49 protein-coding genes and 1 rRNA gene (1 of these 50 cut by a window edge) are annotated in these 56,884 nt (G+C 70.9%); 28 read left to right on the top strand and 22 right to left on the bottom strand.

Annotated features, from left to right (window positions below; genetic code table 11):
* The 5 genes in view from AB0C26_RS00250 to AB0C26_RS00230 are tightly spaced (at most 7 nt apart) and all read right to left on the bottom strand, a layout consistent with a single transcriptional unit that may run on beyond the window.
* On the bottom strand, positions 1–19 hold the 5' end (the start) of the coding sequence (locus AB0C26_RS00250) for an NAD(P)H-quinone oxidoreductase (RefSeq protein ID WP_360239065.1). The gene continues 1,238 nt to the left of window position 1, outside the view; the window shows 19 of its 1,257 coding nt (coding positions 1–19); its start codon is at positions 17–19; its stop codon lies beyond the left edge, outside the window.
* Positions 16–2,379, bottom strand: coding sequence for a polysaccharide biosynthesis tyrosine autokinase (locus AB0C26_RS00245; RefSeq protein ID WP_360239062.1), 2,364 nt, complete (start codon positions 2,377–2,379; stop codon positions 16–18). The genes AB0C26_RS00250 and AB0C26_RS00245 overlap by 4 nt, the downstream gene beginning before the upstream one ends.
* A gap of 1 nt (position 2,380) precedes the next feature.
* A complete protein-coding gene (locus AB0C26_RS00240; protein WP_360239059.1) occupies positions 2,381–3,580 on the bottom strand; it encodes a glycosyltransferase family 4 protein in 1,200 nt (399 codons plus the stop codon).
* Between the two features lie 7 nt (positions 3,581–3,587).
* On the bottom strand, positions 3,588–4,730 hold the full coding sequence (locus AB0C26_RS00235; RefSeq protein ID WP_360239056.1) for an aminotransferase class I/II-fold pyridoxal phosphate-dependent enzyme: 1,143 nt from the start codon (positions 4,728–4,730) through the stop codon (positions 3,588–3,590).
* Complete coding sequence (locus AB0C26_RS00230; protein WP_360239053.1) at positions 4,723–5,493, bottom strand: polysaccharide deacetylase family protein; 771 nt, start codon at positions 5,491–5,493, stop codon at positions 4,723–4,725. Before AB0C26_RS00230 ends, AB0C26_RS00235 begins: the two co-directional genes overlap by 8 nt.
* A gap of 145 nt (positions 5,494–5,638) precedes the next feature.
* On the opposite strand from AB0C26_RS00230, the gene AB0C26_RS00225 reads away from it, so the two are divergent.
* Positions 5,639–6,649, top strand: a complete 1,011-nt coding sequence (locus AB0C26_RS00225; protein ID WP_360239050.1) for a GNAT family N-acetyltransferase — start codon at positions 5,639–5,641, stop codon at positions 6,647–6,649.
* Here AB0C26_RS00225 and AB0C26_RS00220 read toward each other — a convergent pair.
* Complete coding sequence (locus AB0C26_RS00220; RefSeq protein ID WP_360239047.1) at positions 6,646–6,942, bottom strand: hypothetical protein; 297 nt, start codon at positions 6,940–6,942, stop codon at positions 6,646–6,648. The genes AB0C26_RS00225 and AB0C26_RS00220 overlap by 4 nt on opposite strands.
* A 323-nt stretch (positions 6,943–7,265) precedes the next feature.
* Positions 7,266–8,315: a LacI family DNA-binding transcriptional regulator gene (locus tag AB0C26_RS00215; protein WP_360239044.1), complete on the bottom strand. Its 1,050-nt coding sequence runs from the start codon at positions 8,313–8,315 to the stop codon at positions 7,266–7,268.
* A gap of 217 nt (positions 8,316–8,532) precedes the next feature.
* Here AB0C26_RS00215 and AB0C26_RS00210 point away from each other — a divergent pair, with 217 nt between their 5' ends.
* From AB0C26_RS00210 to pulA, 5 genes are read left to right on the top strand one after another with little or no spacing between them, the layout of a single operon-like run.
* The gene (locus AB0C26_RS00210; RefSeq protein WP_360239041.1) at positions 8,533–9,747 is read left to right on the top strand and encodes a maltose ABC transporter substrate-binding protein; all 1,215 of its coding nucleotides are present in this window, start codon (positions 8,533–8,535) and stop codon (positions 9,745–9,747) included.
* Positions 9,748–11,328 (top strand): ABC transporter permease subunit, encoded by a 1,581-nt coding sequence (locus AB0C26_RS00205; protein ID WP_360239038.1) that lies wholly within the window; start codon positions 9,748–9,750, stop codon positions 11,326–11,328. It begins immediately after the preceding gene.
* A complete protein-coding gene (locus tag AB0C26_RS00200) occupies positions 11,325–12,167 on the top strand; it encodes an ABC transporter permease subunit (RefSeq protein ID WP_360239035.1) in 843 nt (280 codons plus the stop codon). The genes AB0C26_RS00205 and AB0C26_RS00200 overlap by 4 nt, the downstream gene beginning before the upstream one ends.
* Entirely contained in the window at positions 12,164–13,915 is a 1,752-nt protein-coding gene (locus AB0C26_RS00195) for a glycoside hydrolase family 13 protein (protein WP_360239032.1), read from the top strand. The genes AB0C26_RS00200 and AB0C26_RS00195 overlap by 4 nt, the downstream gene beginning before the upstream one ends.
* Before the next feature lie 10 nt (positions 13,916–13,925).
* Positions 13,926–19,256 (top strand): pullulanase-type alpha-1,6-glucosidase, encoded by a 5,331-nt coding sequence (gene pulA, locus AB0C26_RS00190; protein WP_360239029.1) that lies wholly within the window; start codon positions 13,926–13,928, stop codon positions 19,254–19,256.
* On the opposite strand, the gene AB0C26_RS00185 is transcribed toward pulA, so the two are convergent.
* On the bottom strand, positions 19,213–20,145 hold the full coding sequence (locus tag AB0C26_RS00185) for a sulfite exporter TauE/SafE family protein (protein ID WP_360239026.1): 933 nt from the start codon (positions 20,143–20,145) through the stop codon (positions 19,213–19,215). The genes pulA and AB0C26_RS00185 overlap by 44 nt on opposite strands.
* A gap of 116 nt (positions 20,146–20,261) precedes the next feature.
* Here AB0C26_RS00185 and AB0C26_RS00180 point away from each other — a divergent pair, with 116 nt between their 5' ends.
* From AB0C26_RS00180 to AB0C26_RS00155, 6 genes are all read left to right on the top strand, one after another.
* Positions 20,262–20,987 carry a histidine phosphatase family protein gene (locus tag AB0C26_RS00180; protein WP_360239023.1) on the top strand — a complete coding sequence of 242 codons (726 nt, stop codon included), beginning with the start codon at positions 20,262–20,264 and terminating at the stop codon, positions 20,985–20,987.
* A complete protein-coding gene (locus AB0C26_RS00175) occupies positions 20,962–21,774 on the top strand; it encodes an NAD(P)H-hydrate dehydratase (protein WP_360239020.1) in 813 nt (270 codons plus the stop codon). The genes AB0C26_RS00180 and AB0C26_RS00175 overlap by 26 nt, the downstream gene beginning before the upstream one ends.
* A 41-nt stretch (positions 21,775–21,815) precedes the next feature.
* A complete protein-coding gene (locus tag AB0C26_RS00170; protein WP_360239017.1) occupies positions 21,816–22,229 on the top strand; it encodes a CBS domain-containing protein in 414 nt (137 codons plus the stop codon).
* A 112-nt stretch (positions 22,230–22,341) separates the two neighbouring features.
* The gene (locus AB0C26_RS00165; RefSeq protein WP_360239014.1) at positions 22,342–22,692 is read left to right on the top strand and encodes a PadR family transcriptional regulator; all 351 of its coding nucleotides are present in this window, start codon (positions 22,342–22,344) and stop codon (positions 22,690–22,692) included.
* Positions 22,689–23,666, top strand: a complete 978-nt coding sequence (locus tag AB0C26_RS00160) for a permease prefix domain 1-containing protein (RefSeq protein ID WP_360239011.1) — start codon at positions 22,689–22,691, stop codon at positions 23,664–23,666. The genes AB0C26_RS00165 and AB0C26_RS00160 overlap by 4 nt, the downstream gene beginning before the upstream one ends.
* Positions 23,667–23,740: 74 nt before the next feature.
* Positions 23,741–25,588 (top strand): RecQ family ATP-dependent DNA helicase, encoded by a 1,848-nt coding sequence (locus AB0C26_RS00155; protein ID WP_360239008.1) that lies wholly within the window; start codon positions 23,741–23,743, stop codon positions 25,586–25,588.
* Between the two features lie 250 nt (positions 25,589–25,838).
* Here the strand turns inward: AB0C26_RS00155 and AB0C26_RS00150 are convergent, their stop codons facing one another.
* The 4 genes from AB0C26_RS00150 to AB0C26_RS00135 form a co-directional block, all read right to left on the bottom strand.
* On the bottom strand, positions 25,839–27,335 hold the full coding sequence (locus AB0C26_RS00150; protein WP_360239005.1) for an MFS transporter: 1,497 nt from the start codon (positions 27,333–27,335) through the stop codon (positions 25,839–25,841).
* Positions 27,336–27,452: 117 nt separating this feature from the next.
* The gene (locus AB0C26_RS00145; protein ID WP_360239002.1) at positions 27,453–28,046 is read right to left on the bottom strand and encodes a TetR/AcrR family transcriptional regulator; all 594 of its coding nucleotides are present in this window, start codon (positions 28,044–28,046) and stop codon (positions 27,453–27,455) included.
* 39 nt (positions 28,047–28,085) lie between these two features.
* Positions 28,086–29,981, bottom strand: a complete 1,896-nt coding sequence (locus tag AB0C26_RS00140) for a translation factor GTPase family protein (protein ID WP_360238999.1) — start codon at positions 29,979–29,981, stop codon at positions 28,086–28,088.
* A 124-nt stretch (positions 29,982–30,105) separates the two neighbouring features.
* Positions 30,106–31,506 (bottom strand): MFS transporter, encoded by a 1,401-nt coding sequence (locus AB0C26_RS00135; RefSeq protein ID WP_360238996.1) that lies wholly within the window; start codon positions 31,504–31,506, stop codon positions 30,106–30,108.
* A gap of 103 nt (positions 31,507–31,609) precedes the next feature.
* On the opposite strand from AB0C26_RS00135, the gene AB0C26_RS00130 reads away from it, so the two are divergent.
* The 4 genes from AB0C26_RS00130 (at position 31,610) to AB0C26_RS00115 (ending at position 35,299) form a co-directional block, all read left to right on the top strand.
* Positions 31,610–33,457, top strand: a complete 1,848-nt coding sequence (locus AB0C26_RS00130; protein ID WP_360238993.1) for an ATP-binding protein — start codon at positions 31,610–31,612, stop codon at positions 33,455–33,457.
* Between the two features lie 63 nt (positions 33,458–33,520).
* On the top strand, positions 33,521–34,042 hold the full coding sequence (locus AB0C26_RS00125) for a SigE family RNA polymerase sigma factor (protein WP_360238990.1): 522 nt from the start codon (positions 33,521–33,523) through the stop codon (positions 34,040–34,042).
* Positions 34,039–34,773: a hypothetical protein gene (locus AB0C26_RS00120; protein WP_360238987.1), complete on the top strand. Its 735-nt coding sequence runs from the start codon at positions 34,039–34,041 to the stop codon at positions 34,771–34,773. The genes AB0C26_RS00125 and AB0C26_RS00120 overlap by 4 nt, the downstream gene beginning before the upstream one ends.
* A gap of 115 nt (positions 34,774–34,888) precedes the next feature.
* Complete coding sequence (locus AB0C26_RS00115) at positions 34,889–35,299, top strand: MarR family transcriptional regulator (protein ID WP_360238984.1); 411 nt, start codon at positions 34,889–34,891, stop codon at positions 35,297–35,299.
* On the opposite strand, the gene AB0C26_RS00110 is transcribed toward AB0C26_RS00115, so the two are convergent.
* Positions 35,296–37,536 carry a helix-turn-helix domain-containing protein gene (locus AB0C26_RS00110; RefSeq protein WP_360238982.1) on the bottom strand — a complete coding sequence of 747 codons (2,241 nt, stop codon included), beginning with the start codon at positions 37,534–37,536 and terminating at the stop codon, positions 35,296–35,298. The two genes, AB0C26_RS00115 and AB0C26_RS00110, sit on opposite strands and share 4 nt — an antisense overlap.
* A 150-nt stretch (positions 37,537–37,686) precedes the next feature.
* On the opposite strand from AB0C26_RS00110, the gene AB0C26_RS00105 reads away from it, so the two are divergent.
* On the top strand, positions 37,687–40,287 hold the full coding sequence (locus AB0C26_RS00105; RefSeq protein WP_360238979.1) for a LuxR family transcriptional regulator: 2,601 nt from the start codon (positions 37,687–37,689) through the stop codon (positions 40,285–40,287).
* Positions 40,280–42,976: a LuxR C-terminal-related transcriptional regulator gene (locus AB0C26_RS00100; protein WP_360238976.1), complete on the top strand. Its 2,697-nt coding sequence runs from the start codon at positions 40,280–40,282 to the stop codon at positions 42,974–42,976. Before AB0C26_RS00105 ends, AB0C26_RS00100 begins: the two co-directional genes overlap by 8 nt.
* A 2-nt stretch (positions 42,977–42,978) precedes the next feature.
* Here the strand turns inward: AB0C26_RS00100 and AB0C26_RS00095 are convergent, their stop codons facing one another.
* Complete coding sequence (locus AB0C26_RS00095) at positions 42,979–43,647, bottom strand: MBL fold metallo-hydrolase (protein WP_360238974.1); 669 nt, start codon at positions 43,645–43,647, stop codon at positions 42,979–42,981.
* A 60-nt stretch (positions 43,648–43,707) separates the two neighbouring features.
* Positions 43,708–44,262, bottom strand: coding sequence for a hypothetical protein (locus AB0C26_RS00090; RefSeq protein WP_360238971.1), 555 nt, complete (start codon positions 44,260–44,262; stop codon positions 43,708–43,710).
* 92 nt (positions 44,263–44,354) lie between these two features.
* On the opposite strand from AB0C26_RS00090, the gene AB0C26_RS00085 reads away from it, so the two are divergent.
* Positions 44,355–44,822, top strand: a complete 468-nt coding sequence (locus AB0C26_RS00085) for a hypothetical protein (RefSeq protein WP_360238968.1) — start codon at positions 44,355–44,357, stop codon at positions 44,820–44,822.
* Here the strand turns inward: AB0C26_RS00085 and AB0C26_RS00080 are convergent.
* The 4 genes from AB0C26_RS00080 to AB0C26_RS00065 form a co-directional block, all read right to left on the bottom strand.
* Complete coding sequence (locus AB0C26_RS00080; protein WP_360238965.1) at positions 44,772–45,533, bottom strand: dihydrofolate reductase family protein; 762 nt, start codon at positions 45,531–45,533, stop codon at positions 44,772–44,774. The genes AB0C26_RS00085 and AB0C26_RS00080 overlap by 51 nt on opposite strands.
* Complete coding sequence (locus AB0C26_RS00075) at positions 45,530–46,141, bottom strand: DNA-3-methyladenine glycosylase (protein WP_360238962.1); 612 nt, start codon at positions 46,139–46,141, stop codon at positions 45,530–45,532. Before AB0C26_RS00075 ends, AB0C26_RS00080 begins: the two co-directional genes overlap by 4 nt.
* 112 nt (positions 46,142–46,253) lie before the next feature.
* On the bottom strand, positions 46,254–47,048 hold the full coding sequence (locus tag AB0C26_RS00070; protein ID WP_360238959.1) for an SAM-dependent methyltransferase: 795 nt from the start codon (positions 47,046–47,048) through the stop codon (positions 46,254–46,256).
* A 13-nt stretch (positions 47,049–47,061) separates the two neighbouring features.
* A complete protein-coding gene (locus AB0C26_RS00065) occupies positions 47,062–47,292 on the bottom strand; it encodes a hypothetical protein (protein WP_360238956.1) in 231 nt (76 codons plus the stop codon).
* A gap of 154 nt (positions 47,293–47,446) precedes the next feature.
* Here AB0C26_RS00065 and AB0C26_RS00060 point away from each other — a divergent pair, with 154 nt between their 5' ends.
* From AB0C26_RS00060 to AB0C26_RS00050, 3 genes are all read left to right on the top strand, one after another.
* Complete coding sequence (locus AB0C26_RS00060) at positions 47,447–48,322, top strand: helix-turn-helix transcriptional regulator (protein ID WP_360238953.1); 876 nt, start codon at positions 47,447–47,449, stop codon at positions 48,320–48,322.
* Complete coding sequence (locus AB0C26_RS00055; protein WP_360238950.1) at positions 48,315–48,518, top strand: DUF397 domain-containing protein; 204 nt, start codon at positions 48,315–48,317, stop codon at positions 48,516–48,518. The genes AB0C26_RS00060 and AB0C26_RS00055 overlap by 8 nt, the downstream gene beginning before the upstream one ends.
* A gap of 102 nt (positions 48,519–48,620) precedes the next feature.
* Complete coding sequence (locus AB0C26_RS00050) at positions 48,621–49,385, top strand: CAP domain-containing protein (RefSeq protein WP_360238947.1); 765 nt, start codon at positions 48,621–48,623, stop codon at positions 49,383–49,385.
* On the opposite strand, the gene AB0C26_RS00045 is transcribed toward AB0C26_RS00050, so the two are convergent.
* Positions 49,382–49,966, bottom strand: coding sequence for a nucleotidyltransferase domain-containing protein (locus tag AB0C26_RS00045; protein ID WP_360238944.1), 585 nt, complete (start codon positions 49,964–49,966; stop codon positions 49,382–49,384). The genes AB0C26_RS00050 and AB0C26_RS00045 overlap by 4 nt on opposite strands.
* A 22-nt stretch (positions 49,967–49,988) precedes the next feature.
* On the opposite strand from AB0C26_RS00045, the gene AB0C26_RS00040 reads away from it, so the two are divergent.
* From AB0C26_RS00040 to AB0C26_RS00030, 3 genes are read left to right on the top strand one after another with little or no spacing between them, the layout of a single operon-like run.
* On the top strand, positions 49,989–50,474 hold the full coding sequence (locus AB0C26_RS00040) for a type II toxin-antitoxin system PemK/MazF family toxin (protein ID WP_360238940.1): 486 nt from the start codon (positions 49,989–49,991) through the stop codon (positions 50,472–50,474).
* A gap of 24 nt (positions 50,475–50,498) precedes the next feature.
* Positions 50,499–51,104, top strand: coding sequence for a hypothetical protein (locus AB0C26_RS00035; protein WP_360238937.1), 606 nt, complete (start codon positions 50,499–50,501; stop codon positions 51,102–51,104).
* Between the two features lies 1 nt (position 51,105).
* On the top strand, positions 51,106–51,759 hold the full coding sequence (locus tag AB0C26_RS00030) for a nucleoside monophosphate kinase (RefSeq protein ID WP_360238934.1): 654 nt from the start codon (positions 51,106–51,108) through the stop codon (positions 51,757–51,759).
* Here the strand turns inward: AB0C26_RS00030 and AB0C26_RS00025 are convergent.
* Positions 51,741–53,111, bottom strand: coding sequence for an MFS transporter (locus AB0C26_RS00025; protein ID WP_360238931.1), 1,371 nt, complete (start codon positions 53,109–53,111; stop codon positions 51,741–51,743). The two genes, AB0C26_RS00030 and AB0C26_RS00025, sit on opposite strands and share 19 nt — an antisense overlap.
* A gap of 67 nt (positions 53,112–53,178) precedes the next feature.
* Here AB0C26_RS00025 and AB0C26_RS00020 point away from each other — a divergent pair, with 67 nt between their 5' ends.
* On the top strand, positions 53,179–54,075 hold the full coding sequence (locus AB0C26_RS00020; RefSeq protein ID WP_360238928.1) for a LysR family transcriptional regulator: 897 nt from the start codon (positions 53,179–53,181) through the stop codon (positions 54,073–54,075).
* On the opposite strand, the gene AB0C26_RS00015 is transcribed toward AB0C26_RS00020, so the two are convergent.
* The gene (locus AB0C26_RS00015; RefSeq protein ID WP_360238925.1) at positions 54,063–54,812 is read right to left on the bottom strand and encodes a UDP-galactose-lipid carrier transferase; all 750 of its coding nucleotides are present in this window, start codon (positions 54,810–54,812) and stop codon (positions 54,063–54,065) included. The genes AB0C26_RS00020 and AB0C26_RS00015 overlap by 13 nt on opposite strands.
* A 77-nt stretch (positions 54,813–54,889) precedes the next feature.
* On the opposite strand from AB0C26_RS00015, the gene tyrS reads away from it, so the two are divergent.
* Positions 54,890–56,146, top strand: coding sequence for a tyrosine--tRNA ligase (tyrS, locus tag AB0C26_RS00010; protein WP_360238922.1), 1,257 nt, complete (start codon positions 54,890–54,892; stop codon positions 56,144–56,146).
* 469 nt (positions 56,147–56,615) lie between these two features.
* Positions 56,616–56,884, top strand: a 16S ribosomal RNA gene (locus AB0C26_RS00005); the annotation flags it as partial.

The raw sequence follows: 56,884 nt of genomic DNA, 5'->3' as shown, positions 1-56,884 counted from the left end.
GCTCCACCAGCTCACTCATCCCCACGCCCCGCCGTCGCGGTCGCTGTTGCCGTCGCGGTCGCTGTTGCCGTCGCGGTCGCTGTTGCCGTCGCGGTCGCTGTTGCTCTTGCCGTCGCGGTCGCCGTTGCCGTTGCCGTTGCCGTCGCGATTGCTGTTGGCGTCGCGGTTGCTGTTGGCGTCGCGGTTGCTGTTGGCGTCGCGGTTGCTGTTGGCGTCGCGGTTGCTGTTGGCGTCGCGGTTGCTGTTGGCGTCGCCGTTGGCGTCGCGGTTGCTGTTGGCGTCGCGGTCGCCGTTGCCGTTGCCGTCGCGCTCGCGGTCGCCCCGAGCGGCTTCCTCGTGGGCACGCGCAGCCTCCGCGCCTTCCCCGCGGGAGTAGCCGACCTCGTCCACGGCTTCCTTCGTGCCCGCGTTTGCTCCGGCGGCGGTACTTCCCGCGAGCCCCAGCAAGGCTCCTAAATCGGATTTATCCGATGAGGAGAGGCCGCCTTCTTCCTTATGGACCGCACCTTCCTCCGCCTCCGTTCCGCCCATATCGGATTTATCCGGCGAGGCGGAATCGCCGGGCTCCCGTACGTGCGCCGTGCCGCGCGCGATCGGTGGCGCCTCGCTCTCGGCGGCGGCGCTGGAGGCGGAGACGTGGGCGGTCGCCCGGACGACCGTGGGAACAAACGGCGGAATGCCTGCCGGGATGGCGGGCGAGGTGGAAACCGGCTGCTCGGCATCGGCCGGCGGTAGCACGGAGTCCGGGAACGCGGTCGGTGGTGGCGCGGTGCCCGGGAACGCGGTCGGTGGTGGCGCGGTGCCCGGGAACGCGGTCGGTGGTGGCGCGGTGCCCGGGAACGCGGTCGGTGGTGGCGCGGCGCCCGGGAAGGTGGTCGATGGTGGCGCTGAGCCTGGGAAAGCGGTGGGCGTCGGCGCGGCGCCCTCGGAAGTGGTCGGCGAAGGCGTGGAGTCGCCGGGAGCGGCCGGCGGTGGCGCTTGCGGGGTGTCGGTGACGCGGGCTCGGCCCTGGACCGTGGCGGGATAGGCCGGGATCAGGCCCACCGACGTCTCCTCGTCGTCGGAGGGGCCGCCGACCAACGTCTGGATCAGGCTGGGGCTGTCGGCCGGTACCTGCGGTGGGCGATGCCGGATCGCGCCCGTCGGCAGGCGGCGGGGCAGGGCGTTCAGGACCGCGCCGACCAGGTGGGCGCCCACCCTCTCCAGCAGGTCGGCCGCGCGCTGGACCTCCGCCGCCCGGGTTCGGTTGGCCCGTACCACCAGCAGGGCGCCGTCCGTCACCTTGCTCAGGACCGTGGCGTCGGCCGTGCCGGCCAGGGGCGGCGCGTCGACCAGCACGACGTCGAAGCGGCGGGTCAGGTCGTCCATCGTCGCGCCCAGCCGGGGCGATGCCAGCGCCTCGCCCGGGTCGGGGATGTGCGTGCCCGGCGGCAGCACCGTCAGGCGGCCGTCGAGCGGGTTGTGCAGCACCTCCGTCACCGTCGCCGTGCCCGCCAGCACCTCGGCCAGGCCCGGGCCGGGCTCCAGCGACAGGTAGCGTCCCACCCCGGGCGAGCGCAGGTTCGCGTCGACCAGCAGCACCCGGGCGCCCGTCTCGGCCATCGCTATCGCCAGGCCGCAGGCCACCGCCGTCGTTCCCTCTTTACGGGTGGCCCCGGTCAGCAGCAGCGAGCTGCCCCCGTCCAGGGACGGCAGCAGGCTGCGTAACCTCCGGAACGCCTCGGCCAGTTCCTCGTCCGGTTTCGCCGTACGGCCGTAGCGGTTTCCGATCGCGATGACGCCCACGGTTCCGATGCCGAGGCGGCGCAGGTCGTCCTCCTCGCTCACCTTCTTGCGGGTCATCTCGCGGACCGCCACCACGATCGCGCCGATCAGGAGGCCGAGGACCGCCGAGAAGCCGGCGTTGCGGACGAGACCGTCCGGCTCTTTCGTCGTCACCGCGTCCTGGGCGATCGAGACCGCCGGCGCCGGCCCGAGCCTTTTCACCAGCGCCACCAGTTCGGCCGTGGCCGTGCGCACGATGGCCCGGCTTCGTTCCGCCGACGGGTCGGTTGCCGTCACCATCAGCAGGTCCGTGCCGTCCTGGACCTGTGCCGTCAGGTGGTCGGTCACCCCGTCGACCGTGAGGCCCTGTCCTACTTTCGCGACCACGCCCTGCGCCACCCGCGGGCCGGTGAGCAGCACGATGTAGGAGTTGAGCCGGCTCGCCCCGGTGTCGGCGTCGTCCGCCCCGGTGGTCACGAACAACACCATCGACGACCGGTACGCGGGCGGCCGGCTCAACGTGAGCGCGGCGGCCGTCCCGGCCGCCAGCAGTACCGGCACGACGATCCAGATCCAGCCGCGCCGGCACGCCCTCGCGTATTCGCGCAGTTCCACGTCAGGCCGCCGCTCGGTCGAGCACGGCCGCGAACTGCTCGAAGAGTTTGTCGCGGGAGAACCTTTCGACCGCCATGGTGTACGCGGCCGCGCGCGCCCGGGCCAGCCATTCCTCGTCCCGGCAGTGCGCTTCGAGGGTCGCCGCGGCCGCGGACGTGTCCACCGGGTCCAGCACGAGCCCGGCCCCGGTCGAGCGCAACAGGTCGGCCTGCCACCCGCCGTAGTTGACGGCGATCGGCCGCCCGGCGGCCAGGGCGTCGAAGAACTTGTTGGCCGAGTTGTCCCACAGGGCGGGGATCGGCCGGACGAAGCTGGTCGACAGCGTGGCCGCGCCCAGGATCACCGGCAGTTCGGACTTCGGGACCTTCTCCCACATGTGCACCGACACGTCGAGCAGCCCATGGGTTCGCGCGAGCGCCTTGGTGGACTCCCATTCGCGGCCGTGCCCGACGATGAGCACCTGGATCGAGGGGTCCATCTCCCGTGCCGCCTCGACCAGGTACGAGACGCCGTTCACCGCGCCCAGCGCTCCGGTGTAGACGATCAGCGGCCGGTCGGCGAGCCAGCGGTGCTCCGTGCGGAACTTCTTCACCTCCAACTCGTCCACCTGGAAGAGGGCGAGGTCGGCCGCGTTCGGGATGACCGTCGTCCGCGTGGACGGGCGCCGCGCCGCTATCCCGGCCGCCATCCCGGGCGAGAGCGCCACCACCTCGCGGGCGTTGCGGTAGGCGAAGCCGGCCAGCGCGCCGGCGAGCCGCCGCGTGACCGGGTTGCGCAGCGCGCCCATCTCGATCGGCACCTCGGGCCAGAGATCGCGCACCTCGAAGACGAACGGCACCCGGCGCAGCTTGGCGGCGACCACGCCGGGTACCGCGACGGTGAGCGGCGTGCTGGTCGCGAAGACCAGGTCCGCTTTGAGGGCGGCCGCCTTCGCCGCGGCCAGCACCATGAATTCCGCGAAGGCCCAGATCCGGCGGCCGTACGACATCTCGTTGTTGTACGGAACGGCGAACCAGTGCACCTGGATGCCGTCGTCGTCCGTACGCCGCCAGGTCAAGGATTTTGAGACGCCGGTGATGTCGGTCGTGATGACGTGGACCTCGTGCCCGCGGGCGACGAGCCGCCGGGCCTGTTCGTAGGAGCGGATGCCGCCGGCCATCCGCGGATTGCAGTAGTACTGGTGGATGTAGACGATGCGCACCCCGCGCTCACCCCTTCTGCTCGGCCGCTACCGCGCGGACGACGTCCACGACGCGCTCCCGGTCGTGCTCGGTGAGCGCCGATCCGCTCGGCAGGCACAGCCCGCGGCGGAACAGGCCGGCACTGACCTCGCCGCCGCGTGTCACGCAGTCGGAGAAGACCGGCTGCAGGTGCATCGGCTTCCAGGTGGGCCGGGCCTCGATGTCGTGCGCGGCCAGCCGGTCGAGGATCCGGTCGCGGCTCGCGCCGAACCGTTCGGCGTCGACCAGCAGGCAGGTGAGCCACCAGTTCGACTCGCCGTAGGCGGCCATCGGCATGAAGCTCAGCCCGGGCAGGTCGCCGAGGGCGGCGCGGTAGTGGCGGCCGGTCTCGCGGCGCGCGGCGATCATCGCGCCGAGGCGCTGGAGCTGTCCCCGGCCGACCGCGGCCAGCAGGTTGCTGAGGCGGTAGTTGTAGCCGACGGCGCGATGTTCGTAGTACGGCAGCGGTTCGCGCGCCTGGGTGGCGAGGTGGCGGGTGCGGGCGGCGGTCCGGTCGTCGTCGGTGACGAGCATGCCGCCCCCGCCGGTGGTGATGATTTTGTTGCCGTTGAACGAAAGGATCCCGGCCAGGCCGAAAGACCCGGCGGGCTTGCGGTGGTACGAGGCCCCGAGCGCTTCCGCCGCGTCCTCGATCAGCGCCACGCCGTAGCGGTCGCACGCGTCGAGCAGGGGATCGTAGTCGGCGCACTGCCCGTACATGTCGACGGCGATCACCGCCCGCGGCGGTTTTCCCTTGGCGCAGCGGCGGCGCAGCTCCTCGACGACCAGCGCCGGGTCGACGTTCCAGCTTTCGGGCGTGCTGTCGATGAAGACCGGCCGGGCGCCGAGGTACATCACCGCGTTGGCGGTGGCGGCGAAGGTGAACGACGGCACCAGAACCGTGTCGCCGTGCCGGACCCCGGCCGCGACCAGCGCCAGGTGCAGGGCGGCGGTGCCGCTGCTGAGGGCTACCGCGTGCCGTACGCCTGTCAGTTCGGCCACCTGGGCCTCGAACGCGTCCAGGTCGGGACCGACCGGCGCCACCCAGTTGGAGTCGAACGCCTCCAGCAGCAGCTTTCGCTCGACGTCGCCGACGTCGGGCGGGGAGAGGTAGATCCGGGTGTCAGGCATGGACCCGCGTCCTCACGGCCCACAGTGGCCACGCCGGGTGCAGGCCCTGCCGGTGGATACCCATCACGGGCCCGCCCGGGTGCATCGCCGGGCGCAGCGTGGTGGCGAAGCTCCGGTAGCCGGCCTCGCGCGCCGCGGTCACCTCCCGCTCGCCGAAGTCGACGGCCGGATTCCCGTACGGGGCGGCGAAGTCCCGCACCTCGACGGCCACCTCGTCCTCGATCTCCCGTTTGGAGGCGGCCAGTTCCCGTACGACCTCGGACCCGGTCTGATCGGCGAGCCGTTGGTGGGTGACGGTGTGCGAGCCGAAGGCGAAGCCGGCGGCGGCGATGGCCCGGCAGTCGGGCCAGGTGAGGTTGCCCGGCCGCCCGACGAGCCCGGTGGTGAGGAAGAAGGTGGCCGGCACCTTCTCGGCGGCGAGGATGGGCACGACGACGTCGCGCCAGCTCAGGTGGCCGTCGTCGAAGGACAGGCAGAAGACCGGCCCGTCGGGGTCTCGCCGGCCGGCCAGGATGTCGAGCGCGTCGTCCCAGCTCACCATCGGCCCGCGCTGCCGGAAGGCGCGCAGGTGCCGGCGCAGGTCGTCCGCGTACCGGCCCGGAACGTCGTGGTAGAAGGGAAAGTAGAGCCCGGCCGTGTCCGGCAGCCGTTTGAGAATGCCGGCCGGCGCGAGGATCCGGCCCTGCAAACGCGGCCGCGCCCGCAGCCGGCTGCGCAACTCCAGCTCGTTCAGGCGCCGTTTGATCGTGGTCGGCGTCTGCATCGGACCCTCCCGAAAGATCGTTGACCGGGAATGTCTCGACCTTCCCAAACGGCCGTCCGCGAGCATCAGTGGCATTTGTCATCAAGAACGTGAGAATCCTTCAGTGTCTTGATTTGCCGACACGCCCCGGCGCATCGTGAGGCCCATGCTGCGACTGCGAAGGGTGGACCCGACGGCCGCGCTCTGGTCCGACCGGGCCACCTACGACGACCGACTGATCTTCCACACCCGCCCCTGGCTGCGCTTCGTCGCCGAGGCTCAGGGCGCGTCACCCGTGCTGGCCGTGGTCGAGGACGGCCGCGACACCGTGGGCCACTTCACCGGCCTGGTCAGCCGGCGCTTCGGCCTGCGTATCCTCGGCAGCCCGATGGCCGGCTGGACCACGTCGTACATGGGCTTCCTGCTCCAGCCCGGGATCTCGCGCCGGGCCGCCCTCGAGGCCCTGACGCCGTTCGCCTTCGACGATCTGGGCTGCGCCCACGTGGAGATCCGCGACCGCCACCTGACCCCCGGCGACCTGGACGGCCTGGCCTTGCGCTGGGACACCGCCCCGACCGCGGTGATCTCCCTGACCCCCACCGAGGACGAACTGTTCGCCGCGATGACGAGTGCCTGCCGCCGCAATATCCGCAAGGCGGGAAAGTCCGGCATAGTCATCGAGGAGGCGTCCCCGGACGATCCGTCATTCGCCGCCGAATTCTATGATCAGCTCCGCGACGTATTCGCCAAGCAGAATCTCGTACCCACTTATTCCATTGACCGAGTTCGATCACTGATGTCGTGCCTGGGCCCCTCCGGAAACCTGCTCCTGCTGCGCGCCCGCGACACCACCGGCCGCTGCGTGGCCACCGCGGTCCTACCCTGGCATCACCGCACGATGTACTTCTGGGGCGGCGCCAGCTACCGCGCCGACCAGTTGTCCCGACCCAACGAGGCCCTGATCTGGCACGCCCTGCGCTGGGCCCGCACCCGATCCCTGACCGAGTTCGACTTCGTAGGCGGCAACACTTACAAGGCGAAGTACGGCACCACCGACGTCCCCGTCCCCTGGGCCCGCCGCTCCCGCTCCCCGCTGGTGGCCCGCCTGCGCGACACCGCCAAGCAGGGCTTCGCCTTGAAGCAGCGAGCCACGGCCCGCCTGATCCGCGCTCGCTAGGCGTCACTCCGGCGGTCTGTTATGACAAAGGCCAGATCAGGCGCTTGCGAGATCACGTCGGCCCGGTTGTCGATCAGCCGGCGCCCCAAGAACGCCAACCATTCTTCCCAAGGATCGGACGATCCCGGCTCCGCACCTTCGACGACGGTCGGAACGCCGAGCAGCGTCTGCCGTTTCCCGTCGTAGAGCTCGGCAACCTCCCCGACGTCCACCCCATCGGACCGGTCCTCGACCTTCTGAATCTCGACCTTGAAGTCGAACCCACCATCGCGGTGCCTGCCGAGCCGGACCAACACTAGGAATTGACGGCCCTGCGGCACAGGTATAGCCAGTTCGAGGTTGAACCCTTTGCCGAGGGGACACGATCCTTGAACATGGGTGGGCTCTCTCGCGCTTCCTGCCCGAGGCTGTCCGGCACCCTTTCGGAATTCGATTGGTCGGGAAAGATCCCAGTGTCATCGTAGGCATCCCAGCTTGGAACTTCGGGCGAGGGATTGTCGTCCCCATCCTCAGGGTCGGCAGGAGAGTCGAGCCATTCCGCGTCGTCCATGAAGGCAGCGTGTCACGGCCGTCCCGGCGAGAGGGCGGAGAGATTACGCAGAATCTGCAAGAAGTTTCAGGAGGCGGGTGTGCCCACGGGAACGGCTCGACGGGCCGGGGCGATCGCGGTGGAGTCGCGGGCGACGAGTTCGGGGCGGAACAGGTATTCCGAGTGGGGGGCGCCGTGGCCGTTGATCTCGTCCATCAGGGAGCGGACGGCGGCCACCGCCATGGCCGGGACCGGCTGGCGCAGGGTGGTCAGGGGCGGGTCGGTGAAGGCGATCAGCGGTGAGTCGTCGAAGCCGATCACCGAGACGTCGCCGGGCACCGACAGGCCGCGGCGGCGGGCGGCGCGGATCGCGCCCAGGGCCATCAGGTCGGAGCCGCACACCAGGCCGGTCACGCCCATCGCGAGCAGGCGGTCGGCCGCCACCTCGCCGCCCTCGACGCCGAACAGGGTCAGCGACACGAAGTCGTCGATCGAGGAGTCGGGCACCTTCAGCTCGCGCTGCAGCGCCTGCCGGTAGCCGGCCAGCTTGCGCTGGGTCGAGATGAACCGGTGCGGGCCCGAGATCATGCCGATCCGCCGGTGCCCCAGCGCGACCAGATGGGTCACCGCCAGGTCGCCCGCGAGGCGGTCGTCGCACGAGACGAACGGCGCCTCGATGCCCTCGGCGTAGCCGTTCACCAGCACGATGGGCAGCGGGCGGTCGAGCAGGCGCTGGTAGCGGGCGTGGTCGGCGGTGGTGTCGGCGGACAGGCCGGACACGAACACGATGCCGGAGACCTGCCGGTCGAGCAGCATCTCCACGTACTCGTCCTCGGTGACGCCGCCGGGGGACTGGGTGCACAGCACCGGCGTGTAGCCCTGCTGGGCCAGCGTCGACTCGATCACCTGGGCGAAGGCCGGGAAGATCGGGTTGTCGAGCTCGGGCACGACCAGGCCGACCAGGCCGGCGCTGCGTTTGCGCAGCCTTTCGGGCCGCTCGTAGCCGAGAACGTCGAGAGCGGTGAGCACCGCCTGGCGGGTCTCGTGGGAGACCCCCGGGCGGTCGTTGATGACACGCGAGACCGTCGCCTCACTGACCTGGGCCTGACGGGCGATGTCGGCCATCCGTGCACGCATGGCGACAACTCTAGTGCCGCCGGGTTTCCGGCGAGTTCCTGCAAGCTCTTCCATTGATTGCAAGGACTTGCTAACGTCCCCGCAACGCCAGCGACACAAGCCGATCTCTATGAAGAGGCAGTGAGCTGCGCTTATTCGTATATGACGATCAACAGGCCGGCAAGTCCTTACGTTGCTGGCTTGCATTTGACGCAAGATCCTTCAAAGGGAGACCACCATGCGCCTCCGTGCAGTGGGTGTAGCCGCCACTATGACCTGCGCTCTGCTCATGACGGGCTGTGGCGACAAGACCGACGCCAGTTCCACCAAGCCGTCGGCCGAGGCCGCCGCGAAGGGTGAGCTCGTCATCTGGGCCGACGACAAGCGCTCGGCCGCCCTCAAGCCCTTCGCCGACAAGTTCGGCGCCGAGAACGGCGTGACCGTCAAGGTCCAGGCCATCTCCAAGGACCAGCAGACCACCTTCGTCACCGCCTCCCAGCAGGGCAGCGGCCCGGATGTGATGGTCGGCGCGCACGACTGGATCGGCAACCTCGTCCAGAACGGCGCCGTCGATCCCGTACAGCTGTCGGCCGAGCAGACCGCCGGCCTGGCCCCGAACGCCCTCAAGGCGGTCACCTTCAACGGGCAGACCTACGGCGTCCCGTACGCCATGGAGAACCTGGCCCTGATCCGCAACACCGACCTGGCCCCGAAGGCTCCGGCCACCGTCGAGGAGCTGGCCACGGCGAAGCTGTGCGTGCAGGTCGGCCAGAACGGCGACGCCTACCACCTGTACCCGCTGTACTCGAGCGCCGGCGGCTACCTGTTCGGGACCACGGCCGGCGGCGACTACGACCCCAAGGACCTGGGCGTCGGCAAGCCCGAGTCGGTGGCCGCCTTCAAGAAGATCGCCACCATCGGTGAGAAGGGCAGCGGCCTGCTGAAGCGCTCGATCACCCCGGAGAACTCGATCGCCACCTTCACCTCGAAGAAGTGCGGCTACCTGATCTCCGGCCCGTGGGCGATCACCGACGTCAAGAAGGCGAACATCAAGTACGACATCAGCCCCGTACCCGGATTCGCCGGTGGCAAGCCCGCGCAGCCGTTCCTCGGCGTGCAGACGTTCTACGTCGCCTCGAAGGGCAAGAACAAGGCCCTCGCGCAGGAGTTCGTCACCAACTACGTGACCACGCCCGAGCTGGCGGTCGCGCTCTACCAGGCCGAGCCCCGGCCGCCGGCCCTGACCGCCGCGTTCGACCAGGTCAAGGGCGGCGACCCCGACCTGCAGAAGTTCATCGACGCCGGCAAGAACGGCATCCCGCTGCCGGCGATCCCCGAGATGGCCGCGATCTGGGACCCGTTCGGCAAGGCCGAGGCCGCTGTGGTCGGCGGCGCCGACCCGGCGAAGACGATCACCACCGCCGGCCAGACGATCCAGGCAGCGATCAAGTAAATGGTCATGCAGCTCGACGGGCCTGCCACCGACAGGCAGGCCCGTGCCGCCGAGGAGACCCGGCGGACGTACCCGATCGTGAAGATCGTCCTTCTCGGCTTCACGGTCGCCATCGCCGTCTGGGCCTCGTTCCCGCTGATCGAGAACGAGGCCTGGACAGGACTGGCCATCCTGGCCGCCACCACGGCGGGCCTGCTCTACCTCTACCTGACCCCGCGCCACATCCCCGCGAAATACCTGGCCCCCGGCACCGTCCTGCTGATCGCCTTCCAGATCTTCCCGGTTCTCTACACCGCGAGCACCGCCTTCACCAACTTCGGCGACGGCCATCGCGGCAGCAAGGCCGAGGCCGTCGTGGCCATTCAGACCGCGTCGGTCACTCAGGTGCCGGGTTCGGTTCAGTACGCCCTGACGGTCGCGACCACCGGCGACGCGGCCACCGGCCCGCTCGTCTTCCTGATCACCGACCCGGCCACGAAACGGGTGTCCGCCGGTGACGCGAACGGCCTCGCCCCGATCGAGGCCACCGTCACCGGCGCGGGCCGGGTCACCGCGGCCGACGGCTACACCATCCTCACCACCGGCCAGGCGAGCGTGCGCAGCAAGGAGATCACCGCCCTGGCCGTGCCCACGGCCGGCGGCGCCATCCGCTCGTCCGGTCTCTCCCGGGCGTACGAGGGCAAGGCCGGCCGGGTCTACGACGCCGCGTGTGACTGCGTGCGAGACACGGCGACCGGCCGGTCGTGGCGGGCCGACGAGAGCCTGGGGTTGTTCGTGGCCGGTGACGGCGAGCGCCTGGCCCAGGGCTGGAAGGTGACAGTCGGTTTCGCCAACTTCTCGCGGGTGCTGACCGATCCCGCGATCTCCGGCCCCTTCCTCCGTACCCTCGTCTGGAACTTCGGTTTCGCCCTGGCCTCGACCGGCGGAACGTTCGTGCTCGGCCTGCTGTGCGCGATCGCGTTGCACTCCAAGCGGGTCCGGGGGCGCACCTTCTACCGGGTGCTGCTCATCCTCCCGTACGCCATGCCGTCGTTCGCGATGTTGCTGGTCTGGCGGGACATGTTCAACACCGACTTCGGCCTGATCAACAACCTTTTCGGTACGGACGTGGACTGGTTCGGCGGATCGGCGTCGGCCCGCTTGGCGGTGATCCTGGTGCAGTTGTGGCTGGGCTATCCGTACATGTTCCTGGTCGCCACGGGCGCCCTCCAGGCCATTCCGGGCGAGCTCACCGAGGCGTCCCGGATCGACGGCGCCGGCCCGTGGTCGGCGTTCCGGAAGATCACGCTGCCGTTGCTGATGGTCGCGCTCACCCCGCTGCTGATCTCGTCGTTCGCGTTCAACTTCAACAACTTCAACGCGATCTACCTGACCACCGAGGGCGCGCCCTTCCCGGCCGACAACCCGGCCAACGGAGCCACCGACCTGCTGATCACCTACACGTACCGGCTGGCGTTCGGCGGCGCGGGCGCTCAGTATGGCTTTGCGGCCGCTATATCGATCTTCATCTTCCTCATCGTCGCGGTCGTCTCGGCGATCAGCTTCCGGCGCACCCGGCGTCAGGAGGAGGTCTACTCATGAAATGGCTCAAGCAGGTCGGCTGGCGCCACGGGGTGGCGATCCTGATGCTGGTCTTCGCGATGGTGCCGATCGTCTTCGTCGTCTCGGCCGCGCTCAACCCGCTCGGCACGCTCTCGTCGTCGCAGCTCGTGCCGAGCGGGGCCTCGTTCGGCAACTTCACCCGGCTGCTGGGCGACACCGCGTTCGGCAGCTGGTTCCTCAACTCGGTGGTCATCGCGGCGACCGCCTCGGCCGCCTCGGTGTTCCTGAGCGCGCTGGCCGCGTACGCCTTCAGCCGCCGCCGTTTCCGCGGCCGGCGGGTGGGGCTGCTGTCGCTGCTGCTGATCCAGATGTTCCCGCAGTTCCTGGCCATCGTGGCCATCTTCCTGATGTTCTCCACCATCACCGACTACTGGCCGGCGATCGGCTTCAACACGTGGTGGGGCCTGATCCTGCTCTACCTGGGCGGCGCGCTGGGCGTGAACACGTGGCTGATGAAGGGTTTCTTCGACACCGTGCCGCGGGAACTCGACGAGTCGGCCACCATCGACGGGGCCAGCCATCCGCAGGTGTTCTTCCGGATCCTGCTGCCGCTGGTGGCGCCGATCCTGGCCGTGACCGGGCTGCTGGCCTTCATCGGCACCATCAACGAGTTCCTCATCGCCAACGTCTTCCTGACCGACACCGGGGCCAAGACATTGTCGATCGGGCTGTGGGGCCTGGTCGCCGGGGAGCGGGACGCCAACTTCGGCATGTTCTGCGCGGGCACGTTGCTCACCGCGATCCCGACCGTGCTCGTCTTCCAGTTGTTGCAGCGCTACATCACCGACGGTCTCACCGCGGGGGCGGTCAAGGGATGAGACCACACCACGACGGCAGCGAGCTGTACGTGAGCGACCCGGCGCCCGGGCTCGGCGACACGGTCAGTGTCTTCGTGCGGGTGCCGCGCGGCACCGGGGTGTCGCGGGTGCACATGCGCTGGGTCCGGGACGGCGAGCCCGTCTTCACGTCGGCCGTCGTGGATCGCCGTGGGCCGGGCGGCGACACGTGGTGGCGGGCCGATCTGCCGGTGCACAATCCCGTCACCACGTACCGCTTCCTGCTCGGCACCACCCGCGGCATGCGGTGGCTGACCGGGATGGGGCTGACCACGCACGACGTGCCCGACGCGACCGACTTCCGGGTGGTCGCCCACCCACCGCCGCCGTCGTGGTCGCGCGACGCCGTGGTCTACCAGATCTTCCCCGATCGGTTCGCCGCGTCGACCGAGCGCGCGCTTCCGGACTGGGCCGTCGCCGCCGACTGGAACGATCCAGTGGTGCGCGGGCCGGACGCGCTGCGCACGATGTACGGCGGCGACCTGGACGGCATCGTGCGGCATCTCGACCACATCACCGGCCTCGGCGCCAACACCGTCTATCTGACCCCGTTCTTCCCGGCCCGGTCCAACCACCGCTACGACGCCACCACCTTCGACCACGTCGATCCGCTGCTGGGCGGCGACCGCGCGCTCGAGCGGCTCTCCGCGGCCGCCCGCGAGCGCGGCGTCCGCCTGCTCGGCGACCTGACCACCAACCACACCGGCGACGCCCACGAGTGGTTCCCGCACGAGAAGGAGCTCTATTACATCCGCCCGGACGGCGGTTACGAGTCGTGGCGCGGCGAACCGACACTGCCCAAGCTCAACTGGGGCAGTGACGAGCTCCGCCGCCGGTTCGCGCGGATCGTCCGGCACTGGCTGTCCGAGCCGTACTCGCTGGACGGCTGGCGCATCGACGTGGCCAACATGACAGCCCGCCTCGGCGCCGACGACTTCACCCACGAGGTCGCCACCCTGCTCCGCCAGGCCATGCACGACGTCCATCCGGACGGTCTGCTCATCGCCGAGCACACCCACGACGCGTCCAGCGACCTCGACCGCGACGGCTGGCACGGCACGATGAACTACTCCGGATTCACCCGTCCGGTGTGGAGCTGGCTGCGCGCCGCCGACCTGCCCTTCGACAGCTTCCTGGGCGTCCCCGAGGAGGTGCCGGTGGCCGACGCGGCCGCGGTGGCGGCGACCATGTCGGCGTTCGCGGCCCAGATGTCGTGGCGGTCGTGGACGACCTCGTGGCAGCTGCTGGGCTCGCACGACACGGCCCGCATCCGTACTGTCGTCGGCTCCGAGCAGCGGCAGGAGGTCGCGGCCGGTCTGCTCTTCACCCTGCCCGGCACGCCGATGGTCTTCGCCGGCGACGAGCTCGGGCTGACCGGCGCCGACAACGAGTCGGCCCGCGTGCCGATGCGCTGGGACGCCCCGGTGCTCGGCTTCTACCGCGACCTGATCGCGCTGCGCCGGTCGTCGCCGGCGCTCCGGAGCGGCGGCCTGCGCTGGGCGCACGCCGACGGGGACAGCCTGATGTTCCTGCGCGAGAGCGCCGATCAGAGCCTGCTGGTCCTGGCCCGCCGGTCGCCCGGCCCGCCGTTCAGGCTGGCCGGCCTGATCCCCGGCACGACCTCCGAGAACATTTACGGCGGCGCGCGGCCGCTGTACACCGAACCCGATGGTTCCACAGTCATCGATGGCTATGGCCCGACCTTCCAGGTCTGGTCCGTCCGCAGTTGAAGGAGACGTAGTGGTCTCAAAGCGCCGGGGGCTGTTCGCCGCCGTACTCTCGCTTCTCGTTCCTTTCCTCATAGCCACACCGGTTTCGGCGGCCGCTCCCGCCGATTCCCTGATAGCCCGGTGGGGCGCCGACACGGTGAACCCGGGCGAGCAGTACTACTTCGTGCTGCCCGACCGCTTCGCCAACGGCTCCACCGCCAACGACAAGGGCGGCCTGACCGGCGACCGGCTCACGACCGGCCTGGACACCACCGACAAGGGCTTCTACCACGGTGGTGACCTGGCCGGCGTCATCGACAAGCTGGACTACATCCAGGGCCTCGGCACCACCGCGATCTGGCTGGCCCCGGTCTTCAAGAACCGGCCCGTGCAGGGCAGCGGCAGCGACATCTCGGCCGGCTACCACGGTTACTGGATCACCGACTTCACCCAGGTCGACCCGCACTTCGGCACCAACGAGGAGCTGCGGAAGCTGGTCCGGCTCGCCCACCAGCGCGGCCTGAAGGTCTACCTCGACATCATCACCAACCACACGGCCGACGTCATCAAGTACGCCGAGAACAAATACGACTACATAGACAAGGCCACCAGCCCGTACGAGGACTCGCGCGGCCGCCCGTTCGAGGACCGCAACTACGCCGACTCGCGGAACGGCTTCCCGCGCGTCTCCACGAAGTCGTTCCCCTACACGCCGGTCGTCGCCCCCGCCGACCGCAACGTGAAGGTGCCGTCGTGGCTGAACGACCCGACGATGTACCACAACCGCGGCAACTCGACGTTCGCCGGTGAGAACAGCGAGTACGGCGACTTCTACGGCCTCGACGACCTGTGGACCGAGCGGCCCGAGGTCGTCCGCGGCCTCACCGACATCTACGCCCACTGGATCGGCTACGCCGGCATCGACGGCTACCGCCTCGACACCGTCAAGCACGTGAACCTCGACTTCTGGCCCCAGTTCGCCGCCGGCATCGAGAAAGCCGCGGGCAAGAAGGACTTCTTCATGTTCGGCGAGGTGTACAGCGCCGACCAGGAGATCGAGTCCACGTACGTACGCCAGGGCGGCCTCCCGGCCACCCTCGACTTCTCCTTCCAGGCCGCCGCCCAGGGGTTCGTGGCCGGCAACGGTTCGGCCAAGGCGCTCTCCGACCTGTACGCCAAGGACGACCTCTACACCGCGCGCGACACCTCCGCCGCGAGCCTGCCGACGTTCCTCGGCAACCACGACATGGGCCGCATCGGCTCGTTCATCGCCGCCACCGGCGCCGACGACGCCGCGAAGCTGCGGCGCGACCAGCTCGCGCACGAGCTGATGTTCCTGACCCGGGGGCAGCCGGTCGTCTACTCCGGTGACGAGCAGGGCTTCACCGGCCCGGGCGGCGACAAGGACGCCCGGCAGGACCTGTTCGCCTCGAAGACCGCCGACTACCTCGACGACGACCTGATCGGCACCGGCCGCACGCACGCGGTGGACAACTACAACACCGCGCACCCGCTCTACCAGACGATCGCCGCCCTGGGGGCGCTCCGCAAGGCGCATCCGGCCCTGCGCGACGGCGTCCAGGTGACCCGGTACGCGGCCGACGGTCCCGGCGTCTTCGCCGCCTCCCGCGTCGACCAGCGGCAGCGCAACGAATACGTCGTCGCGTCCAACAGCGCGACCACCCCGCAGACCGTCACCCTGGACACCTGGTCGGCCGGCCAGACGTTCCGCGGTGTCTATGGCACGAACACGGTCACGGCGGCCGGCGATGACGGCAGACTGACGATCACCGTGCCCGCGCTGTCGTCGGTGGCGCTGCGGGCCGACCGGCCGATCGCGGTGCCGCCGGCCGCGCCGGCCGTCTCGCTGAACACTCCCGATGCCGTGCCGGCCCGCACCGAGCTGACCGCGACGGTGACCGGGGACCCGCTGTCCACCGTCACGTTCGCCGCGCAGGTGGGCGACGGGCCGTGGAAGCCGATCGGGACGGCGGCGCGCGCCCCCTACACCGTCTACCACGACCTCACCGGCCTGGCCGGGGGAACGGCGGTGAAGTACAAGGCGGTCGTGCGCGACGGCAAGGGGCGGCTCGCCTCGGCGACGAGCTCGACGAAGGTGGGCACGCCCGAGGTGGCCACCAGCCCGGACTACGCGATCGTGCACTACCAGCGGCCGGCCGGCGGCTACGACGACCAGGGGCTGTACGTCTTCGGTGACGTCGACCCGTCGATGACGACGACGTGGCCGGCCGGGCAGCCGTTCGCGGGCGAGGACTCGTACGGCCGCTTCGCCTATGTGAAGTTGACCCCGAACGCCAGGAACATGGGCTTCATCGTGGTCGGCAAGGACGGGGCGAAGGACGTCGACGCGGACCGGTTCCTCGACCCGTCGGCCACGCCCGAGGTGTGGCTGAAACAGGGCGACGCCACGGTGTATCCGACACGGCAGGCGGCGACGGGGCAGCCGGATCCGCCGCAGGACCAGAACACGGCGGTCATCCACTACCGCCGCGCCGACGGGAACTACGACGGCTGGGGTCTGCACGTCTGGGACGGGGCCGCCACCCCGACCGACTGGGCGGCGCCGCTCCCGCCCGTGGGCACTGACGCGTTCGGGGTCTATTTCCGGGTGCCGCTGGCAGCCGGGGCCACCGCGCTGAACTACATCATCCACAAGGGAGACACGAAGGATCTGCCCGACGACCAGACGCTGACGTTCGCCGACGGCGGCCGCGAGATCTGGTTGCTGGCCGGCGTCTCGCCGAGGCTCGTGCCGGTGGTGAAGAGGACCGGCGCCGGGGGAGTCGTCGACCCGGCCAAGTCGTCGGCGGTCTGGATCGACCGGACCACGGTGGCCTGGAAGCCGGGCGGCGACACCGACGGCAAGGTCTACGACCTGGTGGACCCGGCCTCCGGGCCGATTCGCCTGACCGTACGGCGGGACGGGCTGACCGAGGCGCAGCGGGCGAAGTTCCCGCACCTGTGGCAGTACGACGCCTTCCGCCTTCCGGCCGGCGTCGACGTGAAGGCCCTCCTGCGCGGGCAGGTCACCATCACCGAGCGGGACGCGGCCGGCAAACTGCTCGCGGCCACGGGCGTGCAGACGGCCGGCGTGCTCGACGACGTCTACGCGGCCGCCGCCTCGGCCACGCTGGGTCCGGTCGGCACGACGCTGTCGGTGTGGGCGCCGACCGCCCAGAACGTCGCGTTGCAGCTGTACGACACGGTGACCGCCTCGCCGTCCACAGTGGCCATGAAGCGCGACGACCGTACGGGCGTGTGGTCCGTGCGCGGGCCCTCGTCGTGGAAAGGCAAGTACTACAAGTACTCCGTCACGGCGTGGCAGCCGGCGGCCCAGAAGGTCGTCACGGCCGCGGTCACCGACCCGTACAGCCTCGCCCTCTCGACCGACTCCAAGCTGAGCCGGATCGTCGACCTGTCCGACCCTTCGGCCGTGCCCGCCGGTTGGTCGTCGCTGCGCAAGCCGGCCGCCGTTCCCGCCGCCAAGATCCAGATTGCCGAGGCTTCTGTTCGGGACTTCTCGATCGCCGACTCCTCGGTGCCGATTGCCGCCCGTGGAACATATCGAGCATTCACCGCTTCTCAATCTGCTGGAATGAAGCAGCTGTCGTCCCTGGCGAAGGCCGGGGTCACCCACCTTCATCTGCTGCCGGTCTTCGATTTCGCGACCATTCCCGAGAACCGGGCCGACCAGAAGCAGCCGGACTGCGACCTGGCCGCGCTGCCCCCGGACTCTTCGCGGCAACAGGAGTGCGTCGCGGCGGTGGCCGCGACCGACGGCTACAACTGGGGCTACGACCCGCTGCATTACACCGTGCCCGAGGGCGGCTACGCGGTCGATCCGGCCCAGCGCACCCGCGAATTCCGCGAGATGGTCGGCGGCGTCAACAAAGCGGGGCTGCGCGTCGTGATGGACGTCGTCTACAACCACACCTCGGCCGCCGGCACCGACCCGAACTCGGTTCTCGACCAGATCGTCCCCGGCTACTACCAGCGGCTGCTGGCCGACGGGACGGTCGCCAACTCGACCTGCTGCGCCAACACGGCCCCCGAGAACACGATGATGGGCAAGCTGATCGTCGACTCGGTCGTCACGTGGGCCAAGGCGTACAAGGTCGACGGCTTCCGTTTCGACCTGATGGGCCACCACCCGAAGGCCAACATCCTGGCCGTGCGGGCCGCCCTCGACCGGCTGACGGTGGCCAAGGACGGCGTCGACGGCAAGAACATCTATCTGTACGGCGAGGGCTGGGACTTCGGCGAGGTGGCGGGCGGCGCGCGCTTCGAGCAGGCGACCCAGGCGAACATGGCGGGCACCGGGATCGGCACGTTCAACGACCGGCTTCGCGACGCCGTACGCGGTGGCGGGCCGTTCGACGCCAATCCGCGCGTGCAGGGGTTCGGCTCGGGGCTGCTGTCGGCGCCGAACGGGGACGCCGTGAACGCCGACGCGGCCACCCGGCTGCCGCACTACCAGGACCTCATCAAGGTGGGGCTGAGCGGCAACCTGGCGTCCTATCGCTTCGTGTCGTCGTCCGGAAGCACGGTCACCGGGGCGCAGGTCGACTACAACGGCTCGCCGGCCGGCTACACGGCGGCACCCGGCGAGGCGATCACCTACGTCGACGCGCACGACAACGAGGTGCTGTACGACGCCCTCGCCTACAAGTTGCCCTCCACCACCTCGGCCGTCGATCGGGCCCGGCTGCAGTCGGTGGCCTTGTCCACCACGGCTCTGGGGCAGGGCGTGGGATTCTTCGTGCTCGGCAGCGAGCGGTTGCGGTCGAAGTCGCTCGACCGCAACTCGTTCAACTCGGGTGACTGGTTCAACGAGATCATCTGGGATTGTTCGAAAGGCAACGGCTTCGGCCGCGGGTTGCCACCCGCCGCTGACAATGCCGACAAGTGGGATTACGCGCGGCCCCTGTTGGCTTCGGCCGCGCTCGTGCCTTCCTGCGAGGCCGTCAATCTGGCCGACGCCCGGTACAAAGAGCTGCTCGCGATTCGCGGCTCCTCGCCGGTGTTCGGCCTGCCGACCGCCGCCGAGGTGCAGAAGCGACTGTCGTTCCCGCTTTCCGGCGCGGCCGAGACCCCGGGGGTCATCACGATGACCCTGGACGGACGGGGTATCGACCGCCGGTGGAAGTCGGTGACCGTCGTCTTCAACGGCACCTCGGCGGCAACCGCTCAGACCGTCCCCGCCCTTCGGGGCAAGACGGTCGCGCCGCACCCGGTGCAGCGCAACTCGGCCGACCCGCTCGTCCGTACCGCAAGCTTCGCTCCCGCGACCGGAACGTTCACCGTCCCGGCGCGGACGACCGCTGTGTTCGTACAGAAGTGACGAGCTGACCCTCCGAAGCCGGTACGCCCGGGGAGTCCTGGGCGTACCGGCGGAGCAGCACGGAGGTGATCGCCATCAGCACGGCGACGCCCGAGGCGAGGCCGACCACCGCGGTCGGCAGGTCGAAGAGCTTGAGCGCGCTGGCCAGCAGCACGACCACCAGCGCGGTGCGCACCAGCCCGGCCGGGGCCCGCGACGAGATGCGCGACCCGATCAGCACGCCCGGGATCGAGCCGAGCAGCACGGCCCCGGCCAGGTCGAGCTGAAGATCGCCGAAGAGCGCGTGGCCCAGCGCGGCCGCGCTCACGAGCGGGATCGCCTGCACCAGATCGGTGCCGACGAGGTCGTTGGCGCGCAGCTTCGGATACATGGCGAGCAGAGCCACGATGATCAGCGAACCCGACCCGACCGACGTGAGGCCGACCACCAGCCCGCCGGCCGCTCCCAGCAGCGCGGTGGGCAGCGGCCGGACCACGATCGGCTCCGGCGGCCCGTCGTGGTTCCCGCGCCGGCGGGCCGCCCACGACTTGAGCACCAGCCCGCCCGCCGCGAGCAGCAGGGCCACACCGAGCGCGAGCCGGATCGCCCGCTGCACCGTCTCGTCGTCCCCGAGCAGCCGCAGCAGCAGCACCCCGAGGAACGCCGCCGGCACACTGCCCACGCACAGCCACCGCACGAGAGCCCAGTTCACGGTCCCCCGGCGGGCGTGCATCGCCCCGCCGAACGGCTTCATGACCGCACTGGCCGCCAGGTCGCTGGACACGGCCGCCACCGGAGGCACCCCGAAGACGAGCACGAGAATCGGCGTCATCAGCGCCCCGCCGCCCATCCCGGTGAGCCCGACGACGACACCGACGCCCAGCCCGGCCAGCGCTAGCGTGAGGTCCATCGGACGATCCTGCGAGACGATCCCCTGCCTTGTCTACTAAGACGGTGGATTTTGTCGAGTTTCCGCCCGTGCGTGGCAGTGGGGTTACGGATCCGGCGCTGGGGTATGGCGTCGGCATGGAGGAGCTCCAGTGGCTCGCCGTGGTCCGGCACGGGCAGAGCACCGGCAACGTCACCGCGCAGGCCGCCGAGGAGGGCGGCGCCGAGGTCATCGAGATCCCCGAACGGGACGCCGACGTTCCGCTGTCGGACCTCGGGCGTGAGCAGGCCGAGGCGGTCGGCGAACACCTGGGCCGCCAGGCGCCGGACGTGGCGGTCGTCTCGCCGTACCTCCGCACCCGCCAGACCGCCCGGCTGGCCCTGGGCGACCGGGGTGTGCCGTTGATCGTCGACGAGCGGCTGCGCGACCGTGAGCTGGGCGTTCTCGACCTGCTCACCGGTCGTGGCGTGCAGGCCCGGCTGCCCGACGAGGCGCGCCGGCGCAGCCGGTTGGGCAAGTTCTACTACCGGCCGCCGGGCGGCGAGTCGTGGGCCGACGTGCTGCTGCGGCTGCGGGCGCTGCTCCGGGAGGTTCGCGAGGACTATCCGGAGGGCCGGGTCGTGCTTTTCGCGCACGAGGCCACCGTGCTGCTGGTCCGCTATCTGGCCGAGCGGCTGGACGAGGCCGAGCTGATGGCGATCGCGCACCGCACCACCATCGCGAACTGCTCGATCAGCAGCTGGCGCCGCGAGGGCGACCTGCTCGTGCCGGAGGCGTTCAACGCCGTCGACCACCTGCACCGCGAGGGTACGCAGCCGACCAGGCAGGAGGACGTCAATGCCTCAGCAAGTCATCACCCCTAAGGTCCTGCGCGAGTGGCCGCTGCCCGATCCGGAGGGCGGCAAGGAGTCCCGCGGCACGGTTCTGGTGGTGGGCGGCTCCAAGTTCACCCCCGGCGCCGTCCTGCTGGCCGGGGTGGCCGCGCTGCGCGCCGGCGCCGGCCGCCTGCAGCTGGCGGTGGCCGAGGAGACGACCATCGCGCTGAGCATCGCGGTGCCCGAGGCGAAGGTGGTCGGCCTGCCCGGCGCCGACCTGGCCGCCGGGGCCGACGTGATCGCGCTCGGGCCGGGTCTCGACGACATCGACGAGACCACCAACCTGATGCGCGAGGTGCTGGGCAAGGCCGGGCCGGAGACGGCGGTGGTGCTCGACGCGTACGCCCTGGGCGCGCTCAGCAAGGACGCGAGCCTGCTGCCGGCCCCGGAACGGGCGGTGCTGACGCCGAACATGGTGGAGGCCGAGCACCTGCTGGGCCACTCGCCCGGCGACGACCCGGGCGCCGCCGCCGTCGAGCTGGCCGGGAAGTACGGCGCGGTGGTCTCGCTGTTCGGTCACATCGCGGCCCCCGACGGCCGGCGCTGGGTCGAGGAGAGCGGCGACGTCGGCCTGGGAACGTCCGGCAGCGGCGACGCGCGTGCCGGGATCGTGGCCGGCCTGCTGGCCCGGGGCGCCGACCCGGCGCAGGCCGCGTGCTGGGCCGCGTACGTGCACGCGGTGAGCGGCCAGCGCCTGACGCCGCGCCACGGCCGTACGGGCTTCCTGGCGCGCGAGCTCGTCGACGAGGTGGCCCACACGATTGCGACTCTTTGATACGGGTACCCCCTTCTTCAACAGAAAGGGAGGAACCACTCATGACCACCGCTCGCGAAATCATGACTCCCGACGTCACCTGCGTGGGGGAGAGGGAGACGCTCGCGGACGCCGCCCGGAAGATGGCCGATCTGGGCGTCGGCTCGCTGCCCATCTGCGGCGAGGACAACCGCCTCAAGGGCATGGTCACCGACCGGGACATCGTGGTGAAGGCCCTGGCCAAGGGGCGCAACCCGGGTGAGGTGACGGCCGGCGAGCTCGGTGCGGGCAAGCCGGTCACGATCGGCGCCGACGACGACACGGCCGCCATCCTGCGCACGATGTCCCAGCACAAGGTCCGCCGTCTGCCCGTCATCGACGGCCACCAGCTGATCGGCATCGTCGCGGTGGCCGACGTGGCCCGCGCCCTCCCGGACCGCCCGGTGGGTGACCTGATCGACGCCATCAGCGAATAGCTCTCCGGAAACCGCGCCCCGCCGGCCTCGTGCCGCGCGGGGCGCTTCGATGTGCAAAGCACTTCGGTGTAATGGGTTGCCATAGTGTGTGTCGCACACTATCGTGAGTCACATGACAACGGACGTGACACTAGCCAGCCACCTACAGGAGCTGCGCCGGGGAACGGTCGTCGTCGCCAGCCTCATCGCTCTGCGCACGCCGGGGTACGGCTACTCGCTGCTGGAGACGCTCAGTGAGGCCGGTTTCGACGTCGAGGCCAACACGCTCTACCCGCTGCTGCGCCGGCTCGAGTCCCAGGGCCTGCTGGTCAGCGAGTGGAACACCGACGAGGCCCGCCCGCGCAAGTTCTACCGGACCACCGGCCAGGGCGACGCCGTCGCCGAGACGCTGCGCGGCGAGTGGACCCGCATCGACCGCGCCATCAACGACCTCTCCTTCACCCACCCCGGGAGCGACAAATGACCAGCCTCGTCGACCGCTACGTGTACACCGCCCTCCGCCGCATCCCCGAGCAGCAGCGCGCCGACATCGACCGCGAGCTACGCGCCTCCATCGACGACGCGGTCGACGCCCGCGTCGAGTCCGGCGAGCCGCGCGACGCGGCGGTGGAGAGCACGCTGCTCGAACTGGGCGATCCCGACAAACTCGCCGACAGCTACGCCGACAGACGCAACTTCCTGATAGGCCCGGAGCTGTACGGCGTCTGGCGCCGCTTCATGCTCATGCTCTTCTCCACGGTCCTGCCGATCGTGGTCGTGGCCACCAGCATCGGCCGCGTCTTCGACGACAACCCCGACGTCGGCGCCATCATCGGCAACGCGATCGGCACGGCCCTCACGGTCGCCGTCCACCTGGCCTTCTGGACCACCGCCACGTTCGCCGTCATCGAACGCACCGGCCTGGGCCGCGAGGACCTGCGCGGCGCTCCCTGGACCCTCAAGGACCTTCCCAAGTACGAGTCGGGCGCGGTCAGCGTCGGTCAACTCGTCACCTACATCGTGTGGCCGGTCCTGCTGATCGCCGCCATCGTCCTGCAGCGCTTCACCTTCACCGACGTGCCCGTCCTCGACCCCGCCGGCTGGTCGTTCTGGTGGCCCCTGGTCATCGTGCTGATCGCCCTGAAGGCGATCTGGGCGTCCTGGCTGTACCACCAGGGCTGGACCCGCCCGGTCCTGATCGTCAACGCCGTGCTGGCCCTGGCTCTCGGCGCCGTCCTGGTCGGGATGCTGGCGTCCGGCAACTTCTTCAACCCCGCCTTCGACTGGATCACCGACAACAACACCGACCTGCTCGACTGGATCACCCCCGCCGCCATCGTCACCACCATCGCCGGCACCCTCTGGGACATCATCGAGCCCACGATCCGGGGCGAGCGGGCTCGCCGGGGCCTGCCCACAAAGGTCCCCGGCTCCGGAAACACCTACAAGTTCGGCTGACACCGCCAGGAAAGGGCGCTCCTCGTCCGAGGGGCGCCCTTTCCACGCGTCCGGCGCGGGTAGCATCCGGCGGGATGGACAAGCTTGATCGAATCGCCGCTGACGTGCTCGGCGTCACCCTGCGCCCGGCGCAGCGGCGCGCCCTGGAAGCGCTGACCGGGCACGGCGACACCCTGGCCGTCCTGCCCACCGGCAGCGGCAAGAGCGCGATCTACCAGGTCGGCGGGCTCGCCCTGGGCGGCCTCACGGTGGTCGTCTCGCCGCTGATCGCGCTGCAACGGGACCAGTTGAGGTCGATGACGGCCCGGGATTCCGTACGGGCGGTGATGCTCAACTCCTCCCAGCATCACGCCGACCGGGCGGACGCCCTGGCCGAACTGGCCGGCGGACGGGTCGACTTCGTCATGCTCGGCCCCGAACAGCTGGCCAACGCGGAGACGATGGCGGCCATCACCGGCAGCCCGCGCCCCATCACCCTGGTCGCCGTCGACGAGGCCCACCTGGTCAGCGAGTGGGGCCACGACTTCCGGCCCGAATACCTGCGCCTGGCCGACGTCGTCGAGGCGGCCGGCCGGCCACCGGTGCTGGCGTTGACCGCCACCGCGGCGCCACCCGTGCAGGCCGACATCACGCGGCAGCTGCGGATGCGCGACCCCCAGGTCATCGTGGCCGACTTCGACCGCCCGAACATCTCCCTCGCGGTGCGGCGCACCCGGCGCGACCGGCCCGAGGCGCAGGCGGTCGACGACCGTACGGTGGAAGTGGTCCTCGCCCATGAGGGCCCGGCCCTGGTCTACGCGCTCAGCCACGCCCGCTGCGAAAGCCTCGCGGAAAGGCTGCGCCTCGACGCCTACCGGGCCGAGCCCTACCATGCGGGCCTGCCCGCGGCCCGCCGCAGCGAAATCCAGGACGCCTTCTTCGCCGGCCGGCTGGACGTCGTGGTGGCCACAAGCGCCTTCGGCATGGGCATCGACAAGCCAGACGTACGCACGGTGGTCCACGCCGGCGTCCCCGGCAGCCTGGACGAGTACTACCAGGAGATCGGCCGAGCCGGCCGCGACGGCCACCCGGCCACAGCGGTGCTGGTCTACGACCCCCGCACGGTACGGATCCCCCGCCTGCTGGCCGCCCGCTCCCGCATGGGCGCCGCCACGGTCCACGCGGTGATAGACGCCATCGAGGCCGCCCAGGGCCGAACAACGGTGAAGGACCTGGCCGAGTCGGCGCAGGTGGGCCGCTCCGCCGCCGAACGCGTGGTCGACGAGCTGCTGGACTTGGGCCTGGTCCACCCCGACGGCAACAACGCCATCCTGCCCGCCCCCATGGGCGACGCCTTCCGCCAGGTGACGGCCGCCGGCAACCGCCGCCAGGCCATCCTGCGCTCCCGCATAGAGTCCGCCCGAGGTTACGCCGAAACCACCCATTGCCGCCGAGCCGACCTACTGGCCTACTTCGGCGAGCACTACACCCCACCTTGCGGCTCGTGCGACAACGACAAGCACCCCACCACCCCGGCCGCCCCCATCCCACCAGCCCGCGCCGCCTATACCCCCGCCACCAATCCGCCCCCCTCTTCGCGCGGAGCCGATTCGGCTTCCTCTTCGCGGGCCACCGATTCGGCTTCTTCTTCCGGCGCGCACGACTCGGCCTCCTCTTCCCCCGTGGACGAGCCTGCGTCCCTCTCCCGCGTGGACGATCCCGCCGCCCTCTCCCGCGTGGACGATTCCGCCGCCCAGTCTCGCGACGACCAGAGCGCCGGGCGCGCCTACCAGACCCAGGCGAAGCGTGTCCGTCACCGATTGTGGGGACCGGGCACCCTGCTCAGCCAGGACGATCACGAGCTGGTGGTCGCCTTCGACTCAGTCGGCTATCGCCACCTCGTCGCAGCGGCTCTGACCAACGGTCTACTGACCCTGGAGTGACCGTTAGTGGGACTAACTGATCGTCCGGCGCGGCGAGTGGGTCGGCATGAGCGCGAGCGTTAGTGAGGCTGACGATTCCGCCAACGAGGTCCGGTGAGGGCGGCTGACTCGGGGGTGAGTGTTAGTGCCGCTAACTGATCGTTATGGCGCTGCGCGATGGGTCGCCGGCGCTGGATGAAGCGCGTCCGCGGCCCGCTGGAGGAGCGGGCCGCGGACGGCTTTGAGTGCGGACGGTTCCGGTGGGGGAGGGTTAGACCATGACTGCGGTTCCTGCGTTGGCGTTGGCCTCCTCGCGGCCGGCTTTGACCAGGACCAGGGCGATGATGGCGGCCAAGCCGATCAGGGCGGCGCTCCACCAGAACGCGACCGTGTAACTGTGGACCGTTGCCGCGGCCGTCAAGGATGCCGGGTCGGAGGCTGTTGCCTGGCGGTCGACGATGTAGGCCGCCACCGCTGAGGTGAAGATGGTGTTCAGCAGGGCCGTGCCCAGGGAACCGCCGATCTGCTGGGTGGTGTTGATCAGGGCGCTGGCCACGCCGGCGTCGTGGTCGGCCACTCCGACCAGGGCCGTGTTCGACATGGGGCCGAAGGTGACGCCCATGCCGAAGCTGATGACCAGCTCGGCGGGGAAGACGTGGGTCCAGAAGCCCGTGTCGACGCCGATGCGGGTCAGCATCACCATGCCGATCGTCGACATCAGCAGGCCGCCGAACATCAGCAGGCGCGGGCCGACGCGGGTCTGCAGCTGGGCCGACACGCCGGCGCCCAGGATGATGCCCAGCGTGAACGGCAGGAACGCCACGCCGGTCATCAGCGCCGAATAGCCCAGCGTGATCTGCAGGTAGAACGTCAGGAACAGGAAGACGCCGAACAGGCCCGAGCCGATCAGCAGCGCCGCCAGGAACGAGCCGCCCCGGTTGCGGTCGAGGATCACGCGCATCGGCAGCAGCGGGTGCGACGAGCGCAGTTCGATGACGACGAAAGCAACCAGCAGCAGCACGGCCGCGACCAGGAAGCCGATCGTCGTGGGTGAGTCCCAGCCGTCCTCGCTGGCCTTCGTGAACCCGTACACCAAAGCCACCAGGCCGGCCGTGGACGTCAGCGCGCCGGGCAGGTCGTAGTGGGTGTTGCCTTCGGCGCGGCTCTCGCCGACGAAACGGGCGGCGGCCAGCGCGGCGATGATGGCGATCGGGGTGCTGACGAGCAGGGTCCAGCGCCAGGAGGCGTACTCGGTCAGCAAACCGCCCATCAGCAGGCCGACCGCGCCGCCGCCGCCGGCGATGGCGCCGTAGACGCCGAAGGCGCGGGCCCGCTCACGCGGCTCCGTGAAGGTGACCGTGAGCAGCGACAACGCGGCCGGGGCCATCAACGCTCCGAAGGCGCCCTGCAGCGCGCGGGCCGAGAAGAGCATGAACGCGTTGGTGGCCAGGCCGCCGAGGGCGGAGGCGGCGGCGAAGCCGAGCAGGCCGATGATGAACGCCCGTTTGCGGCCGGTGAAGTCGGCGATGCGCCCGCCCAGCAGCAGAAGACCGCCGAAGGCCAGGGTGTACGCCGTGATCATCCACTGCCGGTCGGCGTCGCTGATGTGCAGTGCCTTCTGGGCTGTCGGCAGGGCGATGTTGACGATCGTGGCGTCGAGCACGATGAGGAGCTGCGCCACCGCGATCACGGCCAGCGCCAGCCATCGCGATCGTGATTTAGGCGATATATCCGGCGTACGGTGAGCGTCAGAGGTCGTGATGGACATGAGGGGTCCCCTTTCAGGGCACGCGGAGATCCACCCAGGGCGGAAGGCGAGGGCGTGGAAGGTCGAGCCGGCGGCCGGGCCGCAAGCTGAAGGGTGGGAGGAAGTAGGGGTGAAGGGTTAGGAGCGCGGCTCCCGGGTGAGCAAGGGCAGGACGATGTCGTCGACGAGGTGGTCGATGAAGGCCTGGTCGAGCGGCTCGCCCAGCGCGAACCGCCGCATGAAGACCATGGCCGGCACGATCTCCTCGATCAGCCGGGCGTCGTAACCGGGCCGGAGTTCGCCCCGGGCCACGGCCCGCTCGCAGATGGATTCCGCGAGCGGCAGTTTGGACTCCTGCATCTGGCGCAGCTGCATGGCGAGCTCGGGCTCGGTGTGCAGGGCCATGAACAGGCCGGCGAGGATCGGCCCCTGGTCGCTGCCGATCATGGTGGCCATGTCGCAGAACCAGGCTGTCAGGTCGCCGCGCAGCGTCCCGGTGTCGGGAAGCGGCTTGTCGACGGCCTTGCACACCCGTACGGCGTCCGCCACCAGCTCCGCCTTGGTGGGCCAGTGACGATAGAGGGTGGCCTTGCTCGCCTGGGCCCGGGCGGCCACCGCGTCCACCCGAAGCCCTTGATAGCCCGTCTCGCCGAGCAACTCGTAGGTCGCGCGCAGGATCGCCTGCTCCCGTTCCTGGTCGAGTTTGCGGGTGCGCGCAGCCTGGTCAGCCACGGCGGTCACCCCCTCTGCGAAACGAAACTGTTTCGTACACTACGCCTCCCGCTCAAACGACGCGATCTCCGAAGGCGATTGTGACGCAGCCGACGTACGGGGCCGAGGGTCGTACCGCTCGAAGGTCGTCTCCAGCACGCCCTCGCCGTGCGTGAGACCAGGAATCGCCTGCTCCAGTGCCCGGACCCGCGCCGCCGGCACCAGCCCCTCGACCAGCGCCGCTGTGGAGCTCTCGGGAACCGCGCCGAACTTCCCGAGGGCGGCCAGCACCGCACCCAGCGTGGATTCGGGCACTTCGAGCCGAAAGCGGGAGATCGGCTCGCACACCACGGTCCCGGCCCGCTCCAGCGCCTCCCGCAGCACGATCGGCACCAGCTTGCGAAAATCGGCGGCCCGCGTCGCCGGCGAGACGAACCCCGTCCGCGTCGCCGTCACGTGCACATCAGTCACCCGCCAGCCGAAAAGACCGAAGGTCAAGGCCTCATTGACGTACGCCGTGAGCGACTCCCGAAACAGCTCGACCGCCTTGAACACGTGGATCGGCACCTGCTCCACCGGCACCTGAAGCGCGAAGGTCACGCCCGTGCCCGGCTCGACCCGCAGGTCGAGCGTCGCCAGCGTCGGGTTGCCGTCCTTCCCGAGCGTCCGGCCGGCACACCCGGTTCCGGCCGGCCGCTCGACGTGGATCGTCCGGGTCTCGGCAAAGACCACTTCGATGCCGTACGCCTCGGCGAGCGTGGCCCCGATGACCTCCTTCTGCACCTCGCCGTAGAGCGACACGGAGAGCTCGGCGCCGTCCTGCCGCAGATCGATCAGCGGATCCTGCCCCGCCAGTTCGCTCAGTGCCGCGTGCAGCCGCCGCCCCTCGGCCGGATCCCGGGGCCGCACCACGGATTCCAGGGTCGGCGGCGCGAAGATCTGCCCACCCACCGTCCCGGCCCCCAGGGTGTCCCCGATCCGCGCTTCCCGAAGCCCGTGCACCTTCCCGATCTGCCCCGCCACCAGAGCGGGCCGCCGTACACCGCCGCCACCCTCGATCGCCTCGATCGCGGTGACCACAGCCGGCACCCGATCACGGACGTGGACAGCACCGGAGAACATGCGGACGTAGGCGACCCGCCGCCCGTGGTCGTCCCGGTCGACTTTGAAGACCGTCCCGCTCAGGGGCCCGTCCGCGCGGCCGGGCGTCGTGGGCAGCAGGGTCGGCAGGGCGGCCATCAGCTCGCCGACGCCGGCACCGGTCACCGCCGACCCGAAGAAGACCGGATGCAGGAGCCCCGCGCGGGTCCGGGCGGTCAGAACGTCCCGCAAGCGGTCGTACGGCACGGACCGTTCGTCCCGCGCCCAGTCCGAAAGCAGGACGGGATCGCCCGAAACATCGACCAGTCGAGCGATGAAGTCCGCGTCCGCCGGGGCCGCGCCGAGCAGGCGGATCGTGGCGTTGGCGGTGCCCGCGTCGAGGACCGTGGCGGTGGGGAGGATGTTCGGGGTCAGGCGGGCTGCCAACTCGCGCAGGAGGGACTGTTCGCGGGCGCCGGGGCGGTCGATCTTGTTGACGAAGATCAGGGTGGGGATGCCGAGGCGGCGCAGGGTGCGCATCAGGATGCGGGTCTGCGCCTGTACACCCTCGACCGCCGACACCACCAGCACGGCCCCGTCGAGGATGCGCAGGGCCCGTTCCACCTCGGCGATGAAGTCCGGGTGGCCGGGAGTGTCGATGAGGTTGACCGTCACCTGGCCCACCGGGAACGACGCCACCGCCGTCTTGATGGTGATGCCGCGGCGGCGTTCGAGGTCGAGCGAATCGGTCTGGGTGTCGCCCGCGTCGACGCTGCCGATGTGGTCGGTCACCCCGCCCTCGTGGAGCAGGCGTTCGGTCAGGCTGGTCTTACCGGCGTCGACGTGCGCGACGACGCCCAGGTTGAGAAAGGGCACGCGGAGTCAGGTCCTTCGAGGCGGCGACGGTGGGCTTCGGGTGGGACCGGAAACCGCGCATCTCTCCTCCTCAAGAACAAGACCTGACCCCGGCACCGTAGCGCCCGCGAAAGCCGGGCGCTTCCTATTTAGTGGCCTCGTCGGCCGCCCGCGGGATCATCGCCGCCAGCCCCACCATCACGATCGCGACCAGCACCATGCCGATGAAGATGCGGTGCACCGCCTCGGTCAGCTTCGCCGGGTCGACCACGTCGCCCGAGCCGATGACCGCGTTGGCCAGCGCGCCGAACACCGCCGCGCCCAGGGCGCTGCCCAGCGAGCGCAGGAAGATGTTGTTCGCCGTCACCACGCCGCGTTCCGACCAGCCGACCGACGACTGGGCCGCGATCAGCGTCGGCGCCGCCGTCAGGCCCATGCCCAGGCCGATGACCAGGCAGTACGCGCCGACCGCCCAGATCGACGAGGTCTCGTCCAGCAGCAACAGCAGGGCCGAGCCGATCAGCACCAGCGTCGTGCCGATCAGCGCGCACATCCGGAATCCCAGGCGCAGGTAGACCCGGCCGGCCTGGCTGGCCGAGATCGGCCAGCCCAGGGTCAGGGCGGCCAGCGCGAACCCGGCCACCAGCGGGCCGGTGCCCAGCACGTCCTGGGCGTACGTGGGGACGTACGACGAAAGCCCCAGCAGGATCGCCCCGACACCGACCGCGAGTTGGCCGCTCGTGACCAGCAGCCGCCGGCGGAACACCCACAGCGGCAGGATGGGGGCGTTAGCCGTACGCTCGACGAACCCGAAGATCACCAGAAGGATGACGCCGAGCCCGAGCACCGCGAAGCTCGTCGTCGAGTCCCAGGCCCAGGCCTGCCCGCCCTCGAGCACGCCCAGCACCAGCAGCGTGAGGCCCGCGGTCAGCAGGGCCGCCCCGCGATAGTCGATCACCGGGTGGCCGCGTTCGACCCGCTCGTGGAAGCGGCGGAACATCACCGCGCCCGCGGCCAGGCAGAGCGGGATGTTCACCCAGAAGATCCACCGCCAGTCGACCCACTCGCTGAACACGCCGCCCAGGGTCGGGCCCACGACCGACGCCACGCCCCACACGCTGGCCACATAACCCTGGACCTTCGCTCTTTCCTGTACGGAGTAGAGGTCGCCCACGATCGTGATGGTCGTCGGCGCGATGGCGCCCGCGCCCAGGCCCTGCACGATCCGGAAGACGATCAGCGGGAGCATGCCCCAGGCCAGGCCGCACAGGATGGAGCCGACCAGGAACAGCCCGATGCCCCAGAGGATCACCGGCTTGCGGCCGAACAGGTCGTTGAGCTTGCCGTAGATGGGCACCGAGACGGCCTGGGCCAGCAGGTAGACCGTGAACAGCCAGGGGAACTCGGTGAAGCCGCCGATGTCGTCGACGATCGAGGGCACCGCGGTCGCGAGAATCGTCGAGTCGATCGCGATCAGCGCGGTGGAGAGCATGACGGCGCCGAGGACGGGCCCGCGCTCGGACCTCAGTCCAACGTTGTTAACCACCCTGATCGTCTACCCCTCGCCGTGGCCCGGCGCACACTCGGGCGGGGGAGAAGAGTGCAGTATCACCCCTTTCCTGACCACCGCGTGCCTAGCGTGGTCACTTGTGTCGCTTGTTGTCGTGGCCGAGGACAATCTTGATCACCAGAGGGTGATCGCGCAGGTCATCCGCCGTCTCGGTCATGAGGTGGTGGTGGCCGGGGACGGCCGGGCCGGGCTGGAGGCGGTCGCCGCGCACCGGCCGGTCCTGCTGGTGGCCGACGTCGACATGCCGGAGATGGACGGGCTGGAGCTGTGCCGCGCGCTGCGCGAGGATCCGGAGCTGGCCGCGACACCGGTGGTGCTGATCACCGCCTATCTGCTGCCCGGCGATCAGCGCCTGGCCGGCACCGGCGCGCTCGACGTGATCGGCAAGCCGTTCAGCGTGCCGGAATTGACCCAGAGGCTGGGTCTGGTCCTCGAGAAGTTGGACAATGCGGTCGACGTGACCGTCCAGGCGCTGCTCGACACGCTCGACGCCGGAGTGATCATCTGCGACGCGACCGGGCGGATCACCGCGACCAACCTGGCCGTCCCCGAGGCGTACGGCGAAATCCTGTCCCGAGCTCTCGCCGGGGAGAAGCTCCGCGATGTCGAGGTGATCGGCCGGGACCGGTGGTACGCCGTGAACGCCACCCCCGTCACCACGGCGGACGGCACGATCACCGGGGCCGTGGCCACCTTCCACGACCGCACGTACGAGCACCGCTCCCGCGAGTACCAGCAGTGCGAGACCGAGGTCCTGCGCGTGCTGGCCGACCACACCCACGCCCTCGACGCCACCGACCGCATCCTGCACGCCATCGGTTCGACGCTCGGCTGGCCGTACGTCCGGCTCTGGCTGGTCGACGAGGTCACCGACGTGCTGCGCCCGGCCGGCAACTACACCGCGCCGGGGGAGCGCTCGCTGCCCACTCCGGCCAGCATGTCCCGCGGCTCCGGCCTGGCCGGATCGTGCTGGGCCACGATGGAGCCGCTGTGGATCCCGGACATCCACGCCCACGACTCACCGGTCCTTCCGTACGTGGCCTCGGAAAGCGCCTTCCAGGCCGGCGGCGCGGTGCCCGTGCGCAGCGGCGACCGGGTGATCGGGGTGCTGAGCTTCTTCACGCACACCCGGCAGGAGCCCGACCCGGCCCTGGCCGTGCTGCTGACCGGCGTGGCCGGGCTGATCGGCGCCTTCCTGGAGCAGCGCCGGGCCGAGGTGCTGGCCCTGCACCTGGCCGCCGCCACCGACGAGTACATCGCGCTGGTCGGCCACGAGCTGCGCACCCCGCTGACCTCGATCGGCGCCTACGTCGACCTGATCGCCGAATCGCCCGACGAGACGCCGATGGGCGAGGTCCGCGAGATGCTCGACGTGGTGCAGCGCAACAACGTGCGCCTGCGCGACCTGGTCGAGAAGCTGCTCGACCTGGCCGCCCTGGAGTCCGGGCACGCCCAGCTCACCATCGTCCCGGTCGACCTGGTCGAGGTGGTGGCGGCCGCGATCGTCGCCATCTCGTCCGCCGCCGGTGAACGGCGGATCACGATCGAGACCACGATGCCGGCCGAGCTGACCGTCCCCGGCGACCGCGACCGCCTGCGCCAGGTGGTCGACGCCCTGCTCGGCAACGCGGTGAAATTCAGCGGCACCGACTCCACGGTGGCCATCACCCTCACCGACGAACACGGCGAAGCGGCCGTCATGACCGTGGCCGACCAGGGCGTCGGCGTGGCCCCGAGCGAACAGGCCCGCCTGTTCCGCCGCCTCTACCGCGGCGGCAACGCCCGGCACACCGGCATCCCGGGCGCCGGCCTGGGCCTGGCCCTGTGCCGCGTGGTGGTCGAACGCCACCACGGCTCGATCACCCTGGCCTCCCAGGAGGCGGCCGGGACGAAGGTGACGGTCCGCCTGCCCCGGCACCGCGACTGAAAAGGCGCAACCGAACGTAGGGTTCGCTCGTCTTGGTGCTCATGAAACGACGAGAGGCGTCAGATGGCCCGCGGTGACGACGACTTCATCGCGTTCGCCCAGGCGAGTTCCTCACGGCTGCAACGTGCGGCGTACCTGCTCACCGGCGACCAGCACCAGGCCGAGGAGGCGGCCCAGGCCACCCTGGTCCGGGTGTACGCGGCCTGGGGGCGGGTCCGCCGCAAGGACCCTTACGCGTACGCCCGTGTGGTGCTCACCAACCTGGTCACCGACCAGTGGCGCCGGCCGATGCGGGAGTACGCGACCGAGACCATGCCGGAACCGCCGGCGTCCGAGGACGTGGCCGACGTGGTGTCGAAACGGCGCTGGCTGATCGGCGCTCTGCGGGCGTTGTCACCGCGGGAACGGGCGGTGATCGTGCTCCGGCACTTCTTCGACGCCAGCGAGGCGGAGGTGGCCCGCGAACTCGGCCTGCCGGCGGGCACCGTGAAAAGCCTCAACTCGCGCGCCCTGGCGAAACTGCGCATCACGGCCGGCCTCGTGCCGCCGCTGCGCACCGAGACGGAAGCAGGGGTAGGGCTGTGACGACGCTGCAGGACCTGAAGGACGCGATGCACTCGCCACCGGATTTCCGGGCCGCCCCTGTGGACCTGGAGCGGGTGATGGCCGCCGGTGGGCGGATGCGGCGCCGGCGCCGGTTCGCCGTCGGTGGCGCGTCCGCGCTGACGGTGGCGGCTCTGCTGATCGGCGGCAGCCAGCTGGCCGGCCTCGGCGGTCCGGCCGGCTCCCGGCCGGCGGCCGGCCGATCGGCGCCGTCAGCCGACGGTCCCTCCGGTGGTTCCCCGGCCGCCGGCGTGCTCGGCCCGATCGTCGAGACCGGCCGCCAGAGCGAGGGCCGGCGATGGATCCTCTACGTCGAGACGGCCGACCCGGACCGACTCGACGAGACGCTCACCCTGGTGCTGGGGCGCACCCGGACCGGCACGATCGACGACTTCCGCCGCGAGATCGTCAGCAGCGACGCGCAAACCGATCGGATGGCACCCGGCTTCCACGCGATCACCGCCGGCCGGCTGCTCGACGGCCATACCACTCCGACTTTCGGCTACTACGTCGGCGACGCCGCCCGGATCACCGCCCGCGACACCGCCACCGGCCGGACCGTCGAAGCGAAACGGGCGCCCTGGAGCGGCTTCGCCGCCACGGACGAGGCACAGATCTTCTGGTTCGACTTCGCCGAAGGGCGGCCTCCGGCCACCCTGACCGATCTGACCGCGTACGACAGCAAGGGCACCCCACAGCACGCCGGCGGATGAGCCGGGTTCACGCCGCCGAGTCGCCCAGGTTGGACGCGGCCAGCGCCAGCCGGCCCCGGCGCCGGCGCCGGCCGCACCCGACATCACTTCTACAGGCTCGCTGTAGACTCGGCTCATGGAGGACAGCGAGCTCGCGGAAGCGCTCCGGGCCGCGATCGGCGACTTCGTGCGACGGGCCCGCGCCGGCGATCGCATGCCGCCGGGCCAGGCCGCCGTTCTCGGGCACCTCGACCGGGAGGGGCCGCTCTCCATCGCCGATCTCGCCCGTCGTGACCAGGTCCGGCACCAGTCCATGACCCGCACCGTCCACCTGCTGCACGACCGGGGCCACGTCACGCTGAGCCCGCACGAGGCCGACAAGCGCCAGCTCGCCGTGGAGATCTCCGCAGCCGGCCGCGCGGCCCTGGCGGACGAGCGCCGCCACCGGGCCGACGGCATCACCCGGGCCCTCCGTGACGACCTCAACGAACAGGAGCGCGAGGTAGTGCGCCGGATCCCCGAGATCCTGGGCAAGCTCCGGGTCTAGCCCGGGCCCAGCTGCCGTTCCAACTCGGCCATCCGGGCCCGCACCGGGCCGAGCCGCGGGGCCTCGGCGCCCAACTCGGCCAGCAGCTCTCGCGCCGCCTCGAGGTCGGCCCGTCCGGACGCCGTCTCGCCGAGCCGCGCGTGCACGAGCGCCCGGTCCACCCGTGCCGTCAGCAGAGCATCGTGCGGCTGCTCCAGTCGCTCGGCGGCCGCGATCGAGTCGCCGGCCCGCCGCAGCGCCGCCGGCCAGCGCTCGGCCTCCACCTCGATCTCCGTCAGGAAGCCCCGGACGCCTGCGACGATGTACAGCGCGATGCGCGGGGACGGGGCGGTGGCCGGGTCTGTCACCGCCTCGATGACGTCCTCGAAGAGCGGAACGGCGTCGTCGGCCGAGCCCATGCCGCGGACCGCCATCGCGCACAGGGTCAACCCGTTGGGCAAGCCCTCCCGGTCGCCGGTGGCGCGGAAACCGGCGACCGCGGCCCGGGCGTGCTCCAGCGATGCGGACCACTGCCGCGCCTCGTGCGACGCCCATGCGGCGTAGTACTCGGCCCACGCGATCTGTCTCCGGTCGCCGGACCGCACGGCGCACTCCAGCGCCCGCCGGGCCGGCTCGATCGCCTGCTCCGGCTGTCTCAGGCAGACGATGTGGACCCAGGCCAGATATCCGAGGTGAACGGCGCGCAGAGCGTCGTCATCCAGTCGCTCCGCGGCCCGGCTGGAGAGCGTGAAGACGTCCTCCCATTGCGGCCACGACGCCCAGCCGTCGGAGAACCAGTGCAGTGACTCGGCGACGTCGACCACCCGCCGGTCATCGCCGTCCTCCGCGGCCTGCCGGAGCGCGGGCAACCAGTTCTCGGCCTCGGCGCGCAGCCAGTCACCGGCCCGCGCCTCGGTGGTCAGCCCGGCCGCCACGGCGGCATCCGGCCGGGTGGCGTGGAATTCGGGTTCGAAGAACCGGCCGGCCATCGTGGCGGTGTCCAGCAGCCAGACGTCCCGGCGGCGCGTCAGGCGCTCCCGCTCGGCGGCGCTCTCCTCCCGGCCCAACTGGACGCGGGCGTACAACCGCAGCAGGTCGTGGAACTCGAAGCGCCCGTCCGGCCGCAGCTGGAGCAGACTGAGCTCCACCAACTCGTCGAGCGCCGTCTCGGTCACCGGCGCCGGCTCGCCCACCAGCACGCCGGCCAGTTCCGTACCGGTCGACGGGCCGGCCACCAGGGCCAGCCGCCGGAACAGCCGGCGCGCGATCCCGGACAGCTGCTCGTACGACAGCGTGAAGGCGGCCTCGATCCGCAGATCGCCGGCGGTCAGCGCGTCGAGTCGCCGTTCTTGCGCGGCGAGCCGGACGATGAGGTCCTCCGGCGTCCATCCGGGCCGGCTGGCCAGCCTGTTGCCGGCGATCCGCAGCGCGAGGGGGACGTTGACACACAGCTCGGCGATGCGGCGCAGGCCCTCCGGCGGGCTGTCCTCATCGAGGATGCGCGTGAGCAACGTCAGCGCGTCCGGATCGGGCAGCGCGTCCAAGCGCACCCGGTGGACGCCCACGAGGCCGCTCAACCGCCGCCGGCTGGTCACCAGCACGACGACCGGGCCGTTCGGCGGAATCACCGGGCGCACCTGGTCCTCGTCCACGGCGTTGTCCAGCACGACGACGAGCCGCCGTTCGCGGACCAGGGAGTGCCACAGCGCCGCCGCCTCCTCGGTCTTGCGCGGAACCGCCCGCTGCGCCGGGCTGACCGCGCGGATCAGCCGGCCGAGCACCGCGTCCGGTGTGAGAGGCCGGGTGTCCAGGCCACGCAGGTCGACGAAGAGCCGCTCCTCGGCCGTCCACGCCTGAGCGGCCTGTACCGCGAGAGAGGTCTTGCCGATACCCGGGGCGCCGGAGATCACCACCAGCGCCGGCGTCAGCTCGGCCCAGCCCGCGATGCGGGCGAGGTCGTCGTCTCGACCGGTGAAGTCGAGCGCCGCCCGAGGCAGCGGAAGCCCTCCCACGACCGCCGGGGGCCGCGGAGCCCGGGCCGCCGCGGCCAGAGCGGCCCGCTGATCGGGATCGAGCCGAAGCCCGTCCGCGATCAACTGCACCGTGCTGACCCGAGGGCGGCGGCTGACGCCGCGTTCCATGTCGCTGATCGCCCGGCCGGTGACCCCTGACGCCTCGGCCAGTTGGTCCAGGGTGAGCCCGGCGGTGACGCGCAGCCGGCGCAGCAGCGTCCCGAACGAGGCACCATCGTCTGCCATATGCCATCTCCCCAGCTCACGCGAAGGGTCCACCCTCTCACGGTTCGTTTCTTCATCCTTTCTTCGTGGCGGGGAGATCGGCCCGGTTGATCGAATGACGTGCCCGTACCACAGCGTCGTGCCGGAGGGGATCGCATGGGGTCACCAACGTTGGCCGGACGTGAGCGCGAGCTCGCCCACCTCGGCGCCTTCGTCGAATCGTCGACGACCGGGCCGCGATCGCTCGTGCTGCTCGGCGAAGCCGGCATCGGCAAGTCCGCGCTGCTCGGCGCGGCCGCGTCGCTGGCCCGGGCGCGTGGCTTCCGGGTTTTCGCCCTCCATCCGGGCCGCCCGCTGCCGTGGGCGTTGCTCCGCGCGCTGTGCACCCCGCGCCTCGACCCGGCGGCGCGGGCCTGGCTCGCCACCGGCCAAAGGCTCGATCCGGCGCTGCTCACGGCGCTGCTGCTCGGCCTCGACCGGCTCACCGCACGGCGGCCGGCGCTCCTGCTGATCGACCGCGCCGGCCGGTGCGACCCCGCGACGATGCGCCTGTTGACCGAGGTACTGCGGCACGCCGGAACCAGCCCCGTCGGCGTGCTGCTGGCCGCCCGCGGCGATGAGGGGCCACCGGGGCTCGGCGCCGAGATCAATCGATATCCGGTGGGGCCCCTGGAGAGCCGGGCCGCGGCCCGGTTGCTCACCAGCCGGGCCGGCCTCGAGGCGGGCGCACCCCGCAGCGTGGCCCTGCGCCGAGCGGCCGGCAACCCGCTGGCTCTGCTCTCCACCCGGGCGCCGGTGGAGTTCCGGCAGCGGCTCGACGGCCTTCCGCACGCCACCCGCCGGCTGTTGCTGTGTGCGGCGGTCGCCGCGGACACCGAGCCTCTCGCCGTGCTCAACCGGGCCGGCGCGGGCGCCGCTGACCTGCGTGACTGGCAACCGGCCGAGGACATCGGCCTGATCAGCGTGGTCGACGGGCGGGTCAGCTTCCGGCATCCGCTGATCCGGGAGGCCTGCACCGAGGCGGCGGGCGAGGCGGAGGTACGGCGGGCCCACCACGACCTCGCCGCCCGCACCGACGATCCGTACCATCGGGCGCTGCATCGCGCCCTGGCCGCCGACCGGCCGGACGAACCGGCGGCCGCGGCGATCGAGGAGAACGCCGACCACCTCGGCCGGCGGGCCGACTTCGTGGCCGAGGCGCAGGCGATGCGGACAGCGGCGGAGCGCAGCCCCGCTCCCGCCGACGCGGCGCGGCGCTACGCCAAAGCCGTCGTCGCCGCTTACCGCTCGGGCGAGCCGGCCTGGGCGATCGAGCTCTATCGGGCGGTGGCCGCGCTGACCAGCGACCCGGACGTCCTCGGTGCCGCCAGTGTCGGTGCCGGGATCGCGATGATTCACCTGGGCCGGCTGACCGAGGCGTTCGAGCTGCTCCGGGCGGCGGTGCTCGGCCGGCCCGGCGACGGGCAGGTGGCCATGGTCGCGGTGGCCGCGGCGGCCAACGCGGCGATGCTCTCCGGCGTGGCCGCGCACCGCGAGCAGCTGCCCGCCCTGCTCGATCTGGTCGTCGACGGCACCGGCGGCGAGCTCGGCGAGGCCATGATTCCCGGATCGGCGAACCCCGCCACCCGGGCCTCCGTGCTCGCCGTCGCCGGCCTCGGCGGCCCAGGACACGACGACGACCCCGCTCCGCTCTCCGCGATCGCCGAACACGCGCGGCTGATGGGCACCAGCACGGTCGCCTGGCTGCGGGACGACTCAGCGCGTGCCGCCGCCGAGCTGTCCGCGCTCTGGCAGGGCTTCCGCGCCTACGGGGCGCCGGGTGCGCTGGCCGCCCGGGTCCCCGTGATGATCCTCGCGATGATCGACAGCGGCCGGTGGGCCGAGGCCGACGAGGCGCTCGAACAAGCCGACGGCGTGGCCGCCGTGGGCGACATGACCCTGCTGCTGAACGCGCTGCCAGCCCTGCGTTCCACGTTGGACGCGCTACGGCACGGCGGTGCCGCCCCGGTGCGGGTCCGGCCGTGGCCGACCGGCGACGCCTTCACCGAGAGCCTCCGGCGGCGGGCGTTCGGGACGATCGCTCTGACGGCGGGCGACTACGAGACGGCGTACGGGCACTTCCGTGCGATGTTCGGTTCGGACGGCGGGCCGATCCACTATTTCCTCGGCCCGCGCTCGCTTCCCCAGTTGGCGCTGTCCGCCACCGGCGGGGTGCGGCGCGCGCAGGCGCGGCGGATCCTGCGAGCCTGCCGCCAACGGGCCGGCGAGAACGTCACCGCGCGTCTGGCGATGCTGCTGGCCCACTCCGAGGCTCTGCTCGACGACACCGAAGCAGCCGCCGGGCACTTCCGCGACGCGCTGAGCGATCCGGACCTGGCGGCGCAATGGCCGTTGGAGTATGCCGAGGCACAACTCAACTTCGCGGTGTGGCTACGACGGCGACGGCGGCCGGTCGAGGCCCGCCGGCATCTGCCGCCCGCGCTCGAGACGTTCCGGCGGCTGGGGGCGAACCCGCACGCCGAGCAGGCGCTCAAATATCTGCCCCAGGACGACGAGCGCTCCGACCCGGCGCGCGCGTTCGCCGCGCTGACCGCGCAGAAGCAGGCGATCGCCCGGCTGGCCGCCGGCGGAATGACCAACCGGGAGATCGGCCGGCGTCTCGCCCTGTCCCCGCGCACGGTCGGCTCCCACCTGTACGGCATCTATCCGCAGCTGCGCGTGAGCAACCGCAACCAGCTGCGCGTCCTGCTCGGCGGCCGGCGCGATGCCTGACATCCTCGGCGTCCCCGGCCCGGGTCTGATCGGCCGCGAACGCGAACAGGACCGGCTCGCGGAGTGCCTGAGCGGCGGCGGCGCCGTGCTTTTCACCGGCGAGCGGGGGATCGGCAAGTCCCGGCTCCTCGACGCGGCGGCCGGACAGGCCCGAAGGGACGGCCACCGCATCGTCCAAGTGCACGTCCCGCCCGATCCGCAGGCCGGTCCGCCGCCCGATCCGCAGGCCGGTCCGCTGGTCGGCGCGCCGGCCCTGATCCGGCGGCTGCTCCTGGCCCTGCGCCACGATTTGCCGGGCCTTCCCGGCCCGGCCGCGCGAGCCGCCCGAGCCGCCCTCGGTCTGCACACGGATCAGGCGCCGGCCGCCGCGCCGCCGACGGGCGGGGACGTCTCGATGCGTTCCGCGCTGTGCGCGGTGGTGGCCGCGATCGACCGGCGCCGGCCGGTGCTGATCATCGCGGACGACGTGGACCGTCTCGCCCCGGACGAGGCGGCCCTGCTGGCCGAGCTCGGCGGGGCGGCCCGCGCACTGGTCGCCGCCGGGTGCGGAGGACGGATCCCGGCCGCGCTGGCCGGACTTCCCGTCGTCGAGCTGGGGCCGCTCGACCGCGAGAGCGCCGTACGCCTGGTCGAGGCTCAGGCCGACCCGCCCCTCGGGCGGCGCCGGGCCGAGATCCTGCACCGGGCCGCCGGCAACCCGGCCGCCCTGGTCGAGCTCTGCGCCGGTCTGCCCGCGGCCCGCATCCTGCAGACCGAGTTCGGCTCGAAGCTGGCGGCGCTGCCTGAACCCACCCGCCGGCTGCTGCTGCATCTTGCCGTCGCCGTCCCGCCGGCCGATCCGGAAAGAGTCGCCGCGGCCGCCGGAGATGAGACCTGGCCGCCCGCCGAGCGGGCGGGCCTGGTGTCCCGGACCGGAGCGGTCGCCCGCTTCGCTCATCCGCTCGCGGCCGAGGCGGCGTATCGCAGCGGCTCCGTCCACCAGCGCCACCAGGCGCATCACAATCTGGCCGCGAAGCTGCCGCCCGCCTCCGCGGAGTACGCACTTCACCTCGCCGCCGTGACCTCCGGCCCCGACGAGCCGATCGCATCGGCGCTGGAGTCGGCCGCCGCCGTCTTCCGGGCCCGCGGCGCGCTGTTCGAGGCCGCGACGGCCATGGAACAGGCGGCCGAGCGGTCGCCCGCTTTCCCCTCCGCCGCCCGGCGCTATGCGCAGGCGGCCCTGGACGCCCGGAACCTGGGGGAGCCCGAATGGACCGGCGAGCTGTACGCCCAGGTGCGGCGCCTCACCAGCGACCCGGACCCGGTCAACCTGGCGGCGCACGCGGCGGCCACCGCGCTGTCCCGGGCCGGACGTCAGCACGAGGCGTATGGGATGGTGGCCGCCGCCCGCCGGGCCGGTTCGCCGGCCGATCCGCGGACCGCGTCGGCGCTGGCCGGGCTGGCCGCTGTCGTCGCCGCCACGTCCGGGGACGAGGAGCACCGGCTCGGTCTCGCGCCGATGCTGGCCGAGACCGCCCCGGACGCCGACCCGCTGGTGGCCGCCTTCGTCCGGCTGGTCCTGGAGCCGGCGTCGCACGCCGGCCGCGCGGTCTGCGACGCCACCCCCGTCCCGGCCGGTGATGCCGTGCTCACCCCGGCCGACCGGTACCGCCTCAACATCGTCGGCACGATCGCCGCGTACGAGAATCGCTCCCGGCTCGCGGTCGGCCTGCTGCGGTCGTCGATGGGCGGTGAGCCCGACCCGCGCTCGTCCCTGACCGGCATCGAGATGATGCCGACCCTCGTCGGTGCGCTGATCGACGTCGGGGACTGGGCGGAGGCCGAGCGGCAGGCGCAAGCGGTCGACGGGGCTGGGCTGCCCGTGCTGGCCGCCGGCATGGCTGCTCTGCGAGCCCAGGTGCACGCGCTGCGGGGCGACGCCGCGCGGGCCCGTCGCCTGGCCCGGCAGACGGTGACCCGGATCGACATCCGGCAGCACCGGGCCATTCACGTCCGCCTGCTGCGCGCGGAAAGCCTCGCGTCCACGATCGACGGCGACTACGAGAACGCCTACCGCCACCTGCGGTCGATGTTCGACGGCAAGGGCCGCCCCCTGCATTCCTTCCTGGCGCCGCGGCACGTCGCCGATCTGGCGGCCGCGGCGGTCCGGAGTGGCCGGGCGGCCGATGCCCGCGTCATCGTCGACCGGGTCCGGCTGGGCGCCGGAGATCGGCCGAGTGTCCGGCTGACGCTGTTGCTGGACCTTGCCGAGGCCCTGCTGGGCTACGGCGAACGGGCCGAGGAGCATTTCCGGCGGGCGACCGGCGATCCGGCCGCCGGCGAATGGCCGTACGAGCGGGCCGTCGCCTGGCTGCACTACGGCGAATGGCTCCGCCGGGCCCGTCGCCCGCGCGACGCCAGGACCGTGTTGTCCCGGGCCGAGGACGCCTTCCATCGGCTCGGTGCGGTCCACGCCGCCGAACTGGCCGGCCGTGAGCTGCGTGCGGGCGGGCAGAGAAGCGGGGGCGAGGGCCCGCTCACCGCGCAGGAACGGCAGGTGGCCGAGCTGGCGGCTCGCGGTCTGCGGAACAAGGAGATCGCCGAACGGCTGTTCATCTCGGTTCGCACAGTGGCCGCCCACCTGCGCAGCGTCTATCCCAAGCTCGGCGTCAGCGGCCGAGGACAGTTGGGAGACGCGCTCCCGCGGTGAGCTCAGGCGTCGAGACTGTCGCCGGGTGTGAGGCGGTGCAGGGGGAGGCCGGTCAGGCCGTTCTCGCCCAGGAGCATGGCGGCGGAGTTCTGCCCGAGTTCGCTGAGCATGAGCTCGTGGATCTGGATGACGCGGTCGGGGCGTACCGACCGTACGAAATCGGCCGCCTCGCCGAACTTGGTCCAGGGGCCGCTGGTCGGCAGGAGCAGGGTGGGCACGGGGACGCCGGGGGCGAAGTAGGCGTCGCCGGGGTGGTAGACCGAGCCGTCGATGAGGTAGCCGACGTTGCCGACCTGCGGGATGTCGCGGTGGATCAGGGCGTGTTCGCCGCCGTGGGCGGTGACCGCGAAGCCGGCCGCCTCGAAGCTGTCGCCCGGGCGGACGGTGATCAGGCGCTCGCTCAGGTCGCCGGCGGCCTCGGGCGGGGTCTGCTCGGCCAGTTTGGCGGTGACCGCCGCCGGGCCGTAGACGTGCAGGCCGGGACGGTTCCGCATGGCGGCCAGCACGATGCCGTCGTCGAAGTGGTCGAAGTGCTCGTGGGTGATCAGCACCGCGTCGGCCTCGGTGATCAGGCGGGGTGCGTCGGGGGTGAAGGTTCCCGGGTCGAGAAGGACCGTGCGGCCGTCCTCGGTGAGGGTGACGCAGGCGTGGTCGTACTTCGTGAGCTTCATTCGGTGCCTCCTCAGGTACAGCGCAACTGTACAGTCTTGCTGTGTATAGAGGAGAAAGGGTCAGGCGAGGGGCTGACCGGCGGACTGGGTCTCCGTCGGCACGGGGGCGGCGTGATGCGTCAGCACCGCGCCCGTCATGAAGGTGCCGCCCACGGCCAGGGCGCCCAGGATGCCCAGCGAGATCTGCTGTTCCAGGTCCCGCTGGCGCTCGTAGTCCGACTCGTTCACGACCGTCAGGCGGCCGTTGTCGTTCAGGACGTACTGGCCGTCGCGAATCTCGGTGTCGCCGTTCAGGCCGGCGAAAGCCAGCACCACCGCCAGCCAGAAGGCGAAGAACATCACCCCGGCCAGCATGCTCGCCCAGTGCGGCACGTGCGGCGGCACCCACGCCGTCAGGCTCCAGGCACGGCGCGGTCGGGTGGTCCGGTAATACCAGCGGTTGCCGATCACTCCCGCGATCACCCCGGGCACCGCCATGGCCGCCGCCACGCCCACCGCGGCCGGTGTCGGGAGAAGGCGTACGCCGGCCAGCAGGCCTGCGATGAGCACGGCCGACCAGAGCAGGCCGGCGGAGCACATCGCGCCGCACACGATCAACCACCGCTGGGGAACCATCAGTCCGGACGCTAGCCGCCCCGGACCTCACGCGCGGTGGTTTCCGCCGGACCGTCCGCCGCGACCGGAACGGTCGTATGATCTGGCGCGAGATGAGCGATTCGTATGCGTGCGTGATCCCCACCGACCCCACCTGGCAGCCGGAGGGCGAGGCGGCCGAGCGCGCCGAGGATTACGTACGCAGCGTCTTCCTCGACCCGGACGGCTCCGGTCAGGAGATCACCACCGAGTTCTACGACCGGATCACCGCCGTCGACGCCGGCGAGAACCTTTCGCGGATCACCTGCCCGCGCTGCGGCGCCGACATCCCGCTGGAGTGGTGGGCCGAGCTCTCCGAGGAGTCCGAGCACGAGTTCGACGATCTCGCCGTCGTCGTGCCCTGCTGTACCGCGGAGCTCCAGCTCGACACCCTGATCTTCGACTGGCCGTGCGGCTTCGCCCGCTTCGAGATCGCCGTCCTCAACCCGGCCCGCGACGACGCCCGGTTCGCCGACGACGAGCTGGCCGAGCTAGCCATCCTCCTCGGCCACCCCGTACGGCAGATCCTCATCCACCTGTAGGACCTCGTAGCGCAGCCAGACCGTGCCGTCCGCGGTGGCGTGCGTGGCCAGCAACCGCAGTGACGCCGGCATCTCGCCCGGGGCCAGCGGATCACCGTCGAACAGGGTCGGCGTGCCCGCGCCCCCGATCAGCGCCGGATAGATGACCACCTGGACCTCGTCGACCAGCCCGGCCCGCAGCAGCGCCCCGTTCACCCCGCCGCCGGCGTTCGACACGACGCACGAGACGCCGAGACGCGACCGCATCTTCTCCAGAGCTTCGCGAAGGTCCTCGCCGACGAGATACGAGATCTTCTCCTCGCGCAGATAGGACAGGTAGCCCGCCGGTGTGGTGGGGGAGACGAGAACGAGCAGGTGGTAGCCGTCGTTCTCCGTCATCGTCCAGCGGACCCGTCCCCGCCTGTCCACCACGGTGAACCATTTGGCGGCCGGAATGACGAAGTCCTCGTACAACGCGGGCGAGGCCGGCGACGCGCCGAACAGCGGCCCGGCCGTGGAGGGCACCAGCGACCCGCTTCCCTCGAGCACGGCCGTGGGTTGCTGAAGCGCCAGCTGAGCCGTACGCGCGGCCTCCACCGCGTCGGCGCCGGGCGGGCGCAACGACGCCCAGATCCGCGGCGAGGTCATCAGCAGATGGTCACGGCGCAGCGTGATCCGCCCGTCGAGCGACATCTGCGCCGAGACCACGACACGGGGGCGGGGCGCGGTCATGCGGAGGTCCTTCCCCGGCGGGGCGTGTGGCGGCGGTAGGCGCTGACCGAGGGGTCGTCCTCGATCCAGAAGCGCCAGGGAACGTCATGGGCCGAGGTGACGCCCACGCGGGGACCCGCCGCGACCGCGAAGTCCGTCGAGTCGGGGGGAGAGACGGTCAACGGCCCGGTTCCGTCGATCACCGACGTGCCGTTGGCGGAGCGGTTCAGGGCCAGCACCTGCATCAGCTTGGCCGGGCCGGCGGCCAGATCGCTGTCGCGCCGGGTCGCCGGCCGGCGGGAACGGGCGACCGGGAGGCCCGAGACGACCGATCCGGCCCGGAGCAGGACCGCCGCCGGCCGGCCTTCCTCGCCGCAGACGATGTTGGCGCAGAAGTGCATGCCGTAGATCTGATAGACGTACAGGTGGCCGGCCGGGCCGAACATCACCTCGTTGCGGGCCGTCATCCCCCGGTGGGCGTGGCTGGCCGGGTCCTCGCCCAGCCCGCTGTACGCCTCCACCTCGGTGAGCCGCACGGTCACCCCGTTGGCGGTCAGCCGCCATCCCAGCAGCAGCCGAGCCGCCTCGTCCACCTCGTTCGCCGGCAGGTCCAGCCACGAAACAGTCACCGGTCCAGCCAATCACACGGGATCATGCGGCTATACGCCCCGATCCCGGCCTGCTGCAACGGCAGGTCGCGCTCGAGGGCGTGCCCACGCCCGGGGGTCGCGCAGCGCCTGGTCAGTTCTTCCGGCCTACTGCTCCGAAGATGGAGGCCTCGACCGGGCTCGGGTGTTCGTCGGCCGAGGGGTCGGGCCGCCAGTCCGCCACCGGCGCGATGCCGGGCGCGACGAGCGACAGGCCGGCGAAATGGGCCGCGAACTCGTCTTTCGTACGGGGGTGGACGTCCGAGCGTCCCGTCCGCAGCGACTCGTCCCACGCCTCTTTGAGGGCGGGGGTGAGCAGGTCGGTAGTCGCCATCGTGGCGATCAGGTGGCTGCCCGGCGCGAGCGAGTCCAGCAGCGTCCGCACGATCGCCGGCGACTCCTCCTGCGAGGGCAGGAAGTGCACCACCGCGACCAGGATGAGCCCCACCGGCCGGCTGAGGTCGAGCACCTGGGCCGCCTGCTCGAGGATCGTCGCCGGGTGGCGCAGGTCCTCCTCGAGGTAGCGGGTCTCCCCGTCCGGGGTGCTGGTCAGCAGCGCCCTCGCGTGGGCCATCACCATCGGGTCGTTGTCGACGTACACGATCTTGGAGTCCGGCGCGACGCGCTGCGCGACCTCGTGCGTGTTGCCGGCCGTGGGCAGGCCGGTGCCGATGTCGAGGAACTGCCGCACGCCGGCGTCGGCGGCGACGTAGCGTACGGCCCGGCCCAGAAACGCCCGGTTGGCCCGGGCCGCGATCCGCGCGGCCGGGTAGGACTTCGCGAGCAGGTCGCCGGACTCACGGTCGGCGGCGAAGTTGTCCTTGCCGCCCAGCCAGTAGTTGTAGCGCCGCGCCGGGTGGGGGACTCCGGTGTCGAACTTGTCGGTCACGGTCCTCATTGGATCATGTGGACGCCCATCCGAGGAACCTCTCGTACAGGTCGGCGGGCGCCGGCGAGCCTCCGGCCGCGCAGTCGTCGATGGCCGACAGCATGCACGAGCCGAGGAAGAACACCAGTGCCGGCTGCTGACCTCGGTACTCCTCGGCGAGCTCCACTTTGGCCGAGGCGCACGGCCAGTGCTGCCCGCAGACCACGCATTCCCAGGCCGGCCGCGAGCCGAGGTGTTCCGTCACGCTACTCCCCGCGTTCGATCTCTTACAGAGAGCAGTCTCGATGGCTTACGCTGATTGCTCAACGGTTCCCGGCGAGATTCCCGCGAATGGATTCTCGCTGTCTCGCTCGAGGCGGTCGAACTGTCTCGAACGGAACACCGAAAGAGAGTGATCGATGACCGAGACGGGTTCGACGGTTCCGCGGCGCCAGGTCGGCCGCCTGCTGAAACAGCTCCGCGAGCAGGCCGGTGTGTCCCTGATGGGCGCCGCCGAGGAGCTGGAGTTCTCCCGGGCCCGGATGTATCGCATCGAGAAGGGCGAGGTGGCCGTCCGCAAGCACGACGTCATCGCGATGTGCGGCGTCTACCGGGCCACGCCCCGGATGACCGAGGTGCTCATCGGCCTCGCCCACGAGTCCAAGGCCAAGGGCTGGTGGCACGCGTACGGCGACGTCGTGCCGGCGTGGTTCGAGCTCTATGTCGGCATGGAGCAGGCCGCGAGCCGTCTGCGTTCCTTCGCGCCCAGCGTGATTCCGGGCCTCCTGCAGACCGCCGAGTACGCCGACTGGATCTTCCGGAAGTGGATCGGCGACGACGAGCCGGCCGTGCGGAACGCGGTCGGCATGCGCCTGGAACGCCAGTCGCTGCTGACCCGCACCCGGCCCGGCGCCCCCGATCTGGAGGTGCTGATCGACGAGGGCGTGCTGCGCCGATCGGTCCCCGACACCCTCGGTATGCAGCGGCAACTCGCCCATCTGGTGAACGTCTCGACCCGGCCCAACGTCAGCGTGCGGGTCATCCCGTTCGCCGCCGGCCCGCACAAGGCGGCCAGCTCCGGGCAGTTCACGATCCTGGAGTTCCCGGCTGTCGGCACCGCCTCGCCGGAGCCGACAACGATCTATTGCGAGAACCTCACCGGCGCTCTCTATCTGGATAAGCTCGCGGAAGTACAGACATATGAATCGATCTGGGGGGAACTGGAGTCGGTTGCTCTGGGGCAGGCCGAGTCCGACGATCTCATCGCGACGATCATCAAGGAGAGCGATGACTGACCTGACCGGTGCCGTCTGGCACAAGAGCACACGCAGCGGCGGCAACGGTGGCGACTGCGTCGAGGTCGCGGTCAACCTGCCGGGGATCGTCGCGGTCCGCGACACCAAGGACCGCGAGGGCGCGGCTCTGATCTTCACGCACGCCGAGTGGGTCGCTTTCCTCGGCGGCGTCCGCGACGGGGAGTTCGACCTTTAGATCTGCGTGTGCCGATCCTTAAGCATTCGTTAGCCGACGGGACGCCCTGGGTGGACGACCCCATAGTGGGGTTGGCCGTCCCCCGTCCCGAAGGTGATCTCGATGAATGCTGCTGCCCGCGTCCGCTACACGCTGGTGGCCGGAGTCACCTCTGTCGTGATCGGCTCGGGCTTCACGTTCGTGGGCCTGTCCCGGGGCGCCGAAGCCGAGACGACAGCGCCCAGCGCCGCCGAACAGCCCCTGGCGCCGCCGCCGGCCACGGCCGAGACGACCACGCCCCCGCCCGCCACCACGCCGGCGACCACCGCGCCGGCCCCGAAGCCGTCCCCCTCGAAGTCACCGAGCGCGAAGCCGAAGCCGAAGGCGACGCCGAAGCCCACCCCGAGCCGGACCAGGGTGAAGAAGACGGCGCAGGCGGCCCCGGCGACGACGGCGCCCCGGACCAGCGGGTCGGTCGTCGAGCAGGTGCTGGCGCACATCAACGCCGCCCGCGAGGACGAGGGCCTGTCCGCCCTCACCCTCGACGAGGACCTGTCCAAGGCCGCCGCCCTCCACAACCAGCTGATGATCGACGGCTGTGGCCTCTCCCACCAGTGCTCGGGCGAGGGCGGCATCGGCACCCGGTTCAGCGCGCAGGGCGTCAAGTGGTCCTCGGCCGGCGAGAACATCGGCTTCGGCTCGAGCGGCTCCAGCGACTCGGCGAAGGTGAACGCGGCCAACGGCCTCACCGACAGCATGCTGGCCGAGACCCCGCCGAACGACGGCCACCGCAAGAACCTGCTCAGCACCGGTTTCAAGCGCATCGGCCTGAGCATCGTCCGTGACAGCAAGGGCATCACCTGGATGACCCAGGACTTCGTGGGTTAGGACCGCCAGGCGTGGCCGGGGTGCACGAGGTCGAGCGCCCGGTCGAGCCAGTCCCGCTCCGCGGCGGTCAGATGCGGGGCGGCGGCGAGATAGTCCTGCTGGTCCTTCTCGCGCGCGTGCTTGGCCTTGAAGAGCAGGGTCACGTCGGGGCTCAGGTAGGGGATGCCGTCCGGGGTCCGGCGGATGATTTCGCCGTACGGGCGGCGCAGGCTCTCGTGGCGACGGGAGATCCAGATGTCGCCGTCGTGCGGCTCCCGGAACACGTCCAGCCGCCACACGTCCTCGCTCGGGTCGAGTGCCCAGGTCTGGTGGTGCTCGGCCAGCGCCCGCGGCGTGGCCGGCACGAGCACGCCCGCCCCGGCCGGGGCGTAGAAAGCCAGCTCGGGGAAGCGCCCGGCGATCTCGGCGAACCGGCTCTCCGGCACGGCGATCTCGGTGTCCTCGTGCTCGCGGAGCTGCCCGCCCAGGTGCAGGTCGATCGCCCAGCCGCCGGCCACGTACCAGGGGGTTTCGACGCCGGCCAGCCGCTCGGCGACCAGCGACGGGTGCCACGACTGCCAGGCTTCGATGTCCGGTGTCATAGCGGCAGCCTAAAGTGCAGCCGTGGCCAAGATTCTCAAGACCCTTCTCCGCCGGATCACCGGCAAGGCGACCCCGGCGCCGGCGCCGCGCGCCCCGCAGCCGCAGCCGAAACCGGTGCGGCACGTTCCCACCCACGAGCGCGGCCGGCACGTCGAGTACTCGCCGAACCTCGACGGCGACGCCGACCCCGGTGAGGTCGTGTGGACCTGGGTGCCGTACGAGGACGACCCCGCCCAGGGCAAGGACCGCCCCGTGCTCGTGGTCGGGCGCTCCGGCCGTACCGTCCTCGGACTGATGCTCTCCTCCCAGAGCGACCGTGACGGTCAGCGCAACTGGATGGGCCTGGGCGCCGGCTCGTGGGACAAGGAGAACCGGCCGAGCTGGATCCGCCTCGATCGGGTGATCGAGGTCGACCACGACGGCATCCGCCGCGAGGGCGCCGTGCTCGACCGCACCCGTTTCGACCGGGTCGCGGCGAAGCTGCGCCAGGACTACGGGTGGCGCTGAGGCGAGCCGGATAGCGTTGACGCCATGCAGAAGGACGTAATGGTCGGTTTCGGCGGCAAGCAGGCATGGCTGGCCGTCCGCAGCGAGCCGGGCGCCGACCGTGACCCGGGCCGGGTCATCGACGCGCTCGGCCTGCGCGACCTCGGCTCGGTGCCGTGGCGCGACGGCATCGACCTGGCCCACCTGACCGACGACCGGGTCGCCGTGACGCCGCCGCTGCCGGGCGCCCGCGACACCGCGTGGGTGCTGGTGGCCGGCCGCTGGCTGATCCGCCCCGGCACTCCGGTCGACGTCATCGCCCTCTCGGCCGAGCTCGGTACCGAGGTGCAGTTCTTCGCCACCCACCGGGTCACCGAGCTGCACCGGTGGCAGCGCGCCGCCGAGGGTGAGCTGATCCGCGCTTTCGGGTATGTGGGGCAGACCGGCGAGGTCACCTCCTGGCACGGCGATCCCGACCCGGCCGAGCGCGAGGCCGGCCTGCCCGGCGAGCTGACCGAGGACACGACCGTCCTGGTGGGGGAGAAGGACGTGCTTTCGGTCGCCCGTGCCTGGAGCATCGACCCCACCACGCTGACCGGGCGGCCCGCGCCGGGACCGCTGCGAATCGGCGCCGCCGACGGAGAGGGCTGACATGCGCAAGTACGTGATCATGGGAGTGCAGGGCAGCGGCAAGGGCACCCAGTCGCAGCTGCTCTGCGACGACCTCGACCTCGTGCACATCGCGGTCGGTGACATCTTCCGCTGGCACGTCAAGAACCACACCAAGATCGGCGCCCAGGTGCGGCGCACGATGAACGCGGGCGACCTGGTCGGCGACGACCTGGTCGAGAAGATCGTGCGCGAGCGCCTGGACGGGCACGACTGGAACTACGGCTTCGTCATCGACGGCTTCCCGCGCAACGGCCGGCAGGCCGAGTTCTTCATGGAGAGCTTCGACATCGACGGGGTGATCCATCTCGAGCTGGCCGAGGACGAGGTCCGCCGCCGGGTGCTCAGCCGCCGGCTGTGCCCGAACTGCGGCATGGACTACAACCTGATCGCCGACCGGCCCCAGGTCGAGGGCCGGTGCGACATCTGCGGCCACGAGCTGATCACCCGCGCCGACGACACGCCCGAGGCCCTCGACGCCCGCCTGCGCGACTACAACGAGAAGACCCGGCCGGTCCTCGAGCTGTTCCGGCGCAAGGAGTTCGTCCACGACATCGACGCGAGCCCGTCGGCCGACGAGGTGCAGCAGCGGATCCGCGATGCGCTGGGGCTGCCCGACTACAAGGCGGCGAGCTGAGGCGCCGGGCGCCACATGGCCACGACGGCCGCCGCGGCGATCACCAGACCGCCCGCCAGCAGGCGATACCCGAAGTGCATGCCGGCCGTGAAGTCGGCCGTGGACCGCAGCGCGTGGTGCGAGTTGAGCACCGTGCCGATGATCGCCACCCCGAGCGCGGCGCCGATCTCCCGGGCCGACGAGTTGACGCCCGCGCCGAGGCCGGCCCGGGCGTGCGGGAGCCCGGTCATGATGCCGTGGGTGAGCGCCGGCGTGCACAGACCCATGCCGGCCGCCGTCACCAGCAGGTAGAGCGCGTAGATTCCGTACGGCGTCGAAGCCGTCGCCGTTGACAGCGCCCCGAGCCCGAGCGCGATCATCCCGAGGCCGGCCCCGACGATCCACCGCGCGCCGAACCTCTCGGCCAGCGGCACCGCCCGCCGCGTCACCAGGCCCATGCCGACCGCCAGCGGCGCGATCGCCAACCCGGTCACCAGCACCGAGTAGCCCTTCACGTCCTGCAGGAACTGCGCGTTGACGTAGAACAGCCCGAAGAGCACCAGGAACCCGAACCCCACCCCGAGGGCGCCCGCCCGAACCGTCGGAATCCGGAACACCCGCGGGTCGAGCAGAGGGTCGGAGGCCCTTGCGGCGTACGCGATGAAGACCGTGATCAGAAGCAGCCCGAGGCCGAACCCGCCCAGCACGGCCACGTCGCCCCACCCGCGCCCGGGCCCCTCGATGATGCCGAAGAGCAGTGCTAACACCCCGCCGGTGAGCAGCGCGGTACCGACCGGGTCGAGGCTCGCGTGGTGTCGCGGCGCCCTGGGCACGAAGGCGGCGACCCCGGCCGCCAGCAGCAGCGCCACCGGCACGAAGAGCGCGAAGAGCCAGCTCCAGCCGGCCCACCGCAGCACCACCCCGGCGACCAGGTTGCCGGCCATGCCGCCCATCCCCATGGCCGCGGTCCAGACGGCGATCGCCTGCGGGCGGCGCCGCGGCTCGGTCGCGTTGACGAGCAGGGCGAGGGTGGCCGGTTGCGCGAGCGCGGCCGCGACGCCGGCCAGGGCGCGGCCGGTCTCGAGCACGGCCACGTTCGGGGCGAGCGCGCTGACCGTGTTCGCCACCGCGAACAGCACCAGGCCGGCGATCAGCACCCCCTTGCGCCCGAAGCGGTCGCCGAGCGCGCCGGCCGGGATCAGCAGCGCGGCGAAGACGATGACGTACGTGTCGACGATCCACACCAGCTGACCGCCGGAGGGGTGCAGATCGCTCGCGGCGAGCTGCGGCAGCGCCAGGTTGATCCCGGCGACCAGCGCCTGCAACGTCACCGCGGCCGCGCACATGAGCAGCAGAGTCTTGTTCTTGACCATGGATTCGACGCTAGGAAGCGCCTAATCTAACGTCAAATGCAAGCTTCACAAGAGAGAGTTGCGTCTGATGCAGTTCGATCTGAACCTGCTGGTCGCGCTGGACGCGCTGCTCGAGGAGGGCAGCGTCGGCGGGGCCGCCCGTCGGCTTCATCTCAGCGAGCCGGCGACCAGCCGCGCGCTCGGGCGGATCCGGGCCGCCACCGGCGACCCGATCCTGGTGCGCTCCGGCCGGTCGATGGTTCCCACCCCGAGAGCCCAGGCCATCCGTACGGAGGTGCACGCGCTCGTCGAACGGGCCCAGGCCGTCTTCACCCCGCCCGGAGCGCCCGACCCGTCGTCGCTGGAGCGCACGTTCACGCTGCTCGCCTCGGACGTGGCGATCTCGGTCGGCCCCGCGCTGCTGGCCCGCGTGCGGGCGGAGGCGCCGAAGGTGGCGCTGCGGTTCCTGGCCGAGGGATCCGGAACCGAGGGGTTCGAGCTGCGGGACGGCGTCGCCGACCTGGACATCGGGGTGGCCGACCGTACGCTCCCCGAGATCCGGGTCGAACCGCTGCTCACCGACCACGTGGTGGCCGTCGTCCGGCCCGGGCACCCGCTCGCCGCGGGCCCGCTGACCCGGGAGCGGTTCGCGGCGGCCCAGCACGTCAGCGCGTCACGCCGGGGCCACCTCACCGGGCCGATCGACGACGACCTGGGCGCGCACGGGCTGCGCCGCACGGTGGCCATGGCCGTGCCCACGTTCTCCGCCGCCATGTTCGTGGTCGCCGGCACCGACCTGGTGGGCCTCATGCCGTGGCGGCTCGGCGGGCCCACCGTCGCGGCGCTGGGACTGGTCGCACTCGATCCGCCGATGGAACTGCCGTCGATCGAGATCAGCATGTCCTGGCACCAGCGCTACGACGCGGACGGGGCACATGGGTGGCTGCGTGACCGCGTACGGGAAACCTTTGATCAGAACTTGTGACCACGCTTGGTGAGCTCGGCCTCGATGGCCTCACACACCGTCTCGACCACGGCGAACCGGGCGTAATGCTTGTCGTCGCCCTGAATGACGTGCCAGGGGGCCCACGTCGGATCGCAGCGCTCGAGCATTTCGCCGATCGCGGCCTCGTAGGCGGGACGCTTCTCGCGGTTGCGCCAGTCCTCATCGGTCAGCTTCCACTGCCGCAACGGATCGTTCGCCCGGTCCTCGAACCGGCGCGCCTGCTCGTCGGCCGACACGTGCATCCAGAACTTGACCATGATCATGCCCTCGGCGGTCAGGGTCCGTTCGAATTCCACGATTTCGTTGTACGCCCGTTTCCACTGCTCCTTGGTGGCGAAACCCTCGACCCGCTCGACCAGCACCCGGCCGTACCAGGACCGGTCGAAGACCGCCATGCCGCCCCAGCCCGGCAGCTTCGGCCAGAAACGCCAGAGGAAATGGTGGCGCTTCTCGTCGTACGTCGGCGCGGCGAACTGCGAGACCCGCACGAACCGGGGGTCGAGCGGAGCGACGAGCCGCTTGATGGCGCCGCCCTTACCGGACGCGTCCCACCCCTCGAAGACACAGGTCAGCGGCGGCCCGATCCGCTTCTCGCCGATCTGGCCGCCCAGGATCAGGCGCAGCCGCAACAGGCGCTGCTGCGCCTCCTCCAGCCGGGCCACAGCCTTCTTCTTGGAGATCTCGATCGGCGGCGCACCGCTACCCAGGCGACTCATTCCTTGTGTTCTACCCGTGCCGCTCCGCCGAGGAAACCCAGTGTGATCGCGCCCGCCGAGTGAGGGACAATGCCGAGGTGACTCTCGTAGACGACCTGACGTGGCGTGGACTGATACAGGACTCGACCGACCCGGCCGCCCTGGCCGCAGCACTGACCGGCGGGTCCATCACGTTCTATGTGGGCTTCGACCCCACCGCCGCGTCCCTGCACGTCGGTCACCTCATGCAGGTCATGACCGCGCGCCGGCTCCAGCAGGCCGGCCACCGGCCGCTGCTGCTGGTCGGCGGGGCCACCGGCCAGATCGGCGACCCGCGCGAGTCCAGCGAGCGCACCCTCAACCCGCCCGAGGTCGTGCAGGGCTGGGTGGAGCGCATCCGCGCGCAGCTCTCGCCCTTCGTGACGTACGAGGGTGACAACGCGGCGACCCTGGTCAACAACCTCGACTGGACCGGGCCGACCTCGGTCATCGAATTCCTGCGCGACGTCGGCAAGCATTTCCCCATCAACAAGATGCTCGCCCGCGACGTCGTGAAGAACAGGCTCGAGAGCGGCATCAGCTTCACCGAGTTCGCGTACCAGCTGCTCCAGTCCAACGACTTCTACCAACTGCACGTCCGCCACGATTGCGCACTGCAATTCGGCGGCTCCGATCAGTGGGGAAACATCACGGCCGGAGTCGATTTCGTACGCCGGCGCGGCGCCGGCCCGGTGCACGCGTTCGTGACGCCCCTGGTTCTGAAGGCCGACGGCACCAAGTTCGGCAAGACCGAGGGCGGGGCGGTCTGGCTCGACCCCGAGATGACCACGCCGTACGCGTTCTACCAGTTCTGGATCAACTCGGACGACCGCGACGTCAACAACTACCTGCGCTACTTCAGCTTCAAGAGCCGTGAAGAGCTCGAGGAGCTGGAAAAGGCGACGGCCGAGAAACCGCAGGCGCGCCTGGCCCAGCGAGCGCTCGCTCTGGAGCTCACCTCCCTCGTGCACGGCGAGGAGGAGGCGCGGCAGGCGCTGGCGGCCAGTCAGGCGCTGTTCGGGCGGGGGTCGCTGGAGGAGCTGGCGCCGTCGACGTTGGAGGCGGCGCTCTCCGAGGCGGGGTTGCAGACGTTCCGGGGTGAGCTGCCGTCCTTCACCACGTTGCTGAAGGAGTCGGGTCTGGTGGCCTCGGCCAACGAGGCGCGGCGGACGATCAACGAGGGTGGTGCGTACGTGAACAACGAGCGGATCACCGACGGCGAGGCCGTGCCGGCCGTTTCCTCGCTGTTGCACGGGCGGTTCCTCGTGCTTCGCCGGGGGAAGAAGTCGTTCGCGGGGGTCTCGTACGAGGGATGACCCCCTCGGCAAACCGGCTCTGACCTTTAGCTTCTCCATGATCGGCCTCCTGTGATCGGGCTCGCAGGGGGCCGATTTGGCATCCGGGTTCAGACGCCTGTAATGTTTTCCAAGCCGCCAGGGAGACGGGCGAGCGAGCGGGACCCACACGGGGCCCGGAGCGGCCGTCCTGACGGAACCCCTGAAATTCGCTCGGCGAATAGCCGTGCTAATTTCTTGGGGCTCGAGCGATTTGTTTGGTCGATTACCGGGAAATTTCCGGGAGTTGACGAAGCGGAAAAGCGAGAGTAAAGTTGAGCGAGTGCCCCGGGGTGGTTAACCGGGTAGCGGTTGTTCTTTGAGAACTCAACAGGGTGCTTGATAAGCCAGTGCCAATTAAGTAATACCCCGGCCGGCTTCTCTTTGCGGAGAGTCGGTGGGAGATTCCTTTGGCAACACTTATTGTTGCCGGGACGCTTTTCCAAAGATTTTGTTGGAGAGTTTGATCCTGGCTCAGGACGAACGCTGGCGGCGTGCTTAACACATGCAAGTCGAGCGGAAAGGCCCTTCGGGGTACTCGAGCGGCGAACGGGTGAGTAACACGTGAGTAACCTGCCCCAGACTTTGGGATAACCCTCGGAAACGGGGGCTAATACCGAATACGACTCTTCACTGCATGGTGTGAGGGTGGAAAGTTTTTCGGTTTGGGATGGGCTCGCGGCCTATCAGCTTGTTGGTGGGGTGATGGCCTACCAAGGC

This window comes from Actinoplanes sp. NPDC048796 (genome assembly GCF_040650035.1).
Lineage (GTDB): Bacteria > Actinomycetota > Actinomycetes > Mycobacteriales > Micromonosporaceae > Actinoplanes.
This window is presented reverse-complemented; position numbering and strand designations above follow the sequence as displayed.

What these genes read in the sequence shown, in the direction of transcription:
- AB0C26_RS00110 (WP_360238982.1), bottom strand. Translation starts at nt 37,536, where the DNA reads ATGGCAGACGATGGTGCCTCGTTCGGGACGCTGCTGCGCCGGCTGCGC.
- AB0C26_RS00115 (WP_360238984.1), top strand. Translation starts at nt 34,889, where the DNA reads ATGGAGGACAGCGAGCTCGCGGAAGCGCTCCGGGCCGCGATCGGCGAC.
- AB0C26_RS00030 (WP_360238934.1), top strand. Translation starts at nt 51,106, where the DNA reads ATGCGCAAGTACGTGATCATGGGAGTGCAGGGCAGCGGCAAGGGCACC.
- AB0C26_RS00035 (WP_360238937.1), top strand. Translation starts at nt 50,499, where the DNA reads ATGCAGAAGGACGTAATGGTCGGTTTCGGCGGCAAGCAGGCATGGCTG.
- AB0C26_RS00165 (WP_360239014.1), top strand. Translation starts at nt 22,342, where the DNA reads ATGACAACGGACGTGACACTAGCCAGCCACCTACAGGAGCTGCGCCGG.
- AB0C26_RS00080 (WP_360238965.1), bottom strand. Translation starts at nt 45,533, where the DNA reads ATGACCGCGCCCCGCCCCCGTGTCGTGGTCTCGGCGCAGATGTCGCTC.
- AB0C26_RS00210 (WP_360239041.1), top strand. Translation starts at nt 8,533, where the DNA reads ATGCGCCTCCGTGCAGTGGGTGTAGCCGCCACTATGACCTGCGCTCTG.
- AB0C26_RS00025 (WP_360238931.1), bottom strand. Translation starts at nt 53,111, where the DNA reads ATGGTCAAGAACAAGACTCTGCTGCTCATGTGCGCGGCCGCGGTGACG.
- AB0C26_RS00175 (WP_360239020.1), top strand. Translation starts at nt 20,962, where the DNA reads ATGCCTCAGCAAGTCATCACCCCTAAGGTCCTGCGCGAGTGGCCGCTG.
- AB0C26_RS00160 (WP_360239011.1), top strand. Translation starts at nt 22,689, where the DNA reads ATGACCAGCCTCGTCGACCGCTACGTGTACACCGCCCTCCGCCGCATC.
- AB0C26_RS00055 (WP_360238950.1), top strand. Translation starts at nt 48,315, where the DNA reads ATGACTGACCTGACCGGTGCCGTCTGGCACAAGAGCACACGCAGCGGC.
- AB0C26_RS00060 (WP_360238953.1), top strand. Translation starts at nt 47,447, where the DNA reads ATGACCGAGACGGGTTCGACGGTTCCGCGGCGCCAGGTCGGCCGCCTG.
- AB0C26_RS00015 (WP_360238925.1), bottom strand. Translation starts at nt 54,812, where the DNA reads ATGAGTCGCCTGGGTAGCGGTGCGCCGCCGATCGAGATCTCCAAGAAG.
- AB0C26_RS00090 (WP_360238971.1), bottom strand. Translation starts at nt 44,262, where the DNA reads ATGGTTCCCCAGCGGTGGTTGATCGTGTGCGGCGCGATGTGCTCCGCC.
- AB0C26_RS00185 (WP_360239026.1), bottom strand. Translation starts at nt 20,145, where the DNA reads ATGGACCTCACGCTAGCGCTGGCCGGGCTGGGCGTCGGTGTCGTCGTC.
- AB0C26_RS00170 (WP_360239017.1), top strand. Translation starts at nt 21,816, where the DNA reads ATGACCACCGCTCGCGAAATCATGACTCCCGACGTCACCTGCGTGGGG.
- AB0C26_RS00085 (WP_360238968.1), top strand. Translation starts at nt 44,355, where the DNA reads ATGAGCGATTCGTATGCGTGCGTGATCCCCACCGACCCCACCTGGCAG.
- AB0C26_RS00155 (WP_360239008.1), top strand. Translation starts at nt 23,741, where the DNA reads ATGGACAAGCTTGATCGAATCGCCGCTGACGTGCTCGGCGTCACCCTG.
- AB0C26_RS00050 (WP_360238947.1), top strand. Translation starts at nt 48,621, where the DNA reads ATGAATGCTGCTGCCCGCGTCCGCTACACGCTGGTGGCCGGAGTCACC.
- AB0C26_RS00225 (WP_360239050.1), top strand. Translation starts at nt 5,639, where the DNA reads ATGCTGCGACTGCGAAGGGTGGACCCGACGGCCGCGCTCTGGTCCGAC.
- AB0C26_RS00215 (WP_360239044.1), bottom strand. Translation starts at nt 8,315, where the DNA reads ATGCGTGCACGGATGGCCGACATCGCCCGTCAGGCCCAGGTCAGTGAG.
- AB0C26_RS00230 (WP_360239053.1), bottom strand. Translation starts at nt 5,493, where the DNA reads ATGCAGACGCCGACCACGATCAAACGGCGCCTGAACGAGCTGGAGTTG.
- AB0C26_RS00095 (WP_360238974.1), bottom strand. Translation starts at nt 43,647, where the DNA reads ATGAAGCTCACGAAGTACGACCACGCCTGCGTCACCCTCACCGAGGAC.
- AB0C26_RS00020 (WP_360238928.1), top strand. Translation starts at nt 53,179, where the DNA reads ATGCAGTTCGATCTGAACCTGCTGGTCGCGCTGGACGCGCTGCTCGAG.
- AB0C26_RS00045 (WP_360238944.1), bottom strand. Translation starts at nt 49,966, where the DNA reads ATGACACCGGACATCGAAGCCTGGCAGTCGTGGCACCCGTCGCTGGTC.
- AB0C26_RS00150 (WP_360239005.1), bottom strand. Translation starts at nt 27,335, where the DNA reads ATGTCCATCACGACCTCTGACGCTCACCGTACGCCGGATATATCGCCT.
- AB0C26_RS00100 (WP_360238976.1), top strand. Translation starts at nt 40,280, where the DNA reads ATGCCTGACATCCTCGGCGTCCCCGGCCCGGGTCTGATCGGCCGCGAA.
- AB0C26_RS00205 (WP_360239038.1), top strand. Translation starts at nt 9,748, where the DNA reads ATGGTCATGCAGCTCGACGGGCCTGCCACCGACAGGCAGGCCCGTGCC.
- AB0C26_RS00180 (WP_360239023.1), top strand. Translation starts at nt 20,262, where the DNA reads ATGGAGGAGCTCCAGTGGCTCGCCGTGGTCCGGCACGGGCAGAGCACC.
- AB0C26_RS00200 (WP_360239035.1), top strand. Translation starts at nt 11,325, where the DNA reads ATGAAATGGCTCAAGCAGGTCGGCTGGCGCCACGGGGTGGCGATCCTG.
- AB0C26_RS00235 (WP_360239056.1), bottom strand. Translation starts at nt 4,730, where the DNA reads ATGCCTGACACCCGGATCTACCTCTCCCCGCCCGACGTCGGCGACGTC.
- AB0C26_RS00195 (WP_360239032.1), top strand. Translation starts at nt 12,164, where the DNA reads ATGAGACCACACCACGACGGCAGCGAGCTGTACGTGAGCGACCCGGCG.
- AB0C26_RS00125 (WP_360238990.1), top strand. Translation starts at nt 33,521, where the DNA reads ATGGCCCGCGGTGACGACGACTTCATCGCGTTCGCCCAGGCGAGTTCC.